The sequence below is a fragment of the Brevibacterium sanguinis genome, assembly GCF_039528855.1.
GTDB lineage: Bacteria > Actinomycetota > Actinomycetes > Actinomycetales > Brevibacteriaceae > Brevibacterium > Brevibacterium sanguinis.
Genome location: NZ_BAAAMB010000006.1, coordinates 55,536 through 112,161 on the forward strand (window position 1 = coordinate 55,536; position 56,626 = coordinate 112,161).

52 protein-coding genes, 1 pseudogene and 1 riboswitch (2 of these 54 only partly in view) are annotated in these 56,626 nt (G+C 68.8%); of the genes and pseudogenes, 24 read left to right on the forward strand and 29 right to left on the reverse strand.

The features are described from left to right. The 4 genes from ABD154_RS07085 to ABD154_RS07100 all read right to left on the reverse strand — a co-directional run. Positions 1–490, reverse strand: the 5' portion of a protein-coding gene (locus ABD154_RS07085; protein WP_198500330.1) for a hypothetical protein. Its footprint begins 20 nt before the window's first position; the window shows 490 of its 510 coding nt (coding positions 1–490); it begins with the start codon at positions 488–490; its stop codon lies off the left edge, out of view. A 69-nt stretch (positions 491–559) separates the two neighbouring features. Beyond that, positions 560–1,375, reverse strand: a complete 816-nt coding sequence (locus tag ABD154_RS07090; protein WP_198500331.1) for a class I SAM-dependent methyltransferase — start codon at positions 1,373–1,375, stop codon at positions 560–562. Positions 1,376–1,500: 125 nt separating this feature from the next. Further along, positions 1,501–1,860, reverse strand: coding sequence for a DoxX family protein (locus ABD154_RS07095; RefSeq protein ID WP_211978332.1), 360 nt, complete (start codon positions 1,858–1,860; stop codon positions 1,501–1,503). Further along, positions 1,857–2,495, reverse strand: coding sequence for a TetR/AcrR family transcriptional regulator (locus tag ABD154_RS07100; RefSeq protein WP_211978331.1), 639 nt, complete (start codon positions 2,493–2,495; stop codon positions 1,857–1,859). The genes ABD154_RS07095 and ABD154_RS07100 overlap by 4 nt, the downstream gene beginning before the upstream one ends. 115 nt (positions 2,496–2,610) lie before the next feature. Here ABD154_RS07100 and ABD154_RS07105 point away from each other — a divergent pair, with 115 nt between their 5' ends. Continuing rightward, a complete protein-coding gene (locus ABD154_RS07105) occupies positions 2,611–3,876 on the forward strand; it encodes an Nramp family divalent metal transporter (RefSeq protein ID WP_249120941.1) in 1,266 nt (421 codons plus the stop codon). An 86-nt stretch (positions 3,877–3,962) separates the two neighbouring features. Here the strand turns inward: ABD154_RS07105 and ABD154_RS07110 are convergent, their stop codons facing one another. Further along, entirely contained in the window at positions 3,963–5,483 is a 1,521-nt protein-coding gene (locus ABD154_RS07110) for a lipase maturation factor family protein (RefSeq protein ID WP_211978329.1), read from the reverse strand. Positions 5,484–5,615: 132 nt separating this feature from the next. Between ABD154_RS07110 and ABD154_RS07115 the strand changes: the two genes are divergently transcribed. The 6 genes from ABD154_RS07115 (at position 5,616) to ABD154_RS07140 (ending at position 12,110) form a co-directional block, all read left to right on the forward strand. Then, on the forward strand, positions 5,616–6,278 hold the full coding sequence (locus tag ABD154_RS07115; protein WP_211978328.1) for a hypothetical protein: 663 nt from the start codon (positions 5,616–5,618) through the stop codon (positions 6,276–6,278). Between the two features lie 225 nt (positions 6,279–6,503). After that, on the forward strand, positions 6,504–6,755 hold the full coding sequence (locus tag ABD154_RS07120) for a BatC protein (protein ID WP_211978327.1): 252 nt from the start codon (positions 6,504–6,506) through the stop codon (positions 6,753–6,755). After that, positions 6,752–7,960 carry a cupin domain-containing protein gene (locus ABD154_RS07125; RefSeq protein WP_211978326.1) on the forward strand — a complete coding sequence of 403 codons (1,209 nt, stop codon included), beginning with the start codon at positions 6,752–6,754 and terminating at the stop codon, positions 7,958–7,960. Before ABD154_RS07120 ends, ABD154_RS07125 begins: the two co-directional genes overlap by 4 nt. Positions 7,961–7,980: 20 nt before the next feature. Then, a complete protein-coding gene (locus ABD154_RS07130; protein ID WP_211978325.1) occupies positions 7,981–8,931 on the forward strand; it encodes a sucrase ferredoxin in 951 nt (316 codons plus the stop codon). 4 nt (positions 8,932–8,935) lie between these two features. Continuing rightward, entirely contained in the window at positions 8,936–9,601 is a 666-nt protein-coding gene (locus tag ABD154_RS07135; protein ID WP_198500340.1) for a metal-dependent transcriptional regulator, read from the forward strand. Positions 9,602–10,144: 543 nt separating this feature from the next. Beyond that, positions 10,145–10,255: riboswitch (SAM riboswitch) on the reverse strand. Positions 10,256–10,373: 118 nt separating this feature from the next. Beyond that, positions 10,374–12,110: a thiamine pyrophosphate-dependent enzyme gene (locus ABD154_RS07140; protein ID WP_232623808.1), complete on the forward strand. Its 1,737-nt coding sequence runs from the start codon at positions 10,374–10,376 to the stop codon at positions 12,108–12,110. Positions 12,111–12,502: 392 nt separating this feature from the next. On the opposite strand, the pseudogene erm reads toward ABD154_RS07140, so the two are convergent. The 8 genes and pseudogenes from erm to ABD154_RS07180 form a co-directional block, all read right to left on the reverse strand. Then, positions 12,503–13,261: pseudogene (erm, locus tag ABD154_RS07145) on the reverse strand (23S ribosomal RNA methyltransferase Erm); the annotation flags it as partial. A gap of 428 nt (positions 13,262–13,689) precedes the next feature. Continuing rightward, positions 13,690–14,148, reverse strand: a complete 459-nt coding sequence (locus ABD154_RS07150) for a VOC family protein (protein ID WP_211978324.1) — start codon at positions 14,146–14,148, stop codon at positions 13,690–13,692. A 26-nt stretch (positions 14,149–14,174) separates the two neighbouring features. After that, on the reverse strand, positions 14,175–14,771 hold the full coding sequence (locus ABD154_RS07155) for an HdeD family acid-resistance protein (RefSeq protein WP_344250814.1): 597 nt from the start codon (positions 14,769–14,771) through the stop codon (positions 14,175–14,177). A gap of 63 nt (positions 14,772–14,834) precedes the next feature. Continuing rightward, on the reverse strand, positions 14,835–16,025 hold the full coding sequence (locus tag ABD154_RS07160) for a slipin family protein (protein WP_344250816.1): 1,191 nt from the start codon (positions 16,023–16,025) through the stop codon (positions 14,835–14,837). 150 nt (positions 16,026–16,175) lie between these two features. After that, positions 16,176–16,997 carry a glutamate racemase gene (locus ABD154_RS07165; RefSeq protein WP_344250818.1) on the reverse strand — a complete coding sequence of 274 codons (822 nt, stop codon included), beginning with the start codon at positions 16,995–16,997 and terminating at the stop codon, positions 16,176–16,178. After that, entirely contained in the window at positions 16,994–17,683 is a 690-nt protein-coding gene (locus ABD154_RS07170) for an HAD domain-containing protein (protein WP_344250820.1), read from the reverse strand. Before ABD154_RS07170 ends, ABD154_RS07165 begins: the two co-directional genes overlap by 4 nt. A gap of 302 nt (positions 17,684–17,985) precedes the next feature. Next, positions 17,986–20,418, reverse strand: a complete 2,433-nt coding sequence (locus ABD154_RS07175) for an HNH endonuclease signature motif containing protein (protein ID WP_344250822.1) — start codon at positions 20,416–20,418, stop codon at positions 17,986–17,988. Positions 20,419–21,297: 879 nt separating this feature from the next. Then, the gene (locus tag ABD154_RS07180) at positions 21,298–21,693 is read right to left on the reverse strand and encodes an acyl-CoA thioesterase (protein WP_198500349.1); all 396 of its coding nucleotides are present in this window, start codon (positions 21,691–21,693) and stop codon (positions 21,298–21,300) included. Positions 21,694–21,865: 172 nt separating this feature from the next. On the opposite strand from ABD154_RS07180, the gene ABD154_RS07185 reads away from it, so the two are divergent. Together ABD154_RS07185 and ABD154_RS07190 are read left to right on the forward strand one after the other, a co-directional pair. Next, a complete protein-coding gene (locus tag ABD154_RS07185) occupies positions 21,866–23,107 on the forward strand; it encodes a CaiB/BaiF CoA transferase family protein (RefSeq protein WP_232623810.1) in 1,242 nt (413 codons plus the stop codon). 118 nt (positions 23,108–23,225) lie between these two features. Further along, a complete protein-coding gene (locus ABD154_RS07190) occupies positions 23,226–23,975 on the forward strand; it encodes an IclR family transcriptional regulator (RefSeq protein WP_198500350.1) in 750 nt (249 codons plus the stop codon). 105 nt (positions 23,976–24,080) lie between these two features. On the opposite strand, the gene ABD154_RS07195 is transcribed toward ABD154_RS07190, so the two are convergent. Beyond that, positions 24,081–24,944 carry a methylenetetrahydrofolate reductase gene (locus ABD154_RS07195; protein ID WP_249120939.1) on the reverse strand — a complete coding sequence of 288 codons (864 nt, stop codon included), beginning with the start codon at positions 24,942–24,944 and terminating at the stop codon, positions 24,081–24,083. Between the two features lie 265 nt (positions 24,945–25,209). Here ABD154_RS07195 and ABD154_RS07200 point away from each other — a divergent pair, with 265 nt between their 5' ends. Then, the gene (locus ABD154_RS07200) at positions 25,210–26,430 is read left to right on the forward strand and encodes a glycine cleavage T C-terminal barrel domain-containing protein (protein WP_198500351.1); all 1,221 of its coding nucleotides are present in this window, start codon (positions 25,210–25,212) and stop codon (positions 26,428–26,430) included. A gap of 154 nt (positions 26,431–26,584) precedes the next feature. Here ABD154_RS07200 and ABD154_RS07205 read toward each other — a convergent pair whose 3' ends face one another. The 3 genes from ABD154_RS07205 to ABD154_RS07215 all read right to left on the reverse strand — a co-directional run bounded on the left by ABD154_RS07205 (position 26,585) and on the right by ABD154_RS07215 (position 29,847). After that, positions 26,585–27,583 (reverse strand): LCP family protein, encoded by a 999-nt coding sequence (locus tag ABD154_RS07205; RefSeq protein WP_211978322.1) that lies wholly within the window; start codon positions 27,581–27,583, stop codon positions 26,585–26,587. 34 nt (positions 27,584–27,617) lie between these two features. After that, a complete protein-coding gene (locus ABD154_RS07210) occupies positions 27,618–28,601 on the reverse strand; it encodes an SDR family NAD(P)-dependent oxidoreductase (RefSeq protein WP_211978321.1) in 984 nt (327 codons plus the stop codon). Between the two features lie 64 nt (positions 28,602–28,665). After that, a complete protein-coding gene (locus ABD154_RS07215) occupies positions 28,666–29,847 on the reverse strand; it encodes a UDP-N-acetylglucosamine--N-acetylmuramyl-(pentapeptide) pyrophosphoryl-undecaprenol N-acetylglucosamine transferase (protein WP_211978320.1) in 1,182 nt (393 codons plus the stop codon). A 73-nt stretch (positions 29,848–29,920) separates the two neighbouring features. On the opposite strand from ABD154_RS07215, the gene ABD154_RS07220 reads away from it, so the two are divergent. The 4 genes from ABD154_RS07220 to ABD154_RS07235 all read left to right on the forward strand — a co-directional run bounded on the left by ABD154_RS07220 (position 29,921) and on the right by ABD154_RS07235 (position 32,702). Further along, the gene (locus ABD154_RS07220; protein WP_211978319.1) at positions 29,921–30,595 is read left to right on the forward strand and encodes a response regulator transcription factor; all 675 of its coding nucleotides are present in this window, start codon (positions 29,921–29,923) and stop codon (positions 30,593–30,595) included. Beyond that, on the forward strand, positions 30,592–31,968 hold the full coding sequence (locus tag ABD154_RS07225; protein ID WP_211978318.1) for a sensor histidine kinase: 1,377 nt from the start codon (positions 30,592–30,594) through the stop codon (positions 31,966–31,968). The genes ABD154_RS07220 and ABD154_RS07225 overlap by 4 nt, the downstream gene beginning before the upstream one ends. A gap of 76 nt (positions 31,969–32,044) precedes the next feature. Beyond that, positions 32,045–32,350 carry a nucleotidyltransferase family protein gene (locus ABD154_RS07230; RefSeq protein WP_211978317.1) on the forward strand — a complete coding sequence of 102 codons (306 nt, stop codon included), beginning with the start codon at positions 32,045–32,047 and terminating at the stop codon, positions 32,348–32,350. Positions 32,351–32,393: 43 nt separating this feature from the next. Next, complete coding sequence (locus tag ABD154_RS07235) at positions 32,394–32,702, forward strand: HepT-like ribonuclease domain-containing protein (RefSeq protein WP_211978316.1); 309 nt, start codon at positions 32,394–32,396, stop codon at positions 32,700–32,702. Positions 32,703–32,763: 61 nt separating this feature from the next. On the opposite strand, the gene ABD154_RS07240 is transcribed toward ABD154_RS07235, so the two are convergent. Beyond that, entirely contained in the window at positions 32,764–33,495 is a 732-nt protein-coding gene (locus ABD154_RS07240; RefSeq protein ID WP_344250832.1) for a class I SAM-dependent methyltransferase, read from the reverse strand. Continuing rightward, positions 33,492–34,946 (reverse strand): APC family permease, encoded by a 1,455-nt coding sequence (locus tag ABD154_RS07245; protein WP_198500353.1) that lies wholly within the window; start codon positions 34,944–34,946, stop codon positions 33,492–33,494. Before ABD154_RS07245 ends, ABD154_RS07240 begins: the two co-directional genes overlap by 4 nt. A gap of 190 nt (positions 34,947–35,136) precedes the next feature. On the opposite strand from ABD154_RS07245, the gene ABD154_RS07250 reads away from it, so the two are divergent. Continuing rightward, positions 35,137–36,438, forward strand: coding sequence for a TrkH family potassium uptake protein (locus tag ABD154_RS07250; RefSeq protein ID WP_344250834.1), 1,302 nt, complete (start codon positions 35,137–35,139; stop codon positions 36,436–36,438). Between the two features lie 52 nt (positions 36,439–36,490). Beyond that, the gene (locus ABD154_RS07255) at positions 36,491–37,225 is read left to right on the forward strand and encodes a potassium channel family protein (protein ID WP_198500354.1); all 735 of its coding nucleotides are present in this window, start codon (positions 36,491–36,493) and stop codon (positions 37,223–37,225) included. Positions 37,226–37,284: 59 nt separating this feature from the next. On the opposite strand, the gene ABD154_RS07260 is transcribed toward ABD154_RS07255, so the two are convergent. Both ABD154_RS07260 and ABD154_RS07265 read right to left on the reverse strand, forming a co-directional pair. Continuing rightward, positions 37,285–38,085: a hypothetical protein gene (locus tag ABD154_RS07260; RefSeq protein ID WP_198500355.1), complete on the reverse strand. Its 801-nt coding sequence runs from the start codon at positions 38,083–38,085 to the stop codon at positions 37,285–37,287. Then, positions 38,086–39,018 carry an ABC transporter ATP-binding protein gene (locus ABD154_RS07265; protein WP_198500356.1) on the reverse strand — a complete coding sequence of 311 codons (933 nt, stop codon included), beginning with the start codon at positions 39,016–39,018 and terminating at the stop codon, positions 38,086–38,088. A gap of 43 nt (positions 39,019–39,061) precedes the next feature. On the opposite strand from ABD154_RS07265, the gene ABD154_RS07270 reads away from it, so the two are divergent. Beyond that, the gene (locus ABD154_RS07270; protein WP_344250838.1) at positions 39,062–39,727 is read left to right on the forward strand and encodes a TetR/AcrR family transcriptional regulator; all 666 of its coding nucleotides are present in this window, start codon (positions 39,062–39,064) and stop codon (positions 39,725–39,727) included. A gap of 49 nt (positions 39,728–39,776) precedes the next feature. Here ABD154_RS07270 and ABD154_RS07275 read toward each other — a convergent pair whose 3' ends face one another. From ABD154_RS07275 to ABD154_RS07285, 4 genes are all read right to left on the reverse strand, one after another. Next, on the reverse strand, positions 39,777–40,073 hold the full coding sequence (locus ABD154_RS07275) for an antibiotic biosynthesis monooxygenase family protein (RefSeq protein WP_198500358.1): 297 nt from the start codon (positions 40,071–40,073) through the stop codon (positions 39,777–39,779). Positions 40,074–40,199: 126 nt separating this feature from the next. After that, complete coding sequence (fmdA, locus tag ABD154_RS07280; protein ID WP_198500359.1) at positions 40,200–41,450, reverse strand: formamidase; 1,251 nt, start codon at positions 41,448–41,450, stop codon at positions 40,200–40,202. 109 nt (positions 41,451–41,559) lie between these two features. Then, positions 41,560–41,844 carry an FmdB family zinc ribbon protein gene (locus ABD154_RS17950; RefSeq protein WP_198500360.1) on the reverse strand — a complete coding sequence of 95 codons (285 nt, stop codon included), beginning with the start codon at positions 41,842–41,844 and terminating at the stop codon, positions 41,560–41,562. A 466-nt stretch (positions 41,845–42,310) separates the two neighbouring features. Then, positions 42,311–43,702, reverse strand: coding sequence for a site-specific DNA-methyltransferase (locus ABD154_RS07285; RefSeq protein ID WP_344250840.1), 1,392 nt, complete (start codon positions 43,700–43,702; stop codon positions 42,311–42,313). 39 nt (positions 43,703–43,741) lie between these two features. On the opposite strand from ABD154_RS07285, the gene ABD154_RS07290 reads away from it, so the two are divergent. After that, a complete protein-coding gene (locus ABD154_RS07290) occupies positions 43,742–45,256 on the forward strand; it encodes an FAD-dependent oxidoreductase (RefSeq protein ID WP_232623815.1) in 1,515 nt (504 codons plus the stop codon). A gap of 6 nt (positions 45,257–45,262) precedes the next feature. Here ABD154_RS07290 and ABD154_RS07295 read toward each other — a convergent pair whose 3' ends face one another. Then, positions 45,263–45,523, reverse strand: a complete 261-nt coding sequence (locus ABD154_RS07295; protein ID WP_198500361.1) for a hypothetical protein — start codon at positions 45,521–45,523, stop codon at positions 45,263–45,265. 105 nt (positions 45,524–45,628) lie between these two features. After that, positions 45,629–47,080, reverse strand: coding sequence for a helix-turn-helix transcriptional regulator (locus ABD154_RS07300; protein ID WP_198500362.1), 1,452 nt, complete (start codon positions 47,078–47,080; stop codon positions 45,629–45,631). Between the two features lie 183 nt (positions 47,081–47,263). On the opposite strand from ABD154_RS07300, the gene aceA reads away from it, so the two are divergent. Then, positions 47,264–48,547 carry an isocitrate lyase gene (gene aceA / locus ABD154_RS07305; RefSeq protein ID WP_198500363.1) on the forward strand — a complete coding sequence of 428 codons (1,284 nt, stop codon included), beginning with the start codon at positions 47,264–47,266 and terminating at the stop codon, positions 48,545–48,547. Between the two features lie 152 nt (positions 48,548–48,699). Then, entirely contained in the window at positions 48,700–50,304 is a 1,605-nt protein-coding gene (locus tag ABD154_RS07310) for a malate synthase (RefSeq protein WP_198500364.1), read from the forward strand. Positions 50,305–50,446: 142 nt separating this feature from the next. Here ABD154_RS07310 and ABD154_RS07315 read toward each other — a convergent pair whose 3' ends face one another. Then, complete coding sequence (locus tag ABD154_RS07315) at positions 50,447–51,052, reverse strand: DinB family protein (protein WP_344250844.1); 606 nt, start codon at positions 51,050–51,052, stop codon at positions 50,447–50,449. 81 nt (positions 51,053–51,133) lie between these two features. On the opposite strand from ABD154_RS07315, the gene ABD154_RS07320 reads away from it, so the two are divergent. Both ABD154_RS07320 and ABD154_RS07325 read left to right on the forward strand, forming a co-directional pair. Further along, the gene (locus ABD154_RS07320; protein WP_198500366.1) at positions 51,134–52,093 is read left to right on the forward strand and encodes a helix-turn-helix transcriptional regulator; all 960 of its coding nucleotides are present in this window, start codon (positions 51,134–51,136) and stop codon (positions 52,091–52,093) included. 44 nt (positions 52,094–52,137) lie between these two features. Then, entirely contained in the window at positions 52,138–52,527 is a 390-nt protein-coding gene (locus ABD154_RS07325) for a universal stress protein (RefSeq protein WP_140955366.1), read from the forward strand. A 65-nt stretch (positions 52,528–52,592) separates the two neighbouring features. Here ABD154_RS07325 and ABD154_RS07330 read toward each other — a convergent pair whose 3' ends face one another. Next, positions 52,593–55,559, reverse strand: a complete 2,967-nt coding sequence (locus ABD154_RS07330) for an FAD-binding and (Fe-S)-binding domain-containing protein (RefSeq protein ID WP_198500367.1) — start codon at positions 55,557–55,559, stop codon at positions 52,593–52,595. Between the two features lie 332 nt (positions 55,560–55,891). On the opposite strand from ABD154_RS07330, the gene ABD154_RS07335 reads away from it, so the two are divergent. Together ABD154_RS07335 and ABD154_RS07340 are read left to right on the forward strand one after the other, a co-directional pair. Continuing rightward, positions 55,892–56,107 (forward strand): hypothetical protein, encoded by a 216-nt coding sequence (locus ABD154_RS07335; protein ID WP_140955364.1) that lies wholly within the window; start codon positions 55,892–55,894, stop codon positions 56,105–56,107. Positions 56,108–56,483: 376 nt separating this feature from the next. Beyond that, positions 56,484–56,626, forward strand: the 5' end (the start) of a protein-coding gene (locus tag ABD154_RS07340) for an inositol monophosphatase family protein (RefSeq protein WP_198500368.1). It continues 865 nt past the right edge of the window; 143 of the gene's 1,008 nt are visible here — the first part of the coding sequence; it begins with the start codon at positions 56,484–56,486; its stop codon lies off the right edge, out of view.

Here is a 56,626-nt window from a genome sequence, read left to right on the forward strand (position 1 = left end):
GGATGAGGAAGAGCGCGAAGGAGATGACGGGGGCGAAGATCGCGACGGCCGTGGCGATGATGCCCTGCGTGCGGCCGCGGTCGGCGGCGGTCGCGATGATTCCCATGACGAGGCCGCTGAGCCCGGCCAGCGTGCACAGGCCCTGGAGGGCGAAGAGGGTCGTGCCGAGCACCGTCAGCCACGCCGGTGCGTCGGAGAAGTAGCGTCCGTTCGCGGCTTCGGCGGGCCCCGCGGTGGCCCCGAGGATCATCGAGGCGATGAGGGAGAGTGCCGCAGCGCCGACGGTGAGTCCGAGCGCCCACTTCCCGAGCCGCGGCGACGGCGCACCCACCGGGGCGGACCCGGGCACTGGGTCGACAGGGCCGGGCACTGGGTTGACAGGGCCGGGCACTGGGGCAGACGACGTGCGGAGGGCGGAGGGTGCGGCCGGCATCTGCGCGGCCAATTCGTCATCGGTGGGCTGCGGAAACGAGAAGTTCGGCGAGGTCATGTCCCCGACGCTACGGAACCGCGATCCCGGGGCCCAGACGGCTTCCCAATGGGTGGGGTCGGGATATCCTCACTCCTTGATCGCGGCGATGAGGAAGCGCTTCTGCGTCACCTCGATCGGGCGGCGCTCGGCGGCGAGGCGCTCCAGACCGCCGAGGTGGTCGCCGACGACGAAGTCGGGCACGTCCCACGGCACGTACGCGAGGTACTCGATGACGGCCTCGACATCGGTGAAGCGCATCGTCCCCTGCCAGCGGCGGGCCGCCTCGACGCGCAGCCCCTGCTCCTCGACGGCGTCGACGCACGGTTCGAGCTGGATCTCCGGATGCTCGGGCTCCCCGCCGAACCAGTTGCGGAACTCGATCGCCTCGGTGCCGTCGACCTGCTGGGTGAGGAAGAGTCCGCCGGGGGAGAGGACACGGGCCACCTCGGCGATGTCATAGCTCTCGTGCCGGTTCATCACGACGTCGAAGGAGGCATCGGGCCACGGCAGCGGCTCGCCGTCGCCGCTGTCGTAGTCGCTGACCTCGATCCCGAAGGGCTCGAGCGCGGCGGCGGCCACCGGCACGTTCGGCGCCCAGCCCTCGGTGGCGACGATCGAGAGGTCGGGCGCGGTCCCGGGGTGGCGGCCGCGGAAGCGTTTGACGAGGGCGATGAGGCGCTCGCCGCCTCCCGTGCCCATGTCGAGGACGGTGCTCGCGTCGTCCCAGGCCTCGAGGCACATCGTGTCGAAGTCCCACGGGGGATCGTCGGCGACGAGGCGGCCCTCGAGGGCGGTGAAGTTCCACCCGGTCATGGCGGCGGTCTCGTGGATCCAGGTCCACCGGGAATGGCGTTCGGCCGGGGATTCGGCGCGAGCGCGGCTGCTGTCGGCGAATTCGGGCATTTCCACACTCCTTCGTCTGGCGTGGCGGCCGTCACTTCGAGCCTAGCCGAGTCGTCGTGCGATCCGAAGCACCGCAATGTTGCAATCGGTTCACGGTCGTCACGACAGTTCCGCGGGCGGCGAGCTCACACGAGGAAGCACCCGATGAGGACGAGGACGGTGAGGGCGAGCATGCCCAGGCAGTTGAGCCAGAAGTCCCGGCCCGTGTAACCGGCTCGGAGGTGGGCGCCTGCTGCGGTGAGGAAGTAGACGACGAGCCCGGCCATCGCGGCGAGTCCGACCCCGGGAATCCAGAAACCGGCGATGAGACCGGCGACGGCGGTGACCTTGACGACGGCGAGCACCCACCACCAGTCCCGCGGCAGGCCCACCCCGTCGAGGCAGGCGGCGATGAACGCCGGCGGGCGGAACGTCATCGCCGCATCGCCGGCCACGATGACGGCGATGACCGCGACCGGCCACCACGGATCGGGCAGCAGCGTCACGGCGTCCTCCGGAAGCGGGTGTGGAAGGCGATGATGTCCGACAGCGCTGTGACCGCGTCGGCGGCGCTCATGTCGCTGGCCGCCCAGCGGAAGATCACGCCCATGTAGGAGTCGTAGAGGGCCGCGGCGCTCGCCCGAGCATTGTCCTCACTGATCCCGATCGACACGAGGTTGTCCCGCAGGGCCGCCTGCAGATCCCGGGCGAGGCCGTCGAAGACCTGCGGTCGACCGTGGATGCGGATGAGCGCGGCCGCATAGTCCCGGGAGAGGTCCTCATGGGCGGCGAAGAACTCGAGGAACGGCAGGAAGATCCCGAGCAGATGGTCCTGCACCGCCGAGGCGGTGCCCGTGCGCGCGATCGTCGCCGGGACCTCCGAGGTGCCGTCCTGGAGCTGCCCGATCCACCGGTCGTAGCACGCGATGAGGAGAGCGTCCTTGTCCCCGACCGCCATCACCCGGCCCACGGACACCCCGGCAGCCTCGGCGACCCTGCGGATGGTCGTCGCCCGGTATCCCGCGGCGAGGAAGAGCTCGGCGGCGGCCGTGACGATCCGGTCCTCGGTCCGTCGGCGCTGGAGTGAGCGCGGGGATTCCGCGGCGCGCGGAGAATTTGAGTGAACACGTTCACTGGACATGGCTCCACGATACGCCGCCTGTGCGCGGGTGCCAAGGCGCCGAGGTGAATGCTCGGTGACGATGCTGCCGACCGTCCGTGTTGCCGGCCGATGAAAGTTAATGTACCTTAACTTTATGCGCAGGACCTCTCCGTCGGCTCACACTGCGAGCCCCACGACCCCACGGGCGCGGCCCCGCTCGTCGCTCGTGCTCCTCCTCGGTCCTGCCTTCGTCGCCGCCGTCGCCTATGTCGATCCCGGCAATGTCGCGGCCAACCTCACGGCCGGCGCGCAGTACGGCTACCTCCTCGTCTGGGTGCTCGTCGCCGCGAACCTCATCGCCGTCCTCGTCCAGTACCTGTCCGCGAAGCTCGGACTCGTCTCCGGGCGGTCGCTGCCGGCCCTCCTCGGCGATCGCCTCGGCCGGAGGTCACGGCTCGCGTACTGGGGGCAGGCGGAGATCGTCGCGGTCGCCACCGATCTCGCCGAGGTGGTCGGCGGTGCCATCGCCCTGAAGATCCTCTTCGACGTGCCCCTCCTCCTCGGCGGGGTCATCGTCGGCGTCGTCTCCCTCGTCCTCCTCTCCATCCAGTCGACACGCGGGCAGCGTCCCTTCGAGTTCGTCATCATCGGCTTCCTCGCGATCATCGCGATCGGCTTCCTCGCCGGACTCGTCGTCGGCGACGTCGACTGGGGGCAGGCCGCCGGAGGCCTCGTCCCGCAGCTCGAGGGCACGAACTCGCTCGTGCTCGCCGCCTCGATGCTCGGGGCCACGGTGATGCCGCACGCGATCTACCTCCACTCCGCCCTCGCCGTCGACCGGCACGGGATGGTGCCGCGGGCGGAGATTCCGCGACTGCTGCGGGCGAACCGGTGGGATGTCGCGCTCTCCCTCGTCGTCGCCGGCTCCGTCAACATCGCGATGCTCCTGCTCGCCGCGGCGGCGCTGCGCGGGGAGTCGGGCACCGACACGATCGAAGGGGCGCATGCGGTCGTCACGGCCAACCTCGGCGAGGTCGTCGGCCTCCTCTTCGGCATCGGCCTGCTCGCCTCCGGGCTCGCCTCCTCAGCGGTCGGATCCTATGCGGGGGCCTCGATCATGCAGGGTCTCCTGCGCATCGACGTGCCGATCGTGTGGCAGCGGGCGGTGACGATGCTCCCGGCCCTCGCCGTCCTCGCGATCGGCGTCGACCCGACGTGGGCGCTCGTGCTCAGCCAGGTCGTCCTCAGCCTCGGGATCCCCTTCGCGATGGTCCCGCTCGTGCGGCTGACGAGGATGCGCACGGTCATGGGCGAGTTCGCCAACGGGCGGGCGATCACGGTCGCCGCGCTCGCCGCCGCGAGCCTCATCATCGTCCTCAACGTCGTCCTCATCGCCCTCCTCGTCGCCGGCATCGACTAGGTCGAGGAGCCGGGCACCGCACCTGAGGCCCGCCTCGGCGGAGGTACATTGGCGGCCCCGCAGGGAGTCAGCGACCCCGCGGGGAGTCAGCGGTCGCGCAGCGATACGGGCCGGACGATCGTCACCGGGTCGGAGCGGACCCACCACGGCACGGGCTCGCCCGCCGCCCGCGCCGCGCGCCGCTCTTCCCGTGTCGCATACCGGTAGGTGAACATCCGGGCGCGGATGAGGGCGGGAGCCTCCCCGTCGAACGGGTCGGGGCCGAGCAGCCGACGGATGAGCGGATCTCCGGTCGCGAGGCGTTCGAGGAGCACGAGGAACCAGGAATCCCGGTAGTCGCCGAGGGCGGCGAACCACATGAGCCAGTCGAGCCGCAGATGATAGGGCGCGACGATGGGTCCGCGCCGGGTGACGTCACCGGGCTTGCCCTTGAAGACGTATTCCTTCCACCCGTGTGTGCCCGAGGGGTCGAGCGTGCCTTCGATGGCGATCTCGTGGCGGGTCTCCGACATCGACCCGAACGCCCCGTACGCGTTGCCGAGTCCCCAGCGGTTGAAGTGCGCGTTCATCAGCTGCCGCGGCGAGAAGAGGTTGCGCAGCGCCGGGATGTTGAGGATGGCCTGCCAGATGACGAACGCGGTGGTGAGGAGCACCCACCACAGCGGGGACGGCGGGTAGGCAGCGGAACTGCCGGCCGCCTCGGCGATCGTGCTGACGGCGGCGTCGATGCCCCACTCCGGCCACGGCCCGCCGATGATCCAGCGGAGGAAGGAGTCGCTGATGCCCGCGCACGCGAGCAGGATCGTCGCCCAGTTGAGCCACGCGTAGTTGCCGGTGATGACGAGCGCGAGCTGGGTGATGATGATCGCGGTCGCGGCGAACGAGGCGATGGGCTGGGGGAGGAAGAGCAGCCACGGGGCGATGAGCTGGACGATGTGGCTGCCGAGCGTCTCTCCCTTGTGCCACCATGTCGGTTTGAGGTGGGCGCTGCGGCTGAGCGGACCGGGCATCGGCTGCGTCTGATGGTGGTAGTTCATCGCCGTGAGGTCGCGCCACGAACTGTCCCCGCGCATCTTGATCATCCCGGCGCCGAACTCGACGCGGACGGTGAACCACCGCAGCAGGAGGATCATGAGCAGGGGCGGGGCGACCGCGTGGGAGCCGAGGAACCCGACGAAGAACCCCGCCTCGAGGAGCAGGCTCTCCCAGCCGAAGCCGTAGAAGCGCTGCCCGATTGCCGAGATCGAGAAGTAGAGCCACCACATCATGAGGAACACGGGAATCGGTGCCCACGCGGGACCGGCCTGGGGGAGGCCGACGATGACGGTGAGGGCGAGGACGATGCCGACGGCGCAGACGATGCGGAGGTTGCGATCGGAGTACGGAGTGCGTCTCCAGCGGAAGAGGCTCGGGGCCTGCCGTGCCGTCGTCAGGGCGATGAAGCGCGGCGCGGGGAGGAGGCCGTGCTCGCCGAGGAGGGGCGGAAACTGGTTCCAGGCGTTGACGAAGGCGATGAGGAAGAGGACCGCGAAGCCGCGTTGGAGGATCTCGCGGGCGATCGTGTAGTCGCCCGCGTCGAGCAGGGGAAGCAGAGCGGTGACGTCCACGGGATCCTCCTCGCCTCGCAGGTGCCCTTGCAGTCGACTATCGCGCGAATCGGGGATGGGGGCAACAGCGAAAAGCGGCTATTGTCGGGGCTGAGGCGCGATCCCCGCGCTCATCACACCCCAGGAGGCATCATGAGCGATCATCCCCAGAAGACCAAGGAGTCCATCCTCGGCCATCCCGCTCCGCGCGACATCGAGTGGAAGCACTTCATCACGATGTGGGAGAACTATGCCGATCGGGTCGAGCAGGAGTCGGGTGACCGCCTGGCGGTGAACATGAACGGCCACCGTGTCGTCTTCCGCCGTCAGCACGACGGGCTCGTGAGCATCGAGGACGTCGAACGCGCCCGTCACCTCTTCGCCGCCCACGAATCGACCGAGGGCGAGGGGCACCTGTTCGTCGTCACGCTCACCGACGAGGACGCGCGCTTCTACGACTTCGACCTGAGCGCCCATGATGTCGAGGTCGACCAGCACGAGCACGAGAAGAACCCGGACTCCCGCGGCCACCACATGCGCACGGTGGAGAAGAAGACCGGTCGTGACGACAAGCAGGACCTCGACCGGTTCTTCGACGACCTCGTCACCGAGATCGACAAGGCCGCGGCGGGACGCGACTTCGTCCTCCTCGGCCACGGCACGGGAACCTCGAACGCCGCCGACGACTTCGAGAAGTTCCTCGCCCACCGGCACGAGCCGCTGCACGAGCACATCATCGCCGCAGGCGTCATCGACCTCAGCGCCGCCGGTGAGCCGGAGATCGAGAAGAAGGCGCAGGAGCTCGCCGGACGGTGACTGTCTTCGTGCTGCGCGGACTGCCTCGGCGCTGCGGAGACGGCATCGGACCGGGCTGGGTGAACTCGGCGGAAATCCTTGTCCGCCCTGTTCACAACGGCGGGTTTGACACGTAGCCTGTCAGCAAGGCGGCTCGTCCCAACCGGGGACGACGCTGGCCCGCTCCCGGCCAGATCTCAGTGCCGATCGGGTGCCGCCGATGCCATGCGATATCAAGGAGGAATCATGACGGAATCCAACTTCGATCCCAACGAAACCGAAGGCCCGGCCGACGGCGGTGCCGCGGGCACGCCTGGCGTTCACGACGGCGGTGCTGACGGTGGCGCCGAGGGTCCGGCCGACGGCGGAGCCTCGGGCACCCCGGGTGTCCAGGACGGTGGCGCCGACGGCGGTGCCGAAGGTCCGGCCGACGGCGGAGCCTCGGGTGAACCCGGTGTCCACGACGGCGGTGCCGACGGTGGAGCCGACCGGTCTTGAGCAGTCCCACCACTGAGGTCCAGCACCCCGACGCCGCTGCAGGCGCCGGGGTGCTGGAATCCCGGCTCATCGACTGCTCGCGCGAGACCTTCGCCAAGGACTACTGGGGCAGGCGGGCGCTGCTCAGTCGCGGAGTCTCCGACTTCTCCGACCTCTTCTCCTCCCGCGCCGTCGACGAGCTCATCTCCGCCCGCGGCCTGCGCTCCCCGTTCCTGCGCGTCGCCAAGGACGGCGCGACCCTGCCGACGGCGTCCTTCACCTCCCCGGCCGGGGTCGGCGCGACGATCGGCGACCAGCTCGACGACACGAAGCTGTGGAAGCAGTTCCATGCCGGAGCGACCCTCGTCCTCCAGGCTCTGCAGCGCACATGGGAGCCCATCGGCGAGTTCTCGAGCGCGCTCAGCCGCGAACTCGGCAACCCGGTCCAGGCGAACGCCTACATCACCCCGCCGCAGAACCAGGGCTTCGACGACCACTACGACGTCCACGACGTCTTCGTCCTCCAGATCGAGGGCACCAAACGGTGGGTCATCCACGCGCCCGTCTTCGATGCGCCGCTGCGCGACCAGCCGTGGACCGACCGACGCGAGGCCGTGGGCCGGGCGGCGCAGACCGACCCGGTCATCGACGCCGTGCTCGAACCCGGTGACGCCCTCTACCTGCCGCGCGGCTGGCTCCATGCCGCCACCGCCCAGGGCGAGGTCTCCATCCACCTCACCCTCGGCATCCACAACTGGACGCGGTACGGGGTCGCCGAACAGCTCGCGCAGGCGGCGCTCGCCCAGCTCCAGGACGATCCCGCGATGCGGGCGAGTCTGCCGCTCGGGGAGAGCCACCCGAGCCCCGAGGTCCTCGAGGCGATCCGCCAGGCAATGGTCTCCGCGCTCACCGCGGCTGACCCCGGTCCGAGCATCGACCGGATCAGTCGGTCGCAGGCCCGCCCCGCGCCCCTGGGTCCCCTCGCCCAGCATGCGGCGATGCGAGACCTCGACGACGCGTCGCCGCTCACGCTGCGCGCCGGCCTCGATGCCACCCTCGAGGGGAACCGCCTGCGCACCCGGATCGGCTGGTTCGACTTCAGCGACGCCGAGCTGCCCGTCGTCCGCACCCTCCTCGACGGCGATCCGGCGTCGGTCGCCGACATCGGTCGGCCGTTGGCGGAGCGGCTGCTCGCTGCCGGTGCGCTCGTGCCCGCGCTCGGCTGAGCACTGGGGTTGAGGTGACGATGAGCGAGGTCCGGGGCTTCCGCTGCTCGAACGCCGCCCGTGACCGCGGCGACAGCATCGTGGGCACGGCCCCGCGGGGGACGTACTGGGTGCTCATCGAACACCGAGGCGGCTGGCCGATCAACGGCTTCGAGGGCCTCGACATCGACTGGCGCGTGCGGTCCGAGGTCTTCTATGCCGCACAGTCCCTGCGCGCCCGCATCCTCCTCATCCGCCGACCCGGACGGCGCACCCGCGGTGGGCCGGGTGTCTGGGGTGTCATGCACCTCGAGGGTCCCGGCCGCCTCCACCAGATGTGGGGAGAGTGGGAGGACGACTCCGACCTCCTCGCGATCGTCGAGGCACTCGAGGCCTGTGCCGCGCAGTCCGAGACCTTGCAGTCCGAGACCTCACAGTCCGAGACGGGATTGCTGCCGCCGGTCGTCCTCGTCTGCGCCCATGGGCAGCACGATGTCTGCTGTGCGGTGCGTGGGCGACCCGTGGCCGCCGTGCTCGCAGAGCGGTGGCCGGATCTCGTGTGGGAGTGCACCCACGTCGGCGGGGATCGGTTCGCGGCGAACATCCTCGTCGTGCCCGACGGCGTCTACTACGGGGATCTCGATGAGGACACCGCGGTCGACGTCATCGCCGGGCACCTCGCCGATGAGATCGACGGCTTCCACCTGCGCGGCTACACGGATCTCAACTCGCTCGAACAGGTCGCCGTCGCCGCGGTGCTCAAGGAACGGGGCCCGGCCGGACGCTTCGCCTACGGGATCGGCGGCGTCGACTCGGCCGACGGGGTGTGGACGGTGCGGGTCATCGATCGGCGGACCGCCTCGGCGAACGTCGACGTCGACATCACGGTGTCCCGGTCGGACCCGCACTTCCTCACGTGCCGCGGCGTCGAACGCGCCGTCGCCAACGTCTTCACCGTGGTCGGGATGCGTCCCGGCGATCCGCTACGCTGACGACATGCGCGCAGGGGAAGTGTCGGAGGTCAGCCAGGACTATCTCAAGGCGATCTGGTCGGCACGCGAATGGGGCGGGGATCCGATGACCGCGACCGAGCTCGCGCAGCGCTTCGGGACGACGAAGGCCAACGTCACCGAGGTGCTCAAGCGCCTCGACGACCTCGGCCTCGTCAACCGGGTGCCCTACCGGCCACCGGAGCTGACGGCGGCGGGGGAGGAGATCGCGGTGGCGATGGTGCGCCGGCACCGACTCATCGAGACGTTCCTCGTCGAGTCGCTCGGCTACAGCTGGGACGAGGTCCACGATGAGGCGGAGGCGCTCGAGCATGCGGCATCGGACCTGCTCATCGACCGGATCGATGCGTTCCTCGGCCACCCCACCGCGGACCCCCACGGCGATCCGATCCCGGGATCCGATGGGGCTGTGCAGTGCCATGACTCCTCGCTTCTCCTCGCCGAGGCGGTCCCCGGGTCGTACGAGGTCCTGCGGGTCTCCGACGCCGACCCCGAGGTGCTCGCGACCCTCGCCGAGGCGCGCGTGCGCCCCGGCTCGACCGTCGTCGTCAGACGCGCGGCCGCGGGCGGGACGGTCGAGATCGCCGTCATCGGCGCCGCCGGCACCTCCGTCATCGACGCAGCCGCCGCCTCGGCGGTGTATCTGGCCTGAGCGCGCCCCCTCAGGATTCCGGCACGTACTCGAAGACGGCGCCGAGGCACTGCGGAAGGTATGGCGGCGATCAGCCCCTGCGGTGAGGGAACAGCCGCTCCCCATAGAGCAGACACAGAGTCGTGGCATCCCGCGGAGAGAACTCTTCGTCGAGGACGAGCCGCGGCCACGGCTGCCACAGCACTGACTCATACGGAGTGCCCGGCAAAGATCGTGGGTGCGTGACCTGGCGACGGTGCGGGTGCGACGTGAACGCGCTGGCCTCGATCGATGTGAAGGTTCGGAACAGCGATTCGTAGAGGACCGGCGTGAATCCGTCGTCTCGAGCGGCGGTCGCAACTGTCACCCACGCGGGAACTCCCAGGGGTCGACCCTCTTCGAGAGTCGTCCACATCACCGCTTTGATCCCCGCCGGACGAGGATCAGGCGAATGGCGAATGAGGACTCGGCACCAGTGCAGAGCGTCCTGCGGGGAGAAGTCGGTCCACATGTCATGGCGTTCTGGCAGCATTGTGCGGCCTTTCTCGGGTGACGGGCCACCCGGATCGAGTCTTGCCCTGCCGTGCGGCGCGGGCCCGTTCTTCCCCTGGGGCACCCGGTCGATGACGGGTTGCCGTGTGGCCGGCCAGGTACCGTTGGCCACAGCTCGCGAACGTGATACCGATGCTATCCCACCCCACTGTCACGGTCAGGTCACTCACCGACAACCCTCTTCAGAAGTTCGAAAATCAGGACTAGGCTCGAAGACAACGTCGAAAGTGAGGGACAGATCATGGCGCGAACAGTGGCTGACGACCTATGGCACATGCTCATCCAGGCCGGCGTGAAGCGATGCTACGGAATCGTCGGGGACGCACTCAATCCGACGATCGATGCACTCGCCCGACACCCGGAGATCGAGTTCATCCACGTCCGACACGAGGAGTGGGGCACGTTCGCCGCCTCGGCGGACGCCCAGCTCAGTGACGGTCCCGTCGTCGTCTGCGGCACGGCAGGCCCCGGTGTCACCCACCTCCTCAACGGCCTGCTCGACGCCTTCCATGAGATGGCCCCGGTCATCGCGATCGCCGGTGACGTCGAGACGAACATCATCGACACCGAGGCGATCGAGGAGGTCAGTCCGTACGACCTGTTCCGCACGGCCTCGCTCTACACCGGTCGCGTCGTCAACCCGACCCAGGCGCGCGCGGTCTTCCAGCAGGCGATCACCGTCGCCACCGAGGAGCACGGTCCCACGGTCATCGCCCTGCCCGGTGACGTCGCCCATGCGAAGTCGCCGCTCGCAGAGCCCGCGGTCTACGCCTCTTCCCGCGGTTCTGTCCTCACCCCGCACGACGAGGACGTCCAGGCCGTCGCCGATCTCATCAACGGCCACGACCGGGTCTTCCTCTTCGGCGGCAACGGCACGGCCGGGGCCGTCGACCTCGTCAAGCAGCTCTCCGACAAGGCCAAGGCGCCCGTCGGCTTCACGCTCAAGGGCAAGAACTGGCTCGAGGCCGACAATCCCAACGCCGTCGGCATGACCGGCCTGCTCGGATACGGGGCGGCGGCCGACTGCATCAAGCACGCCGATGTCATGCTCATGCTCGGGGCCGACTTCCCGTTCCCCGACTTCCTCGACCGCGGTCACGCGGCGATCGTCCAGGTCGACAACACCCCCTCCCACCTGGGTCGTCGAGTGGCACTCGAGCTGGCGATCCCCGCCGACGTCGGCGTCTTCCTCGAGAAGCTCCTCCCGCTCATCGAGCCGAAGCGAAACGACGAGTTCCTCCGCACCGCACAGCACGTCACCGAGAGCTGGCGGAAGCGCCTGCGCCACTACGTCGACGGGGGCGAGAAGCGCTCGCCGATCCGACCCGAATACCTCGCGTCCGTGCTCGACGACCTCCTCGACGACGATGCGATCGTCACCGCCGACACCGGCACCTCGGTGATCTGGGTCGCCCACCAGATGAGCTTCGGCGGTGATCGGTTCCAGTTCGGGTCGTACTCATGGGCGTCGATGGCCGACGCCTCGCCGTATGCGTTCGGGGCGACCAAGGCGCTGCCCGGACGGCAGGTCGTCGCCCTCTGCGGGGACGGCGGGTTCTCGATGCTCGGCCTCGGCGACCTGCTCACCGAGCGCCAGCACAGGTCGCCGATCGTCCACGTCATCCTCAACAACGAGGAGCTCGACTTCGTCAACATCGAACAGCAGGAGGCCGGGTTCCGACCCTGGGGCACCGAGTTCCCGGCCGCGAACTATGCGGCGATCGCCGAGGGATTCGGCGTCAAGGGCATCCGCTGCGAGGACCCCGCGCGCCTGCGCGACCAGATCGCCGAGGCGCTCGCCCACAAGGACGGACCGGTCGTCGTCGATGTCGTCGTCGACAAGCGCGCGCTCGCCCTGCCGTCGACCATCAACGCTGACCTCGTCGGCAAGTTCACTCTCAGCGTCTTCAAGCGGGCCCTCCGCGGGGAGATCCCCGAGCTGTGGGACGAGGCGAAGGACAACATCAGGCTGCTGTGAGGGCGGAACAGCCCTGCGGGTCCACCCGATCCGGATGGACCCGCAGGGTCGGCTCACCCCTGGCGGCGCGGCAGGTTCCAGCGCGGCTGCGGCTGGGACCTCTTGCCGTGCTGGGGCATGTAGCCGCGCTCGGCCTGGAGATGAGCCTTGTCATGGCTCTTCGCCGAGTTGTCGGCACCGGGGATCGGAGCCTCGAGCCGAGCCGGCGCCTCGGCGCCGACAATGGGCATCTCCCCGGTGATCACCGGCTGGGATCCGGTGATCGGGGCGGACTCCGCGACCGCCTCGGCGAGGGATTTCTGGTCTGCGGGCTTCTTCGCTCCGCTGCCGTTCTTCTTCTGCATTGTCTCTTCCTTTCCTTGTGCCGTCGTCGGCGTGGTGGTCCTGTCAGCGGCCAGCGCCGTATAGAGTCCGGCCCACTGTGCGGGGGTGAGTTCGCGTGGCAAGGCGTCTCCTCTGATGTCGTTGCGGTCCATGGTCGATTGCAGGTGGGGTCGATCGGTGAGCTTCATGTGCGTGAGGATCCCTTTCATTCCGCGTCCGCGACCGGTGAAGGCCGCTCGGACGAACTGCTGGTAGGAGGCCCGATCCCGGTGCGGGACCAGTCCGGTCGCGAGGCGTTCGACGGTGAGCAGGCCGCCGTCGACGCTCGGTCTGGGGGTGAACGCGTGCGCGGGCACGCGGGTGATGAGGCGGAAGTCGAACCACGGACTCCACTGCGCGGTCATCATCGTCGATCCGCCGATCCCGGCGCGCTTGCGCGCGACCTCCCACTGCGTGAGCAGGATCGCCGACTGCCACGTGCGGGCACGGAGCAGGCGCCGGAGGATGGGCGTCGTGAGGTGGAAGGGCAGGTTGCCGACGACCACCTCGGCGTCGAGGTCGGTGCTCAGAGCATCGGCGTGCCTGACGCGGGCGCGGGGGAAACGGTGGGCAAGGGTCTCAATCCTCGTTTCGTCGATCTCCACGAGCGTGAGCGGTCGGCCGAGCCGGTCGAGCTCCGCAGTGACCGCTCCGGCCCCGGGTCCGATCTCGAGGATCGAACCGCTGGTGGCCCGGGCGAGGCCCGCGATCGTGGCGATGGTCTGGCGTGAATGCAGGAAGTTCTGGCCGAGTTCGTGTCGGCCGCCTGCCTGGGAATGGGGTCGCATGATGTGGCGCTCCAGAAGTGGAATGGAGAGCACCCAAGGCTGCGCGCTGCGTCGTCGCTGGTGACAGCGGTTCAGCGGAGGCCCGGATGCCGATGGTCTTCCGGGAGGACAGCGCGCAGCAGCGTTATCGGTGACGAACCGATCCGATGGATCGGGAGTTCCTGACGGTGTGGCTGTCGGGGACAGTCACGAGGGACCGCCTCGGCGAGGTCGGCGGGGAGTCGGGCCCTGAGCCGGGCTCAGCGGCGGACTCGGTCGAACGACCGGAGGAGGTGAGGAACGTGCGCGCTGTCAGGCGCGGCGGTCACGGATGTAGGCGATGCCGGACGCAGTCACTGCGCAGCGAATCAATGTACCCATGGTCATCAAGCTAGCACAGGTCCGCGCACGGGGGCCAGGGTGATCGCCGAGGTGGCCGGCGGTCGCGATCATTCCGCAGCGTCGGGACCGGTACCGGCCTCGCGGCCGTCGGCGTCCGGATCCGGTGCGACGAGGTTGAGCTGCCACGACACCCCGTACCGGTCGTTGAGCCACCCGAAGGGCCCGAATCCGTAGTCCCCGAGCGGCATGAGCGCGCGCCCCTCCTCGCCGAGGAGGCCGGTCCACAGTCGGTCGAGCTCGGTCTGCGAGGTCACGCGGTAGAACAGGGACGTCGACGGGGTGAAGTCGAAGCCGTGCCGGACCGAGCTGTCGATGATGGCGATCTGCTCGTCGGCGATCGCGAACCGCGCGAGCCGCACCTTGCCGGCCATGCCGGGAGTCTCCGGCCCGTACCGGTCGATCATGAGGAGCTCACCGCCGAAGAGGTCGATGTAGAAGTTCAGGGCCTCCTCGGCGCGGCCGTTCTGGAACATGAGGAACGGGGCGAGCTGCTGGATGTCCGACATCGGTGAGGGTCCTGTCGCTGAGGGAGTCATTCGATGACTTCGCCGCTGATGATCTCTCCGCCGCCGTCGCCTCGGCGGTTGATGTGCGGGTCGGCGGCGATGCGGGCTTCGAGTTTCCGCAGGCGCCAGCCGAGCCAGACGAGGGCGATGCCGACGAGGGCGATGAAGATCGAGAGGGTGACGACGAGGGCGGCGATGCCGGCCTCGGGGGCGAAGAGGAAGAAGCCGCCGATGACGATGCCGACGACGCTGATGATCGTCAGCAGCCACCACGCACGCACGCCGAGCTGGCGCACGAAGACGGAGATGCCGATGCCGAAGGTGCTCACGGCGATGATCGTCAGGCCCGCGAGGACGGTGACGACGGCGGCGAAGAGCATCGGGGCGAGGAAGACGATGGCGGCGAAGGCGAGCATGAGGATCGTCCGCAGGATGCGGCCGCCGCCGCGGGTGCCGCGCGGGGCGAGGACGAGCGAGGTGATGGCGATGAGCGCGACCCAGCAGGCGAAGATCCGGGCGACCACCTCGGCGGTCGCGCCGGGCCAGACCATCATGAGGACTCCGACGGCGAGGGCGATGACGCCATTGACGATGACGGCGGTTCCGGTGCGTTTGAGGTCCATGGACCAAGCGTAGTCAGCGGGGATGGAAGGAGTCTGAACGCTGGGAATCGCGGGCGGTCTCGGTCACGTCGGCTGGCGGTGGTCCCTCGTCACCGAGTCCCAGCCGACGACGGGCGGCGGTGTGGGTTCGGAGCCGACGGCCGGTCCGAAGCACGGTGCCTGGGCGGGAGGTGCAGGTGTGTCCGCCGAGGCGGTCGGCTCGTCTGCGCTCTGTGCCTCGTGATCCTGCCTTTCCTCGTCGCCGGCGTCGGAGCGCACCGTCTGCGACAGTGCGCGGACCATGCTGTCGAGCTCCTCGAGGGAGTAGCCGGTCGTCTTCATGAACTCGGCGATGGTGATGTCGCGGGTGCCGGTCAGCCCGGTGAGCCGGTCATGGTCACCCGCTGCGGTGTCGATCGCCTCGCGGATGCGCTGAGCGGCCGGTGCGTCCGCGTCAGCCGAGTGGTCCGAGCCGTCCGCGCTGTCGTCGGCACGGCCCTGCCGGTCCGCCGGCCTCGGCGAGTTCGATTCGAGGAAGCGGAGCAGTTCGACGGGGAACGGCAGGACGAGTGTCGAGTTCCGCTCCGAGGCGACTTCGACGATCGTCTGCAGGAGACGCAGCTGGAGGGCTGAGGGCGTCTCCGACATCGCGCTCGCGGCCTGGGCAAGCTTGTTCGACGCCTGGAGTTCGCCGTCGGCGACGATGATGCGCGAGCGGCGTTCGCGTTCGGCTTCGGCCTGCCGGGACATTGAGCGCTTCATCGCCTCGGGCAGGGCGACGTCCTTGATCTCGACGCGGTCGATGTGGATGCCCCAGTCGACGGCGGGGCTGTCGATCATGATCGCCAGGCCCTGGTTGAGGCGTTCGCGGTTCGTCAGCAGGTCGTCGAGTTCGCTCTGGCCGATGATCGACCGCAGCGATGTCTGGGCGACCTGACCGACGGCGAGCCGGTAGTCCTCGACGTCGACGATCGCGCGGCGCGGGTCGACCACTTTGAAGTAGATGACGGCGTCGACGCGGACGGTGACGTTGTCGCGGGTGATGCCGTCCTGTGCGGGGATCGGCATCGTGATGATCTGCAGGCTGACCTTCTGCAGGTGATCGACGAACGGGATGATCGCGGTGAGCCCGGGATCCCGCGCATCGCTGGTGACGCGGCCGAAGCGGAAGACCACGCCGCGTTCGTACTGTTTGACGATCTTGAGGCTGTTGCCGAGCGTGATGGCTCCGACGGCGACCAGTCCGAGAAGGATGTAGAGGAACAACATCGTCATCGCCCCCTTGCGACGCTTGCTGGTCCTTTCAACGGTAGCACCGCTCTGGTCAGATGAACCCGTCTCATCTACAATGCCCGGCGGATTGTCGACAGGTGTGAAGATTCGGCGGTGACGCAGCGGGAATGGTGTCAGACAGTGGGGATGGTGTCAGGCAGCGGCTTCGCGGGCGAGGAGACGACGCCCTGCCGGGTAGGCGGCCAGGGTGTCGGGGAGGCGGATGCGCCGTCCCGAGGCATAGGTCGCGATGATCTCGCCGAGGCGGTCCTCGGCTTCCGCTCCCACCTGACCGTCGGCGGTCACGATGGGGATCTGCGCCGTGGCGGTCTCGACGCCGAGGCGGCGCAGCGTCTGCTTGGCCACGGGCACGGGGGAGTCGAAGAGGGTGATGCCGGCGCGGGCGGCCATGATCCGGTCGGCGACGAGTCCGTAGTGCGTGCACCCGAGGACGATCGCCTCGGTGCCGGGGTCCATCTGGGCCAGAGCCGCGTCGATGGCGGCGTCGATCGTCGGCATGTCCGCGTCGTTGATCGCCTCGGCGAGTCCGGGGCAGGCGATCTTCGCCACCGTGAGGTCGCCGGCGAAGGAGTCGATGAGGTCCTGCTGATAGGCGCTGCCGGTCGTGGCCGGGGTCGCCCAGATGGCGAAGTCTTCGCCGGTGCCGGCCGCCATCTTCACGGCGGGGACGGTTCCGATGACGGGAATCGTCGGTTCGTAGCGGGCCCGGACCGCGTCGAGGGCCTGCACCGAGGCGGTGTTGCAGGCGATGACGATCGCGTCGGGTTCCCAGTCGGCGAGCACCGCCGCCGAGGCGAGGGCCCGCTCCTCGAGGGCCTGCGGGCTGAGGCTGCCGTAAGGGGTGAAATCGGGGTCCATGGCGAGGACGAGGTCGGCCTGCGGGGCGAGACTGAAGAGAGCGTCGGCGGTTCCGAGGAGCCCGAGACCCGAGTCGAGCAGTCCGATGCGCGTCATGATTCCTCTTTCGCGGCGGAATCGGTGGGGACATCGCTATCAGTGGGGACATCTCTGTGGGAGGGAGCGTCCGCCTCGGCGACAGTGTCGTCTTCGCTCTGGTTCTCGCGGACGATCGGCTGCGGGCGGGGGTGCGCGAAGTCCTTGATCTCCTTGAGGTGGGCGCGGGTGAGCCCTTGGGCGAACTCGGGGGCGATGATCTTCAGGCGGTCGGAGGAGTAGCGGTCGACGAAGTAACGCCGTGTCGTCGGGGCGGCGAGATCGTCGTCGACCCACACGGCCTTCTGGGGTTCGTGGGTGTCGAGCCAGTCCTCCATCGCTCGCGCCTTCCACCACAGCTGCGGGTCGTTGGCATAGCGGTTGTGGGTGTCGTCGGGCATCTCGATGACGTCGAAGGAGTTGCGCATCCCGAACTTCGGTTCGAGTTCGGTTTTGCAGCGCTGCGACCACGTCGAGAGCCAGACGATGTCGACCTCATGGGTCTCGACGAGGCGATCGAAGAAGGCGATGACCGACGGTCGGTAGTGGAGTTCGTAGTCCCACGCCTGGAGCTTCTTGCGCCCTTCGGTCATGAGACGCAGCGCCGGTACGGGGTAGGAGTTGAGCACTCCGTCGACATCGAGGAAAATGGTGACGTGGCGGGCCTGCCGACGCGCCGAGACCGGCGACGGTGATGCAGCTGCCATCGTTCCTTCCTGTGTCGGGGGCGACCCGGTAGCCTGGCGGCAGGTCTGTGACGTGTTTCAGAATACCGTTCGAAGCTGAGGACTGAGGAAGTCGGGGCGCCATGCACCGAGAGGCGTTGGCATGTATCGCGAGGTGAGGATCCCGCGGCTGCGTGCGGTGCGGTTGGTGTCATCGTCCTGTTCCCATGCATGAGGGTGGCGATGAATGGTTGAAGCGAGGTCGTGATCCGGTTCCGGAGATCGACCGAATCAGGCCTCGACCGAATAAGGGCCGTGAAGTGCCGCTGGCCGTCGATCCAGATTCAGAAGGGTGGGGCTTCGCCGTTGTCCCAGACCCATTCCTGTTGCGCGGGGTTCTTCCATCGGATGCCGCCTGTCCGTGGCATCCACCCCGGAGTTCCGTCCTCGCCACCTGCCGGCCCTGGGCATTCGGGTCCGGTGCGCACTTCGCCACGGGCCGACGTCGCATCGGGTGGGTCAACGACCAGCGGTGGAATGCCGGGAGCATCGAGGTCGTCATCGAGGCTGCTCGCGCCGGGACTGCTCGTGCCGGGACTGCTTGTGAACGGGTCGTCCGGGTCTCCGGCGAGGCTGTTCGTGTCGGAATCATCAGTGTTGCTGACGGCGTCGGGCCGATCACCGGTACTGCTGGTGATGCCGGTGCTGCTGCTGGTGAGGGTGTTGATGAGGCGTGCGTTCTCGACGTTGACAGGGTTGTCCCCTGGGCGAGCGGTGACGCGGGTGCCGTGGGCGAATGTGTATTCGGCGATTCCCGGAGTTCTCATTCGCACGGTAAGGAGCCGGTCGGTCTTCTGCTGGTGGTGCTGTTTGCAGAGGGGGTGGAGATTGCCGAAGACGGTCAGGCCCCCGACGTCCGGGTTGTCGTGATTGAACGGGTCAATGTGGTCGATCTCCGCGGTCGCGGCACGGCGGCGGCATCCGGGCACAGTGCACCATTGCCATTGCGCGGCCAACGTCGTTCTCACGGGTGTGGGGATGTGGTAAGTCTTGGCTTTCGCGTTGATGGGGGTGCCGGTGACGGGATCGGTGAGGATTCTGGTCCAGGTACGGCAGGTCCCGGCGATGAGTCGGGCTTGGTCAGCGGGCAGAGGGGTGCCGTCGGGCAGGGTTCCGGGCAGGTTGCTGTGGCCGGTGAGGGTGGTGCAGGGCACGGAGATGAGCATGCGTGCCTGCATGGCCATCCAGTAGGGGCTGGTGGGCGCTTCGAGGGTGAGGGAGAACAGAGATCGTCCCTGGTCGTCGAGTCCGGCGTCGGTGATGCGGGTCAGAGCCGCCCGCAGCGCGGCACTCGGTGACCGCGGCGGCGGAGGAGGCGACTCTTCGTCGACTTCGTTGTCGTCGTTGCCGGCTATCCCGGGGACTGTTGGTGCTGATGCATCGTCGTGATCGTCCGAGTGACTCGATCCGGTCTCTGCATCCTCGGTGGGCGCTGTCTCTGTGTCGCCGGCGACTGCCTCGGCGGTGGTGTCGTCTGTCGGGCCGGCGTTGCCGGAAGGGACCTCGTGGTGGGGCAGGCCTGCTGCGTTGGCGGCAGTGGTGATGGCGGTGGCGATATCGTCCATTGTGGCCGCGGTGTCGAGGTCGAGAGGAATGCTGCGGTCCGCGGTGGCTCCGGTGTCGGTGTCGTGGGCGCGGATGGTCAGGTTCAGGCGCGGGGTGGTGCTGGTGAGGATGTCGAACATGAGGGCATCGATGCTGCGGACGTCCTCGATGGCGGCGTCTTCAGGGAGTTGGTCGGCGAAGGCGGCGGTGTTGCCGGCGCGGATGGCTTTGGCGAAGGCTTCGATGCGCAGGTAGCACGCGTGGAGTTCGAGGGCGGATCCGGTGAGCATCAGGCATGCGGTGCCGTCGTCGTGGGTGGTCAGTGACACTCGTCGGCGCTGATGGGCGGTCTGGGTGCGGTCGTCTGCCGGTTCGATGACGTTGATCTTCAGGGACAGTGACTTCCTGAAAGTTTGGATGGTCACGTCGGGGCGGCGCTGGCACAGGTAGTCGTCGATGAGGGGCAGGTGGCGGAAGGCGACGTTGCCGCAGAGGCGGGTGGCTGCCAGGGCGTGCTCGATGGTGAAGTCTCCGGCTTGGCAGCGGGCGTGGAATTTCGGGAGGCCGTGGATGAGGGTCATGGCGTCGGTGACGTGGCTGTAGGTGTGCGCGATGGTGGTGCCGCGGATCGCGGTGAGTTCGGCGATGTCTTCGGCGTGGGAGTAGGTGTGGACCCAGGCGTTGAAGGTGCGGTCGGGGGCGAAGCGGGGAAACCCGGGCAGTGCCGGTGGCGCGAGCTCCTGGGCCTGCGGGTCCGGAATGGAATTGCCTGCCGAACCGGCCTGTGAGTCGGTGCCGGCCTGGCCCGCGTCATTGGGAGCATCATCGCCACCACCGAGAGCGGCGTCCCCGTCCCCGGTGTCAGCGTCGCTGTCGCCATCGGTGACCCAGTCGGCGGTGCAGCCCTGAGCTCGCGCGAAGCGGCGGACGGTCTCGGTGAAGGCGGCGTGTTGGTAGGGGGCGCCGGGGCGGGGATTGAGGAGATTGAGGTGGGCGATCGTGTCGGTGAGGAAGAGGCTGGCGGTGGTCTCGAGCGCGGCGAGTTGGGCCTGGTCGCTGGCGGCGTAGACGGTGAAGGCCGCGGCGTAGGGGGAGGAGGCGTCGATGTCGACACGGGCCGGAAGAGGGCCAGGTGTGTCTCCGGAAGGAGCGGATGCGATTGTGTCGGTCACTGGGTTTCACCTGTCTTCCCACGTCAGCGTGGCTGATAACAAGAGTGTAGTTCACGTCACAATCAATGTCAATGGGTATTTCGAAACTCGTTCGAACTAATGATTCATTCATTTCGTGGTGCTCAGTGATTTTCAGGCGCGGAGATCGTCGTCGTGAGGTGCTGTGAGGGTGTGCTCAGCGGACGTGTGCGGCGGCGTGAGGGCGTGGGAGCGTGCGAGCCGATCGGGGGCTGTGCCGTGATTGTGAGGCCTCACAGGCGAGCCTGATGAGAGTGCGGGCAGAGGTGAGCAGAGGCGGAATCCTTCTGAAGCAGGGGACCCCTCAGGAGGGTGGTCGAAGGCCCGCGGTCGATTCAACTGTCCTGTTCAAGTTCGCTCTGTGCGCGTTGCTTTGCATCGGCCCACTGAGTGAATTGGTCGCTCGCTGCAGGTCTGGCCCGCTGCTTCGCGTGGGCGCAGCGCTGCTCCGCAAAGCCGCCGTTCCGCGTTGCCCCGCAGAGCCGCGGCTCCGGGCCGTGCTGCAATGCGTGGCTGCACCGTCTAGGCGCGCCTCAACTCCCCGCGGGCATTTCGTGGCCCCGCGCAGCTGCAACTCCGCGTTGCTCCGCTGAGCTGTAAAGCCATTGGGCCAGCGCAGGCGCGCCGCAACTCCGCGCGGGCACAGCGCAACTTCGCGCGGGCACGGCGTCGCTCCATAAAGCCGCAGCTCTACCCTGCGTGGCCGCTTCAACGCTTCGTGCGTGCACAATTCACTTCTGCGCCGCGCAGCCGTCCCGCACAATCGCTCCGCCGCTTCGCACAGCCGCTCCGCAGCCCCAACCCTGCCCCGCGCAGTCGCAACTCTGCTCCGCACCGGTGCTGTACTGCGAAGCCGCTGCTTTACTCCGCGAGGTAGGGCTCGAAGACGGCGCGGACCTCGTCGGTGAGGGGAGTGGGCCGGCCGGTCTCGCGGTCGATGTGGACGAGGACGACGTCGGAGTCGAAGACCTTCCGTCCGCTCTGGTCGCCGCGGGTGCTGATCGTGAACGACGAGTTTCCGATCTTCTTGACCACGGCGGTGAGCTTGAGCTCCGGGCCGTACATGACGGGCACGAGGTAGTCGATCGACTGGTGGGCGACGAGCAGTCCGCCCGAGGTGATGTGCGATGCCCTGACGTGGTGCATCCAGCGGACCCGGCACTCCTCGATGAGTGTGATCATCCGGGCATTGTTGACGTGGCCGAGCAGATCCTGATCGGACCACCGCACCTCGGGAGAGTACTCGAACGTCCTCACGGCCACCCCTTCCGTTCCTGTCGGGCACGACACTTCGCGTGTCGGCAACGACGATTACTTCGCCTGTCGGCAACGACGATTCCGCCGCTGTGCGTCATTGTCGAAACTGATCGAACGTTCTACAGTAAATCAGGATCTGTCGGCGAAGGTGAAATCGACGAAAGGGAGATCAATGGAGATGCCACCAGGAGCGGGCCCGTCGAGCGCAGGAGCAGGCTCGGCGAGCGCCGACGACAATGACGCGAACCGTGCCCCCGCGACCTCATACGGCACAAACCCTGCCCCCACCACCCCGTCCCCCGGCATGCTCGCCGGGGTGCGCGTCCTCGACCTCGGCGGTATCGGACCGGGTCCGTTCGCGACGATGATGCTCGCCGACCTCGGCGCCGAGGTGATCCGCCTCGACCCGCCGACGAGCATCGGTCAGCCGATGAATCCCGTCCTCGACCGGGGCAAGCGCTCGGTGACCGCGGACTTCAAGACCGCCGAGGGCATCGCGCTGGCCAAGGCGATCGCCGCCGGCAGCGACATCGTCGTCGAGGGCTTCCGGCCCGGCGCTGCCGAGCGCCTCGGCCTCGGGCCCGACGACCTGCGCGCTCTCAACCCCGCCCTCGTCTACGGGCGGATCACCGGCTACGGACAGGACGGCCCGAAGGCCCAGAAGGCCGGCCACGACCTCGGCTACATCGCCTCGACGGGACTCCTCGCCCAACTCGGCCGCGCCGACGGACCGCCGCAGTTCCCGGCCAATCTCCTCGGCGACTTCGGGGGAGGGGGCATGCTCCTCGTCGTCGGCGTGCTCGCCGGCCTCACGCATGCCCGCGCCACCGGCGAGGGCACCGTCGTCGACGCCGCGATGGTCGACGGCGCCAACCTCCTCTACGCGATGATGCACGGGTTCGCCGCGATGGGCATCTGGCGCCACGACGCCCGCGGCCGCAACCTCCTCGACTCCGGGGCGCCGTTCTACGACGTCTACCCGACTGCCGACGGCAGACACCTCTCCGTCGCCTGCATCGAGCCGCCGTTCTTCGCCGCGTTCGTCCGCGCGCTCGACCTCGAGGACGATCTCCCCGAGCCGCTGGGCACCCTCGACCACTGGAACCCGCAGCACTGGCCGGCCCTGCGCGCCCTCATCGCCCCAGCGATCGCCGCCCGCAGCCTCGCCGAGCTCGACGACCTCTTCACCGGTGTCGACGCGTGCGTCGAACCCGTGCTGACGATGGCCGAGGCGAAGCACGACGAGCACAACCGGGCCCGCGGTCTCTTCGCAACTGATGCCGCCGGTGTCGACCAGCCCAGCCCCGCCCCGAGGTTCGGTGGCACGAGTGCCCCGGAGCCGCCTCGGCGCGCTCCGCAGATCGGGGACGACACCGCCGCGGTCGCCGCGGAACTCAGCGCAGACCGCACGTGACCTGCAACGCAACCGTGTGCCAATCGTGACCTGCGGCCCAAATCGGGTGCGGTAGTGTGAATGGCGCCGGAGGGTCGAGAACCGCCCGGCGCCCCTTTCCCCGACGGAGCGAAGCAGTATGAGCAATGGGACCCAGTCGATCGATCGAGCCGCAGAGATCTTGTCGCTGGTCGTCAAGGCCGACGACCCGATCTCGTTCACCGAGGTGGTCGAGGCCACGGAGCTCGCCCGGTCGACCGTCTCCCGCCTGCTCTCCGCGCTCGAGCGCAACGGCCTCGTCGAACGCAACGCCGAGGGTCACTTCCGCGGCGGCTCCCTCTTCGCGACGTACGCCTCCCGCTTCGATCGGGTCGAGGCGCTCGTCGCCGCCGCCGACCCCATCCTCCAGCGTCTGAGCGAGGAGACCGGCGAGACCGTCAACCTCGCCGTGCCGAGCTCGAACGCCGTCGTCCAGATCGCGCAGGTCGACTCGACGTACGTCCTCGGGGCGACGAACTGGGTCGATGTGAAGGTGCCCTCCCACGCCTCGGCGCTGGGGAAGGTGATGTTCGCATTCCGCGCGATCCCCGTGCCGACGGGGCGTCTCGAACGCCTCACCCCGCGCACGCTCGGATCGCGGAAGGAGCTGCTCGCCGACCTCGCCGAGGTGCGCGACCGCGGGTTCGCGATCGTCCACGAGGAGTTCGAGCCGGGTCTCGACGCCCTCGCCGCCCCCGTGCTCGGCACCGATGACCAGGTCATCGCCGCCGTCGGCATCTCCGGCCCGACGATGCGCATCGCCGAGCACCACGACCGGTTCGGTGAGCTCCTCATCGCCGAGGCGGGGCTGCTGTCCCGCAGCCTCAAACGCAAGGTCAGCCACCGGTAGGCTCGGCGGGGAGGTGCGGGCGTCGTCCCGCACCGAGGCGGTCGATCGTGTCGTCCGGAAGTGCGGTCGACGACTAGAACCTCACCGATTCAGAACCTCACCGGCTTACGACGTCACCGAGGCGGGATCGGGGTCGCCGAGCAGCTCGAGCTGCCTGCGTCGCCACGCCTCGGTGTCCTTGACCTGGTTGAACGTGTAGATGTGCAGTCCCGAGACCCCCATGTACGGGTCGGCGAGGACGGGGGAGAGGCGGTCGAGGAACTTCCGGGGGTTGTAGCCGCCGGGCTTGGCCATCCGGGTGAACGTCGCCGTGTTCTTGCGCAGGAACCGCGTCGATTCGCCGACGCCGATCTTCGTCGCGACCTTGGCGAGCTTCGCGAGCTCGACCTTGCCGGCGATGCCGAGGATGAGGGGCATCTCGATCCCGCGCGCCCGCACGCGGGCCAGCCACGTGCTGACGATCCCCGGGTCGAAGCAGAGGTTCGAGACGATGTGCGTGGCGTAGTCGCGCTTGTCCCACATCGCCTGGACGGTGACGTCGTCGGGGATGAGCGGGTGTGACTCGGGGTAGGCGGCCACCCCGATCTGCGAGATCGGCGGGGCGAGGCTCGTGAGGTCGATGAGGAGGTCGAGCGCACTCGCATAGCCTCCGGCCGGCGGCGTGGCATCCCCTGCGGGAACGAAGATCGTGTCGATCCCGGCGCGCCCGAGGCGATCGATGATCTCCTCGAGCTCGGTCCGGCCCTGGACCATGCGGGCGGCGATGTGCGGCACGGCGGTGTAGCCGCGGGCCTGGAGCGCCTCGGCGGTGGACAGGGTCGCATCAAGGCCCATGCTCGTCGATGCGGTCACCGTGATCGTCCGACCTGGGGCGACGTGGTCGCTGATGCGGTCGACGATCCCGGCAGTGGGGAGGACCTCGTAGCGGGCGGACTTGAGAAGTGTGCGAAGAGCGGACACGGACACCATTGTCTCCTTCCGGCGGGGCAGGGACCCGATCGCGGCGGCAGCCGATCCGCCGTCTTGCGCGCCGGCCAAATTACCGGTCGGAAGTCCTTGCTTCTGCTGTGCCGACGATTCTACACTCAAATCACCCATAATATGGGAGTTGAGTTCCATAATATAAAACTGTGGAAGCAGGGGGAAACCCATGGACAACAATGTTCCAACCGTTGATCAGAGCGACAGAGGCGTCCCGATCAACCTGAGGCAGTCCGGCCCGACCCCAGTGGAGATGCTCATCGACACCCGCGTGCGGAAGTCCCCGTACTGGGAGCTGTCGATGGAGCAGGGGTGCTGGCGGGCATCGATCTACAACCGCATGTACCACCCGCGCGGCTACATCTCCCGTGAGGACGGCGGGATGATGGCCGAGTACCAGCCCCTCGTCAACGACGTCACCCTGTGGAACGTCGCCGTCGAACGGCAGATCCAGGTCAAGGGCCCCGACGCCGAGGCGTTCGTCAACTACGTCATCACCCGTGACGCGACGAAGATCCCGGTGATGCGGGCCCGCTACGTCATCCTCTGCAACGAGCAGGGCGGCATCCTCAACGACCCGATCCTCCTCCGGGTGGCGATCGACGAGTTCTGGTTCAGCCTCTCCGACACCGATCTCATGCTCTGGCTCCAGGGCGTCAACGTCGGGAAGAAGTTCGACGTCACGATCCAGGAGATCGACGTCGCGCCCGTGCAGGTCCAGGGCCCGAAGTCAGTCGACGTCATCGCCGATCTCGTCGGCGACGAGGGGCGCGACCTCCCGAGCTACGGCCTCATGGAAGCCCAGGTCGGCGGCCACGACGTCATCATCTCCCAGACGGGATTCACCGGGGAGAAGGGGTACGAGATCTACCTCAAGGACGCGACGAAGTACGCCGAGGACATGTGGAACGCTGTGCTCGCCGCGGGCGTGCCCTACAACCTCCGCGTCGTCGCCCCGAGCCACCACCGGCGGATCGCCGCGGGCATCCTCTCGTGGGGCCAGGACATGGACTTCGAGACCCTGCCGTTCCAGGTCAACCTCGGCTATCAGGTGCCGCGGAAGAAGGAAGCCGACTACATCGGCAAGGCACGGCTCGAAGAGGTCCGCGAGCAGATCGAGGCGGGCGACCCGCCGTATCGGACGCAGCTCGTCGGACTCGTCCTCGGCGGCAATCCGATCACGGACTACGCCCCGGACTTCTGGCTCGTCAGCGAGGATCCCGAGTCCGATCCCGTCGGCTACGTGACCTCGCCGTGGTACTCGCCGGAGCTCGAGTCGAACATCGCGATGGCTCACGTGCCCGTCGGCAAGGCGGAGCTGGGCACCGAATTCTGGGTGCACCTGCCCGAACCGTATGCGGACACTCCCGGAGTGCCGGTGCGCGCCGAGGTGGTCGAGATGCCGTTCCGTCCGAGCGTCAACCCCAACCAGCGTGAACGCCTCAAGGTCAGGGGACTCGACGCCGCGATCTGAGCCGGCGCTCCCGGACAGTCCGGCAGGCTGTCCCACCGATCCGGGCGCGGTCACTGTGCGAGAAGCCGGTGGCCGCGTTCGCACGTCCGACAGGCGGGCTCTCGACCTGTGGGCCGGTCCTCAGACCGCGGCGTCACTCAGCCCGTGACCTGCCTCAGCCCGTGACCGGAACGTCCTTCCTGATGTCGGCGAACAGCGTCGCGGCCTCGGGAGAGGGCACCACGCGGTTGGGATCCTCAGGGGCGGGCTGCCACGGCATCGTCACGACCGTGATCCGGTTCGCATCGACCTGCGCGAGGCGGGTGAAGACCGACGCCAGGGCCGCTGACGTGCCCAGGTCGCTGTCGACCGTGAGTGCCTCGGCAGCGGAATCGGCGAGGTCGAGGACCCGGTCCGGGCGGGTGAGGAGGTTCTGCTCCCTGACCCGGTCGACGATGGCGGCGATGACCTCCTGCTGGTGGGACAGGCGGGAGATGTCCGAACCGTCGCCGATCGAGTGCCTGGCCCGCGCCCAGGCCAGGGCCTGCCTGCCGTCGAGGACCTGGTCTCCCGCCGGCAGGTCGAGGTCGGCCGCGGTGTCCTTCATCGGCGCGTCGAGGCGGACGGGCAGACCGCCGATCGCGTCGATGACGGAGGCGAAGCCGTCGAAGTCGACGAGCGCGAAGTGCTGGATCGGCACCCCGGTGAGCTCTTCGGCCGCCTGCACCGAACACGCCGGTCCGGCGTTGAGCGCCGAATTGATCATCATCGTCGTGCCGGACGCTCGGCCGGTGCACTGCGGGGCCTCGACGAGGGTGTCGCGGGGAATCTGCACGGCGGAGATCCGCGAATCGTCCTGCGAGAGGTGAACGAGGAGCATCGAATCGCTGCGCTGGGCCCCGTCGTCCTTCCCGTAGCGCTCTGTGGTCAGTTCCCGCGAGTCGGAACCGAGGACGAGGATATTCAGCCCGGGCCCGTCCTCTTCGGCGAGCGAACTCGTCAGCAGCGGCTCGGTCCGGATCCTCTCCTCGACCCGGTTGAGGGCGATCACGGCGCTCCCTGCCAGCAGCAGGATCAGCGCCCCGCCGATGATCGCCGTCCTCCGCGTCCAGCGCAGCCGGCGCGATGACGAACGGCGGGGTGAACGGTGTGACGGTGGGCGATGGTCTGACATGGTCTCGTCCTTTCGCGGTGATGGTCGGGGCTGGTCAGCGCTCATAGCCGAGCGGTTTGACGGGCTGGCGCTGGACCCATTCCCAGGTCCTCTCCAGCCCGTCACGCAGGCTCGTCGTCGGAGCCCACCCGGTGAGCTCGCGGGCCAGCGAATTGTCGGAGAGCAGACGGTCGACTTCGCTGCCGGCGGGACGGATGCGCTCTGCGTCCTGCTCAAGGGCCACCTCGGCGCCGGAGATCTCGACCAGACGGGTGATGAGGTCGCCGACGGAGATCTCGTGTCCGGTCCCGAGGTTGAGGGTGCGACCGATGGCCGCGTCCGCGGCGGCGATCGCCATGAAGCCGGCCGCGGTGTCCGTGGCATAGGTGAAGTCCCTCGTCGGCGTCGTGGAGCCGATGCGCAGGGTGCGGGCTCCGGCATGGATCTGCCCGAGGATCGCCGGGATGACGGCGCGGGCGCTCTGCCGGGGACCGTAGGTGTTGAACGGTCGGCAGACGGAGACGGGGGTCTCGAAGCTGTGGAAGTACGACATCGCCATCATGTCGGCGCCGATCTTCGACGCCGAGTACGGTGACTGCGGCTGCAGCGGATGGTCCTCGCTGATGGGCACGGTGATCGCGGACCCGTAGACCTCGCTCGTCGACGTGTGCACGAGGCGGCGGACATCGTGACGGCGGACCGCCTCGGCGACATTGCGGGTCCCGGCGATATTGGTCTGCAGGTAGGAGTCGGGGGCGACGTAGCTGTACGGAATGCCGATGAGGGCGGCGAGGTGGAAGACCGTGTCCGCCCCGGCCACGACGCGCGAGACCTGATCGGCGTCCCGGATGTCGCCGCCGACGAGTCGGACGTCATCGAGGAGATGGGCGATGTGGCCGTTCTCGCCGTAGGGCTTGTAGTGGGCGAAGACGGTGACGTCCGCTCCGGCGCTGAGGAGCGATTCGACGAGGTGGGAGCCGATGAATCCCTCGCCGCCGGTGACGACGACGCGGCGGGAGGAGAAGAAGCTGGTGTCCATGATGAGTCCTGTTCTGATTCGTGATCGATGGTGCGGGGTGGGAAGGGGTGGGGCGGCGCAGAGCTCAGCGCCGCGGGGCGGGAAGGAGCGCGAGGAGCGAATCGGCCAGGGTGGCCGCCGCCCTCGCGTGGATCGAGTCGGCGGTGCCCCCGGCCGCCTCGCCGCGGTCCCTGTTCCGGAGTTCTCCGGTCCGGGCGAGGAGGTCGGTGATCGCCGCGTCGAGGCGGGAGGGGCTGAGCTCGTCCTCGGCGATGACGTCGGCGAGGCCCTGCGACCGCAGGTGGTCGGCATTGGCCTGCTGATGTCCGCCCGCCGAGGTGGTCAGCGGCACGAGGACCGCGGGAAGTCCGAGATGCTCGAGCTCCGCGACGGTCGAGGCGCCTGCGCGGGCGACGATGAGATCGGCGGCGGCATACGCGAGGTCCATGCGGGAGAGGTAGTCGACCGTCGTCACCGCGGTGGAGTCGACGTCCCTGGCGGCTGCGGCGCCGGTCTTGATGAGGAAGTGGATCCCCGGGTCGCCGTTCCGGGCGACTCCGAGCTCGAGTGCGGCGTCGTTGACGGCCTGTGCGCCGAGGCTGCCGCCGGAGACGAGCACGAGGACGCCGGATTCGGGCACCCCCAGCTGCTTCCGCGCGCGGGTGCGCAGCGACCGGCGGTCGAGGCCGACGAGCGCCGGATCGATCGGCATTCCGGTGATCGCCGCCGCCCGCTGCCCCGCTGTGCGCGACACGGCGGCGAACCCCCGGGCGGCGGCGGTGCTGCTCACCGCCACCTCGGCGCCGAGGCGGGCTGCGGTGCGATTGGCGAGGCCGGGCACGCAGTTCGATTCGTGGACGAGGGCCGGCAGTCCGAGCAGCCGTGCGGCGATGAGCGCCGGCATCGACGGGTAGCCTCCGGTTCCGAGGACCGCCTCGACCCCGGCGCGGCGCAGGGCGCGAGCGCTGCGCATGACCGCCGCGGACAGCGTCCCCGGCAGGGTGAGGGCCGAACGCGGACCGGTGAGACCGTGGATGCGCGAGGTTTCGAGGTGATAGCCCCGCGCGGGGACGATGCGGTTCTCCATCCGGTCGTCGCTGCCGAAGAAGATGACGTGATGACCGCGTGCCCGGAGTTCGTCGGCGACGGCCAGCCCGGGATAGATGTGTCCGCCGGTTCCGCCTGCGGCGATCGCGATGGTCCGGGGGCGGTCCGCGCTCGAGGTGCTGATGTGCCCGTCGTGCCGGGCGCTGCTGAGGATGCTCATGCCCTCAATGGTGGGAAGGGGACATAAGACGGATATAAGAGCAGCGGATGCGGCCGGTCCTACGATGGGGTGCATGAGAATTGCGATCGTCGATGACGAGCCCCGGATCGTCGAGGCCGTCTCCGCAGCGGTGGCACTCGCCGGGCATGAGACGCTGAGCGCCGGCAGCGGGGAGGACGCGCTCGTCCTCATGGCCGAGCACGACGTCGATGCTCTGGTCCTCGACGTCTCGATGCCGGGTCTGTCCGGGCTCGCCGTCGCCAGGGCGCTGCGCGCGGCGGGGGACCGGCTGCCGATTCTCATGCTCACCGCCCGCACGAGCGTCCGCGACCGCGTCGACGGTCTCGATGCCGGGGCGGATGACTACCTCACGAAGCCCTTCGACATGGAGGAGCTGCTCGCTCGCCTGCGCGCCCTGCTGCGCCGCGTCGACGATCCGGCCGCCGCGCAGCTGCGATTCGGCGATCTCGAGTTCGATCCCGGTGAGCGGACCGGTCAGCGGGGAGGTCGGCGGATCGACTTCACCGCCACCGAGGCGGCCATCCTCCGGCTCCTCATCACCGCCCCCGACCGGGTCTTCACCCGCGCGCAGATCGCCGAGGAGGTCTGGGACCGCACCTTCGACCCGGGATCGAATTCGCTGACCGTCTACATCGGCTACCTGCGGCGCAAGCTCAACGCCGACGGGGACGAACCGCTCATCCAGACGGTCCAGGGACTGGGCTACCGGCTGGGGGTGCGCGCATGAGGGTCCCCCTGCGCCGGCGCCTGGGGCTGACGCGCGCTCTCACCCTCACCGTCGCCGCGGTCATCGGCCTGCTGCTCGTCCTCGCCCTGCTGGGCGCGTACTGGCTCGTCTCCCGGGAGAGCTATCGGAGCCTCGACCTCACGCTCGTGCGGTCGGCGAATGCCGTCGTGCTCGAACAGCGGCAGGGTGAGGAGATCCCGACGACGACGGACTGCCGGTGGTTGGGCGCACCCGCGTGCACCGAGGTCGCCGTCACCGGTGACCCGGTCCCGCCCGGCGGTCTCGTCCTCCCCGACGACCGCGCCGCGATCGCCAGCGGCGAGGCGCCTCCGGAGTTCCACACCGAGACGATCGCCGGTGCGCACTACCGCCTCTACACCGCACCGCTGGCGGATCGGTCCGGCACCGTCACCGTCGCCTACCGGGCCGACAGCGTGGAGACCTCGCTGCAGCGCACACGGTGGCTGTTCCTCGCCCTCGGCGGAGCGAGCGTGCTCGCCAGCCTGCTCATCGGTGCGCTGGTGTCGCGCGCGCTGCTGCGGGATCTGCGGTCGGTGACCTCGACCGCCGAGGCGATCGCGGAGAGCCGGGACACCGAGCTGCGGCTGAATATGCCGGGCACCGACGAGCTGGCTCAGCTCGGACGGTCCTTCGATTCCATGGTGGCCGCGCTCGACACCTCGCTGCAGGCCCAGCGGCAGCTCGTCGCCGACGCGTCCCACGAATTGCGGACGCCGCTGACCGCGATCAAGGCCAACGCCCAGTTGGCGACGAACCCGCAGCTCGATCAGCGCCGCCGCGAGTCGGCCGAAGCGAACCTTCACGAGGCGATCGACGAGATGTCCGGTCTCGTCTCCGATGTGCTCGACCTGGCGCGCGGTGCCGAACCCGATCCCTTCGTCGAGCCCCTGCGCCTCGACGCCGTCGTGGAGTCGGCAGTGACCTCACTGCGCGCGGCCTGGCCGGAGCGCACGATCCGCGTCGACGTTCCCGAGGTCGTCATCGTCGGCAGCGAGCCGGATCTCGGGCGCTTGGCGGGCAACCTCGTCGCCAACGCCCTCAAGTACTCCCCGGGGGCCGTCGACGTCACGGGCGTGCTCTGCGGACCCGACGGGCACGCGGCCGCAGCCGACTCGGCGGACAGTGTGATGCTCCGGATCAGGGACGAGGGTCCCGGCGTCTCCGTTGAGCACCGCGAGCGGATCTTCGACCGCTTCTATCGCGCCCCGGACAGCGGAGGGCAGACCGGCTCGGGGCTCGGCCTCGCCGTCGCCCAGCAGATCGCGGCGGCCCACGGAACGCGCATCGTCGCTGACTGGCCGGCCGCGGGCGGCACGCTGATGAGCATTCGCTTCCCCCTCGCCGCCGTGTGAGACCGGTGCGGCCCTCAGCGGCGGGACGAACACCGAATCTCTCGCCGAGTCGTGCCAGATCTGCCAGACTGTTGGTATGAAGCCCGCCGACCGACTGGATATCGAGGCGATTCGTCGTGCGTGTGAGCGCTACGGCGTGAAACGGCTTCGGGTGTTCGGCTCGTATGCCACCGAGAAGTTCGATCGCGAAACGAGCGATGTCGACTTCCTTGTGGTCTTTCAACCCGGGCGTGAGAACGTCTACCATGACTACTTCGATCTGAAGTTCGAGCTGGAGAGAATCGTCGGCAGACGAGTCGACCTCGTAGTCGAGCGTTCTGTGAGGAATCCATTCTTCAGGGCATCCGCTTTCGCCAATGCACAGGACGTCTATGCGGCCTGAGGCAGGGGCGCACCTGTGGGATGCGGCGGACTCGGCCACGAATGTGAGGGACTTCGTCGACGGCAGGACCGAGACCGAGTTCAACTCCGACCTTGTCCTCCGGTCGGCGATCGAGCGTCAGCTGGAGATTCTCGGAGAGGCTCTGAATCGGCTGCGGAGGGACGACAGGGAGACGTCAGAGAGGGTGCCGGGACTCGAGAAGATCATCGGAATGCGGAACATCATCGCTCACGAGTACGGGAACATCGATTACGAGATCGTGTGGCGAGCATCGACGACCGATATCCCCGCGCTGGTCCCTCTACTCGTTGAACTTGTCGATGAAGCTCGGGGCGCTGCCGAAGCACAGTAGCTGAAATGACGTCATCGACCGGTTCGCGAAGTCGACGGTCCTGCCCACATGACTGTGGCGCTCACCGCCCCGGCTTGGTCCACTCGAGCGTGTACCTGAACCCGACCCTGTGCCGGAACCGCGCGCCCGGCAGGTGACGGCGGGCCGCCTCGGCGATCTCATCGAACGTCATCGTCGGATCCGTCACCGGGAACGGGTCGCGCGGACCCGCGGACCTGGGTGGGTCCACGTCCGGCCCGCCGCCCCGCTCGCCCTCTCGCCGAGGTGGGGCGTTCTTGACCATCCCGATGAGCGGGTTCGTCACGACCGAGATCCCCTCCCAGAGGTAGTCCCGGGGAGTCGCCGAGAGGGCGAGGCCGACGATGAGGAGCCGACCGCCGGGGGAGAGGAGACGGCCCGCCTGAGCGAAGGTCTCCTCGACATCGAGGTGATGGAGCGCGGCGACCATCGTGATGAGATCGATCGGCTCCGGTTCTGTCCCAGGAGCTTCGGTGCCATGAGCTTCTATCCCGGGATCGAGGTCGCGCAGCTGGGCGACATCGATGGTGACATTGCCCAGGCCGGCGCAGCGCCGGAGCGAATCAGCGCGCATCGCCGCCGAGGTGTCGGTGCCGTGGACGTGCCGGAACTCCCCGGCCAGTCGGGCCAGGAGCGCGCCCTGGCCGCAGCCGACCTCGATCGCACCGCGCCTGCGGGCAGGCAGACCGGCAACGATCCACGGGTGGAAGTGGTCGTTGTGGCTCCACGGGAACCGGTCGTTGAGCCGGCGCATCGTCCGGGCGAACGGGGTCACCGCCGCATCCGCGCCTTGACCTTGGACAGCAGCTCCGCCTCGGCGTCGGGCCCGGCCTTGACCCCACCGGGCAGACGGAACATGTAGAAGACGCCGACGATGAGCCACGCGGCGAACATCACCCACGACTGCCAGGCCAGCTGCGCGGAGAACGGGGTGATCGGCAGGTAGAGGACGAAGAGGACGAGGGTGAGGATCGCCGAGATCACCCCGATGACCATGCCGCCGCTGCCGCGCCCGCCGATGCGCAGGGGGCGGGCCATGTCCGGTTCGTTCCGCCGCAGCACGATGAAGGCGAGGCTGACGAGGAAGTAGGCGATGACGATCGCCGGGGAGCCGGCGTCGACGATCCAGCCCAGCGCCGCCGCCCCGAGGAACGGGGCGAGGGCGGAGAGGACGCCGATGAAGATGATCGCGTTGACCGGGGTCCGGTACTTCGGGTGGAGCCGGCCGAACCAGGCGGGGATCATCCCCGCCACGGCCATCGCCCACATCAGTCGCGAGGAGCCCATGAGGAACGCATTCCACGAGGTGATGATGCCTGCCAGGCCGCCGGCGATGACGATCTGGCCCCAGACCGGGGAGCCGAACATCGCCGAGAGCGCGTCGGCGGTGACGAGGTCGTGGGCGGTCAGCTCGGAGGCGGGGATCGCCAGCGACGTCATCCAGATGATGACGATGTAGAAGACGATCGCCATGAGCACCGAGATGACGACGAGCTTGCCGATCTTCGCCGCCGGCAGCTTGATCTCCTCGGCCGACTGGGGGATGACGTCGAAGCCGACGAAGAGGAACGGGACGACGGCGACGACGCCGATGAAGCCGGCCGCCCCGCCGGTGAACAGCGGTTCCGTGTTCGCCGGATCCCCGCCGACGATGCCGCCGGTGAGCAGGAGGAGGGCGACGATGATGAGGAACGAGACGACGAACGTCTGGACGAGGGAGGCCAGGCGGACGCCGCGGATGTTGATCCACGCGATGACGATCGCCGTGACCGTGCCGATGAGCGCCCACGTGAGGTAGACGTCGGTGCCGGCGATCGTCCACAGCTTGATGTACTCGAGGTCGGGGAAGAGGTAGAGCGCGGTCCGCGGGACGGCGACGGCCTCGAACATGACGACGCTGATGTAGCCGCCGGTGATCGCCCACGACCCGAACAGCGAGATCTTCGGTCCCATCGCCCGGATGAGGTAGTTGTGCTCGCCGCCGGCATGGGGCATCGCGGCGACGAGTTCGGAGTAGACGGTGCCGACGAAGCACATGATGATGCCGCCGACGGCGAACGCGAGGATCGCCCCCAGGGTGCCCGCCCCGGTCAGCCATTCGCCGGTGAGGACGACCCAGCCGAACCCGATCATCGCCCCGAATCCGATGAACAGCGCATCCACCGTGCCCAGCGCCTTGACGAAGCCGTGCCCCCGGTCCTCGGTCTCTGTGTGCTGAGTGCTCATGACTCGCCTTCCTCATCCGTCGGTCCATGCCCCACCGAGGTGGCCGGCAGCAGTGCCGATCCCGTGGGTATCTGCACAGTAACAGCACAGGGAGCGTTTACCCGGCGGTATGACAGGGATTTCCCACGTCCGCCGAGGCGGGTGCTAGATTTCCTCTGTGCACAGCACACATCGAAATGCGATCGTCCGAGTGGTCACGGGATACCTGTCCGCGCTGATCGTCGGGGCCGGTCTCCTCATGACCCCCGCCGCGACCGTGGCGCCGGGCGGGATCTCCCTGCTGTCCGGACTCTTCACGGCCACCTCGGCGCTCAGCGTCACCGGCCTCGTCGTCCTCGACACCGGGCAGGACTTCACCTTCTTCGGCCAGCTCGTCATCCTCATCCTCATCCAGGCCGGTGGGCTCGGCGTCATCCTCCTCACCACGCTGCTCGCCCTCGTCATCGCCGGGCGCGCGGGACTCAAGCTGCGGCAGTCGGTGGCCTCGGAGACGAAGAGCTCCGACATCGGCGGTGTCATGCCGATGGTGCTGCGCATCACCGCGCTGACGCTGAGCACCGAGTTCGTCGTCGCCGTCCTCCTCTACCTCCGGCTGCGGTTCTTCTACGGGGAGGCGAACGGCGAGGCCGTGTGGAGTGCGATCTTCCACGCCGTCTCCGCGTTCAACAACGCCGGCTTCGGCCTCAACCGCGACAACCTCATGGCCTACGTGGCCGATCCGTTCATCACCGGTCCCATCGCCCTGTCCGTCATCCTCGGCGGCCTGGGCTACCCCGTGCTCATCGAGCTCTTCCGCAAGTACCGCTTCCCGCTGACGTGGAGCATGACGACGCGCGCCGTCGTCGTCGTCACCCCGATCCTGCTCATCTCCGGCACGATCTTCATCGGCGCGATCGAATGGAACAATCCCGGCACGCTCGGCCCCCTCGACTGGTGGGGCAAGATCCAGGCCGCGGCCTTCCAGTCGACGATCACCCGCACGGCGGGCTTCAACACCATCGACATCGGGCAGATGCACCCGGCGACGTGGTTCGGGATGGACATCCTCATGTTCATCGGCGGCGGCCCCGCCGGCACCGCGGGCGGTGTGAAGATCACGACCTTCGTCGTGCTCGCGGCGATGACGTGGACGGAGATCAGCGGCGGTCGCGCCGTCAACCTCTTCGGCCGTCGGGTCTCCCGCTCTGTCCACCGCCAGGCCACCACCGTCATCGTCCTCGGTCTCGGCCTCATCGTCGTCTCGACGATGGCGATCATGCTCGATGCGCAGGAGCTCGGGTTCGACCGGATCCTCTTCGAGGTCGTCTCGGCGTTCGGCACCGTCGGCCTGTCGACCGGGATCACCGCACAGCTGCCGCCGTTCAGCCAGGCCGTCCTCATCGTCACGATGATCTTCGGCCGCCTCGGGCCCGTCACCGTCGCCTCGGCGCTGGCCCTGCGCAACCGCCCCATCCGCTACGAACTGCCGAAGGAGCGCCCGCTCATCGGCTGATCGCGCTCGCCCCCACTGACACACGTCCGCATCGCAAGGAAAGGACACCGCAATGAATGAGAAGACCTGGCTGGCCCGCTCCGCCGCCTTCTTCGCCGGCGACTCCGAGCCGATGGCCGAAGCCGGGGCGGTCGCCGTCATCGGCCTCGGTCGCTTCGGCGGCTCGCTCGCGCTCGAGCTCGCCAAGCACGGAGTCGACGTCATCGGCATCGACAACGACGAGGCGGTCGTCGCCGAATACGCGGACAGGCTCGCGTTCGCGACGCGAGCCGATGCCACCGACGAGGTGGTCCTCCGTCAGCTCGGCATCGACGAGGTCAGCCGGGTCGTCATCGCGATCGGCAGCGACCTCGAGGCGAGCATCCTCGCCGCCTCCCGCATCCTCAAGATCGGCTGCCAGCACATCTGGGCCAAGGCGATCAGCGAGACCCACGGCGAGATCCTCCACCAGCTCGGGATCAAGAACGTCATCCGGCCCGAGAACGACATGGGGCGCCGGCTCGCGCACCTCATCCGCGGCCACATCTCCGACTTCCTGCCCATCGACGACGACTTCGTCCTCGCCCGCACGACCCCGCCGGTGCGCGTCGCCGATGTGCCGCTCGCGAGCCTCGGCGTCCGGGCCACGTACGGGGTGACGATCGTCGCGGTCAAACGGGCCGGCAGCAGGCAGTGGGACATCGCCGACCGCGACATGACCCTCTACGCCGACGACGAGATCCTCATCGCCGGCCACCCCCGTGAGGTCGAGCGGTTCAGCGAACTCGACAAGGATACGGACAACTGAGACTTGGCGTGGGCTGAGGCCGGTGCCTCGCGTGGGGCGGAGCCGCTCCGGTGCGGCAGTCAGAAGTCCCGTCGCCGCAGCCGCCACGCGGCGAGGACCCAGCCGAGGACAACCCACGCCGCGAGGACGATCACCGCTGGGACGATGCCGAGGAACTCCGTCGACCCCGCCTCGGCGGCACCGCTGATCGTGTGGACGGCGGCCAGGGGCAGCACGGGCGCAACGACCGCGGCAGCGCCGGCCGGCAGCCAGCCGGCGAGCATCGAGGCGACGATGAGGCCGAGCGCGCCGAGGACGCCCGCCGCCATCGACCCGAAGGCGAAGGCGGCGAACGCGGCGAGCAGAGCGAAGACCACGGGCATGAGCGCGCTGCCGAGGAGCAGCCGGAGATGCTCGGGTGAGACGGCCGCAGTCAGGGCCTCCGACCAGCTCGTCCCGGTCAGCGTGGCCGCGAGGGCGACGGCGACGACGGTGAGGGCAAGTGCCGCGATCACCGCGGTGAGCACGGTGACTGCGGCGATGACGAGGGCCTTGGCGGTGATGACCGCGGAGCGGCGCGGCAGACGCAGGAGCGCCTCGGTGATCGCGCCGGTGCGGAACTCGATGCCGACGAACCATGCGGCGAAGACGACGAGGACGATCGCCGCGACATCGACGCCGAGCACGCTGGCGGTGAGGACATCGGTCAGCGGGGCGCGGTCGAGCGCGGTTCCCTGCGTGACGGGGAAGCTGAGGATGAAGGCGGCGGCGGAGACCGCAGCGAGCACGACGGCCGTGCCGCCGAGCATGCGCGGGGCGCGCAGGGACTGCAGCTTCGCCCATTCTGCCGATGCGGCGCGGGCTTGAGGGGTTGTCGACATTCAGCGTGCCTTCCGGGTGGTGGTGAGACGGAGGAAGACCTCTTCGAGGCCGGGTTCGTCGAGGCGGAGCTCATCGAGGTCGACGCCGAGGCGGACGCTGTCGCGGAAGATCTCGCGCGGTTCGGCGTCGGCGATGACCGCGCCGGTTCCGTCCGGAGTCGGCGTGCTCGGTCGGCCCGCCGCCGCTTGGCTGGCCAGCAGGGCAGAGAGATCGGGACCGCGGACGACCACCCCGGCCTGTGCGTGGGAGACGAGGTCGGCGAGCGGGAGGTCGGCCACGAGGCGACCTGCGCGGATGATGACGACGTGGTCGGCTGTGAGCGCCATCTCGGTGAGCAGGTGGCTGGAGAAGAGGACGGTGCGCCCCGAGGCGGCGAAGCGCTTGAGGAACGTCCGCATCCACGTGATCCCCTCGGGGTCGAGGCCGTTGAGCGGTTCGTCGAGGAGGAGCACCTGCGGGTCGGTGAGGATCGCGGCGGCGAGGCCGAGGCGCTGGCGCATGCCGAGCGAGAGCGCGGAGATGCGACGGGTCGCTGCGGACTCGAGCCCCACCTCGGCGAGGACGGCGGCGATTCTCGTCGTGCGCTCGTCGCCGGTCAGGCCCGAGAGCCGGGCCGCCCACTCGAGGTGCGCGTCGACGGTGAGGCCGGGCAGGAGGCGTTCGGTGCCGAGCAGCGAGCCGGCGACGGCGGCGGGGTTGGGGTGATCGCGCAAGGGTGCGCCGGCGACGAGCGCGGTCCCTGCGTCGGGAGCCGTCAGCCCGAGGATCATCTGAAGGGTCGTCGACTTCCCGGCGCCGTTGGGGCCGAGGAAGCCGGTGACGTGGCCGGGCATGACGTCGAAGCTGAGATCGTCGACGGCGGTCGCCGTCCCGAAGCGCTTCGTCAGACCGCGGACGCTGACACCCGCATCGTCGTTTTGCAATATGTTCATATCGCAATAGTGATGCAAGTTGATCGTATTGTAAAGTGGCGGAATGCCGAAGATCGTCGACCATGCCGCCCGCCGCACCGAGATCGTCCACGCGCTGTGGCTCGTCATCTACACCCGGGGGATCGATGCGGTGACCTTCAGGGCCGTCGCCGATGCCGCGGGGATCTCGATCGGTCGCGTCCAGCACTACTTCCCGTCGCGTGAGGCGCTCGTCCTCGAGGGGTGCCGGCAGCTCGTCGCCGGGGCCGAGATCGACGACGAGGCTGAGCTCGTTGACGAGGCCGGGGACGGCTCGGGAGAGATGGAGGAGGCCGGGGATGTCGCCGGGGCCGACCCGGTCGATGCCCTGCGAACGTTCGTGCGCGCCTTCATCCCCGCTGGTGAGGCGATGCGGGTGGGGGCGTCGGTGTGGTTCACGTATGTCGCGAAGGCCGTGGGCGACCCGCTCATCGCCGAGATCGTCGTCGACAACGATCGGCGGACGGCGGAGGCGGCGGCCCGGCGGGTGGCGCGGGTGCTCGCGCGGGGGAGCGAGGCCGGCCAGGTCGCTGTGGGCGCTGAGCCGGCCACCGAGGCGGCGGTGCGGCTCGTAGCGCTCGCGAAGGGTCTGGCTCAGGACGTCATGCTCGAGGTGCGGACCCCGGAGGCGGCCTACGGCATCCTCGATCGCGAGATCGCCGGCATCGCAACCGCCTCGGCGCAGGACTGAGCTGACGAGCGGCGCCGTTCGTCAGCTCAGTCAGAGGTGAAGTGTGGTGTCAGTCGCCGAGGTCGACGACCTCGAATTCGAGGAGCTCGGCCGCGCTCGAGACGGGCGCCTGGCCGTTCGACTCGTGGGCCGAGGAGCGGTTGGCCTTCCAGTTCTCGAAGTCCTCCTTCGTCGCCCACTGCGTGTAGACGAAGTAGCGGTCGCCGCCGGCCGTGGGACGCAGCAGCTGGAAGCCCTCGAAGCCGGGCGCGCCGTCGACGGAGTGCTTGCGGGCGGCGAAGCGCTTCTCGAGTTCCGGGCCGGCGTTCTCGGGAACCGTGAGGGTGTTGATGGCGACGACGGACATATCTGCTCCTCCGTGGGGTCGGCGATGAGTGTCTGTCCTCCCGAGACTACGACCGCACCCTGGATCCACGCTGGGGTGTCCGGATGCGGTCGCGGTGCGTCTCGCGCCGACTCCACGCGCTGACTCTCACGGGGTGGTGCGCGCGGCGCCGATGCCCGGGTCGATCTGCACGGGGCCGTCGGAGTTCGGTGTGACGTCGAAGTCGAAGATCGCGGTGGGCAGGTAGACCGTGGCGCATGAGTTCGGGATGTCGACGACCCCGGAGAACCGACCCTCGATCGGGGCGGCGCCGAGCAGCAGATACGCCTGCTCGGGGCTGTAGCCGAACTTCGTGAGGTAGTCGATCGCATGGAGGCAGGCCCGCTGGTACGCCAGCTGCGAGTCGAGGTAGCGCTGTTCGCCGTCGAGGGTGACCGAGGTGCCGGAGAACGCCAGCCACTCCGAGTACTGCGGGTCGGAGTTGCCGGGCTGGAAGATCGCGTTCTCGCTCACCCCGTAGGTATCCATGCCGCCCTTGATGAGGTCGACGCGCAGGTCGATGAACCCGCCCATCTCGATGGCGCCGCAGAACGTGATCTCCCCGTCGCCCTGACTGAAGTGGAGGTCGCCGACGGAGAAGTTCGCGCCGTCGACGAAGACCGGATAGAACACCCGGGTGCCCTTCGTAAGGTTCTTGATGTCCTGGTTGCCGCCGTTCTCCCGAGGCGGGGCCGTGCGGGCGCCCTCGCCGGCGACCCGGTCGAAGTCCTCCCCGGTCAGCGACCCGAGGATCGCGCCGTTGGGCTCGGGCGGCAGGGCCAGCGGCGGTTCCCGATCGGGGTCGGTGGCGATGAGCGCGGCTTCACGGGTGTTCCATGTCCCCAGCAGATCGGCGCTCGGGGCCGTGCCCATGAGGCCGGGGTGGACGATTCCGGTGAAGGACACGTGCGGGACGTGGCGCGATGTCGCCGTGCCGCCGGAGAAGTCCCAGCAGGCCTTGTAGGCATCGGGGAACTGCTCGACGAGGAACGAGCCGCCGTTCTCCTTCGCGAAGATCCCCGTGTACCCCCAGCCCTGCCCGGCGAGAGGACCCTCCTCCTGCGGGATCGGTCCGACGTCGAGGATGTCGACGATGAGGAGGTCACCGGGCTTCGCCCCTTCGACGCCGACCGGTCCGGAGAGGGCGTGGACGATGTCGACCGGCGCATCGCGGACGTCATCGGCGCTGTCGTCGTTCTTGATGAACCCGTCGAACCATTCCCGGCAGTCGAGCCGGAACGATTCCCCGGGCTTGACGTGGACGGCCGCGGGAATGTCCGGGTGCCAGCGGTTATGGCCGGTGATCTTCTGGTCGGTGAACGGCTTGGTCGAGTCGAGGGGAAAGATGACGTCTGGCATGGCGTGTCCTTTGCGTGGAGTCGACAGTGACGGGCGGCGGAGCAGGACGGTGCTGATGGAGCAGCTGGGCGGTGCAGGACGGCTGTGCAGTGACGAGCGGCGAGCGGTGTCAGGCGCGCGGGAGGGTCTGGTGCCGAGGATCTCGGCTCACCCGCCTCGGAGCGCGTGGTGAACCGGGCAGACGATCGACGATGGGAGGGGCGTCTGCGGTGGCCGCGGTCGCATCGAGGAGTCGGTGGGCCGTGGTGTTCCCCGCGCCGAGGTGGGGCGAACTCACCACCGACCGTGCCGTCCCAGCGCAGCGGGGGCAGGCGATCGTCGACGGCTTCTCGAGCATGGGGAAGGTCTGCTCGGTGTCGCCGCACGCATCGCAGCGGTAGACGTATGTGGGCACTGCATCACCCCTGACTTCGCTGGTGGAGGGCCTGATGTGACCGTACAAGCATTCTGTCAGCGCGGCGAGAGCCTGGGAAGACCTGTTGAGAGATTCGCAGCGCGAGTGAGCGGCCGCCTCGGAGCGGGAGAGTGGCCGCGCCAGGGCGGGAAAGAGCCGCCTCGGTGCACCCGCTCACTGATTTCGCTGAAACCGAGGACGCAGAGTGTCGATGGCAGCGCTTCGAATCGACACTCTGCGACCTGAACTCTGGGATGGAGGGACTGGGGCGCTCGTGAGGCGGGTGTGGGGACGAGGGGCTGAGGACGAAGGCATCTGCGCCACCTCCACAGCGATTGTGCGCCACGTCCATGGCGATTCTCGCGCCGATTCCACCCTCGATCTGGCGCAGATCTCTCAGTGCCACCCTCAACCTGGCGCAGAGCCCCCAACGTGGCTCAGTAACGGTCCGAGAAGCGGCGAGAGGTCAGGAATCGGCGACGGTGACCTCGGTGAAGGTCAGTCCGGGGGCGAGCTCGTCGGCGGCGCGGCGGATGCGCTCGGCTGTGAGGTCGCTGATCGTCGCGAAGCCGCCCGCGCGTGCGCTGTTGCCTGCGGTCTCCGCCACTGCATCGCTGGCGCCCGCACCCTCGCCTGCCTCACCGCCACCGGCACCCGCGGGAGCACCGGCACCGGAGCCCGCAGTCTTCGCCGAGGGATCTCCCGCACCCTCGCCCGCCTCGCCCGACGCGCGCACGCCGCGGCCGCCGCACTTGCCGCGCAGCTTCTCCGGGAGCTGGACGAGGACGAACGACCGTCGTCCTTCGTCGCGCAGGTTGGCCTCCATGACCGCCTGCGCTGTCGTCCCGGAGCCGGCGAAGAAGTCGAGGACGATCGCCTCGGGGTCGAAGAACGTCTGCGCGGTGATGAGCGTCTTGACGAGGTCGACGGGCTTCGGATACCCGAACACCCCGCCCAGGCCGAGGTCCTCGAGGTCGTTCTGCCCGCCGAGGGCCTTGATGATCGAGTAGAGCTTCGAGCTCGCGAGCTCGTACGGCGTCACGCGCACCACCGCGTGCTTGCCGGGACCCCAGGGCCGGAGGATGTACTCGCCCGAGGCCAGCTTCGCGTCCACCTCGGCGAGCTTCCTCTCACCCTTGACCGCGCGGATGTCCTCGTACATGAGCCGCCGCTCCGACCCGCGTGCATACCGGCCGAAGCTCGCCCGCAGCACATCGGTCTCGACGAGCATCTTCCGCCCGTCGATGACCTCGACCTTCGCCGGGGCCTTCTTCTCCGTGAGGAACGCCCCGGCCGCGCGCGCGTCCCGGCCCCACACGTGGATGTAGTCGTGCCCGCGGACGAACGACGGGGAGTTGCCGCCGCCCTTCGCACGCTGGTGGATGAGGGTGCCGAGCGAATTCGCCTCCCCGAAGACCTCGTGCCCGAGCAGCTGCGCCCACGCGCTCTCCCCATCGTCGAGGTGGAGGTAGAGCACGCCGTCATCGCGCATGAGCTCCCGGGCGAGGATGAGCCGCGGAGCCATGAAGTCGAGCCAGCTGCCGTGATCGTAGCCGTCGTCCTTGTACGCGTGCGCGTTGCCCGTGTTGTACGGCGGATCGATGTAGACGACCTTGACCCGGCCCCGATGCGTGGCGAGCAGCGACTGCAGCGCGGGCAGATTGTCCCCGACGACGAGGAGGTTCTCGTGCGGGTCGGGCACGTGGGTGCGCAGGCTGTGCTCATCCGTCCCCGGCAGTCCCGCGCCGAGGCGGCCGCCGGGAACCGTGAACCCGGCCCCCGGCGTGCGGCTCAGGTGGTGACCGAGCGCGAACGACTCCTCTTTGCCGGGCCAGGTCAGGGCGGTCACGGTCGTCATCACCTCGCTTGATCGTCTCGACGGTGCCAAGATGGCTGTATGAGTATTTCACGAGTGGCAGCCGTCGGCGCAGGCATCATCGGTGTGGCTCTCGCCCGTGAGATCACCCGCCGGTTCCCGGACGCCGAGGTGACGGTCCTCGACCGCGCCGACCGCGTCGCGGCCGCCCAGAGCGGGCACACCGCGGGCATCGTCCATGCGGGACTGACGGAGGCGCCGGGCACGCTCGAGGCGAAGCTCGCCCGCCGCGGCCTCGAACTCCTCATCCCCTACGCCGCCGGGCAGGGGATCGCGCTGCGCGAGTGCGGGCAGCTTGTCATCGCCCAGGACACCGATGAGGTCGAACGCCTCGAGGACCTGCTCACCCGGGCCGAGAAGACCGGCGTGCCCGGGGTGAGGGTGGTCGATCGAGCCGAGATGCGCGAGATCGAACCGCAGGCCAGGGGCGTGCAGGCCCTCTACTCACCCCATACCGCGATCACCGACTATCGCAGCCTCGCCGAGGCGCTCGCCGCCGACGTCCGGGAGGCCGGGGGCCGCTTCCGCTTCGGCACGGAGGTCACCGGCATCGACGTCATGAGCAACGAGGTGCGGGTGCGCGCCCGCAACGCCCCGACCGACGACGAGGACGGCTCTGAGTCGAGCGAGACCGGCTATTCGACCGACCTCGAGACCATGCCCGGCGAACGGCCTCACACCGACGACGACCAGGTCGTCGACCGGCCGCGCACGTATCGCGGTGACGACGGAGAGCCGCAGGTCGAGGCCGGCAGGGGCGGACGCGGCGGCCGGCTCGGGGAAGAGCTGCACCGCCGGTTCGGGGACAAGGACTGGTTCCGCAGCGCCGAGGACAAGATCGACGAATGGACCGGCACCAAACCCGTCGACCGGAACCGGCCGACCCCGCCCGCGGAGTTCGACGCCGGGGTCTTCGACCTCGTGTTCGTCGCCGTCGGGCTCCAGTCGGATCGGCTCGCCGCCGCGGCCGGCCTCGACCCCGAACCCCGGGTCGTGCCGTTCGCCAGCAGCTATTCGCAGCTGGTGCTGCCCGCCGCCGAGGCGGTCCACGGGATCATCGGCTCCGTGCCCGACCCGGATGATCCCCTCGAGGAGACGATGCTCGTGCGCACCGTCGACGGTGCGCTGCTGCTGGGCCCGACCACGCATATCGCGCTCGGTCGCAATGCCGGGTCGGCCCGTGACATCGACTTCGGCGACCTCGGCTCGTCCTTCGGGTTCTCCGGATTCTGGAAGTTCGCGAAGCGCAATGTGCGCTCCGCGGCCGAGGGTGTGCGGTCGGCGACGAGCACCTCGGCGCTCGTCGAGCGGATCAGGCGCTTCGCTCCCGATCTCGACACGGCGGAGATGACGGCGGGACCGCGCGGGATCCGCGCCGCGACGATCGATGCCAAGGGCGACCTCGTCACCGGACTGACCGTGACCACCCGCGGCCGACTCACCCAGGTCCGCAGCGTTCCCGCGTCGGGGGCGACGATGGCGCTCGCGATCGCCGAGCACATCGTCGAGCGCGCGCAGGCTGCAACCGGGCGCTGAGGCGGCTCAGCCCTCGGAATCGCGCTTGCTCGTCGACCGCAGGGCATAGATTGCGGTGAGGGCGATCCCAGAACCGATCGGCGCGCCGATCATCGTGGGAAGGACCCGTTGGAAGCCTTCGCTCATGCTGCCCGTCAGCATGCCGATGATCGGCCACGCCACGACGGGAACCAGGCAGATCCCGATCCAGGTGAGGACGAAGTCGACGGGGCGTTCTGGCCGTTTGGTGAAGAACCGCCGCAGCGCGCCTGTCTCGGACGAGGACACCGCTCAACCTCCTGACTGCTCGGGCCCGCCAGTGTAGTTGCAGGTCAGAGCCCGATCAAGGATCTCGTCGAGCGCGCGCAGGCCGCAGCCGGGCGCTGAGGGGGCTCAGCCCGAGTGGCGTTCGAGGAACTCGAAGACCTCGGTGTCGTCGACGCCGGGGACCGCACCGGGCGGGACGGCGGCGAGCAGTGAGGCGTGCATCTTCGCCGACGGCAGCGAGTTGTCCTCCCACTTCGCGGCAAGATCGTCCGGGGCCGTCCGGCAGCATGAGGGGTCCGGGCAGCGCGACTGCGAGCGGATCGGCGACTCCCGGCCCTCGAACCACTTGACGTGGGCGAAGGGGACGCCGACGCTGATCGCGAAGTCACCGCCGGGCAGCACCCGGGCGGTGCACCAGAACGAGCCCTGCGGGGTGTCGGTGTACTGGTAGTACGGGCTGAAGCGGTCGGCGACGCGGAACACCGTGCGCGAGGTGAAGCGCTTGCACGCGAACTGCCCTTCGATCGCCCCGAGCGGATCGGTCGGGAACGGCAGCCCGTCGTTCGAGTACGCCTTGTGGATCGTCCCCGAGGTGTGGACCTTCATGAAGTGGACGGGCAGGTCGAGGTGCTCGGTCGCGAGATTGGTGAACCGGTGCGCCGCGGTCTCATAGCCGACGCCGAACATGTCGCGGAGGTATTCGACGGACAGCTGCCGCTTGCGCTTGGCCTCGGTGAGCACGGGCACGGCCTCACTCTCCGGCAGCAGCACCGCTGCGGCGAGGTAGTTCGCCTCGACGCGCTGCTGGAGGAACTCATGGAAGTCCTTCGGCGAATCATGGCCGAGCACATGCGGGGCGAGGCTCGTGAGCAGGTGCGTGCGCGGATCGAACGCGGCATCGGCGTTGGGGAGATAGATGCGGCGGTTCGCCGTGTCGGAGATCGACCGGGTCGAACTCGGCAGATCCGAGACGTAGTGGAGGCTGAAGCCGAGCTTCTCGGCGATCGTCGCCGTCTCCCGCTGCGACACCGTTCCCGATTCGTACCCGGCGAGGCTGAGCAGCTCGGCGGCCTGCTTCTCGAGATCGGCGAAGTAGTTGTTCTTCTCGCGCATCATCTCCCGCAGCTCCCGGTTGGCCCGCCGGGCCTCCTCCGGGGTCGCAGCTCTGCGGGTGAGCACCTCGGCGAGCTGCCGCTGGAGACCGACGATCGCCTCGAGCGCATCCTGCGGCAGGGACTTGATGCGCACCTGCGGCAGGCCGAGCGAGGAGTACATCGGCGAGGCCTGATTGCGTTCGGCCTCGAGCTCGAGCGCCTGCCGGCCGTCGACGGGAGTCGGGTCGATGAGCTCGGCGACCTCGGTGCCGAGCGCCGCGGCGATCGCGGCGAGGAGCGTGACAGAAGTTTCTCGCTTGCCGTTCTCGATCGTCGAGATCTGCGAGGCCGCACGCCCCACCCTCTCCCCGAGCTCGCTCAGAGTCATCCCCGCCTGTTTGCGAAAAAATCGGATTCTTCTGCCGATGCTGAGGCTGTCGACGGGCTGGTCGAGATCGGTTCCCTGCGTCTGTGTGCTTGTCACAACGGCCTCCGAGGCGTCGAATCGGCGGGTGGTGCGCGAGTGTGACCAGTATGACAGAACCGAGAATTTTCACCAACGGGAAAAGCGCAGAATATTCTTCCCACTTTCCTCTGTCGCACCCCTTGCCGCCCCACCAAGATGGATGACACGAACCACCTCGGCAAGCAATCAGGAGTGAGAAGAATGAGCGCCAACGAACTGCACGACATCGAAGCGATCCGCCGCGACTGGGCGACCAACCCCCGGTGGCAGGGAGTCGCCCGCGAGTACTCGCCCGAGGATGTCGTCAAGCTGCGCGGATCCGTCATCGAGGAGCACACGCTGGCCCGTCGCGGATCCGAGAAGCTCTGGGAGGAACTCCACGATCTCGACTTCGTCAACGCCCTCGGCGCGCTCACCGGCAACCAGGCCGTCCAGCAGGTCAAGGCCGGGCTCAAGGCCATCTACCTCTCCGGCTGGCAGGTCGCCGCCGACGCGAACCTCTCCGGCCATACCTACCCGGACCAGTCGATCTACCCGGCGAACTCGGTACCCGCGGTCGTCCGCCGCATCAACAACGCCCTGATGCGCGCCGACCAGATCGAGCATGCCGAAGGCGTGCAGACCGTCGAGGACTGGATGGTCCCGATCGTCGCCGACGCCGAGGCCGGCTTCGGCGGCCCGCTCAACGCCTTCGAGCTCATGAAGGGCATGATCAACTCGGGTGCGGCCGGTGTCCACTGGGAGGATCAGCTCGCGAGCGAGAAGAAGTGCGGCCACCTCGGCGGCAAGGTCCTCATCCCGACCTCGCAGCACATCCGCACCCTCCAGTCGGCCCGCCTGGCCGCCGACGTCGAGAACGTCCCCTCGGTGATCATCGCCCGCACCGATGCCGACGCAGCGACGCTCATCACCACCGACGTCGACGAGCGCGACAAGCCCTTCCTCACCGGGGAGCGCACCGCAGAGGGCTACTACAAGGTCCGCAACGGCCTCGAGGCCTGCATCGCCCGCGGCAACGCGTACGCTCCGTACTCGGATCTGCTGTGGATGGAGACGTCGCTGCCGGATCTCGAGATCGCGAAGCAGTTCGCCGAGGCGATCCACGCCGAGCACCCGGACCAGATGCTCGCGTACAACTGCTCGCCGTCGTTCAACTGGAAGAAGCACCTCGACGACGACACGATCGCGAAGTTCCAGCGCGAACTCGGTGCGATGGGCTACAAGTTCCAGTTCATCACCCTCGCCGGCTTCCACGCCCTCAACTACTCGATGTTCGACCTCGCCCACGGCTACGCCCGTGAGCAGATGAAGGCCTACGTCGAGCTGCAGGAGCGCGAGTTCGCCGCCGAGGACCGCGGTTACACCGCCACCAAGCACCAGCGCGAGGTCGGCACCGGCTACTTCGACCTCGTCTCGACCGCTGTCAACCCGGAGGGCTCGACGCTGGCCCTGTCCGGGTCGACCGAAGAGGCCCAGTTCCACTGAGCCGATCCGGCCCACAGACTCGGCGCGGATCGACGGTGTTTTCACGGGGTTTGCACCGCCGATCCGCGCCGGCACCTCCTACTTCCCCAGCCCCGCACCATCACCATCTCATCAGTCCCGCACAGCACTCACGACGAGTGAGGAGAAGTCCCATGTCACGCATCACGATCAACGCCCCTCTCGACTCCGGTTCCGACACGATCCTCACCGCAGACGCGCTCGACTTCGTCGCCGACCTGCACGAGAAGTTCGGTGACCGCCTCGGCGCTCTGCTCGCCAAGCGCGACAACCGTGCGGCCGTGATGAACGACGGCACGCTGCCCCGGTTCACCCCCGACTACGCCGCCGTCCGCGCCGACCGCACCTGGCAGGTCGCCGGGTCGACGAGCGCCCCGGGACTCGAAGATCGTCGCGTCGAACTCGTCGGCCCGGTGACCGAACCCGAGGTCGTCGCAGCGCTCAACTCCCAGGCCAAGGTGTGGCTCGCGGACTTCGAGGACTCGACGTCCCCGACCTGGGCGAACATGATCGGCGGTCAGCGCGCCCTCTACCTCGCGATCCGCGATCGGCTGCCCGGGGTGAGCAATCGCAACCAGCCGACGATCGGCATGCGCCCCCGCGGCTGGCACCTGCCGGAGAAGCACCTCATCGTCACCGCTGAGAGCGGCGAGCAGTCGCCGGCGATCGGGGCGCTCGTCGACTTCGGCCTCTACTTCTTCCACAATGCGAAGCAGCTCATCGACTCCGGATCGGGACCGTACTTCAACCTCCCGAAGCTCGAGTCCTCGCTCGAGGCCCGCCTGTGGAACCAGATCTTCGTCTTCGCCCAGGACGCACTCGGCATCGACCAGGGCACGATCCGCGCGACCGTCCACATCGAGACGATCGACGCCGCGTTCCACATGGAGGAGATCCTCTGGGAGCTGCGCGACCACTGCGCCGGCCTCCAGGCCGCCGGCTGGGACTACCTCTTCTCCGTCGTCAAGAACCTCCGCCACTCCCCGGAGTTCGTCCTCCCCGACCGGGAGCGCCTGACGAACGCGCTGCCGCTGATGAAGGCGTTCACCGACCGTCTCGTGTGGACGTGCCACCGCCGCGGAGCCCACGCGATCGGCACGATGAGCAACCTCATGACCGACCACCCGGACGAGGCCTTCGTCGCCTCCGAGTTCGCGCGGATGCGCGAGGACAAGGCGCGGGAGGCCTGGCAGGGATTCGACGGCACGTGGGTGGCCGACCCCGGCCTCGTGCCCGCCGCGCTCGCCGTCTACGATGCCGCCCTCGGTGAGCGTCCGCACCAGTTGGACAACCTGCGACCCGACGTCCGCGCGTGCGCCGAGCATCTCCTCGACATCACCGGTCTCGAGCCGATCGTCACCGAGGAGGGGGTGCGGGTCAACATCCGCGTCGCCATCGGCTACCTCAACGAGTGGCTCGGCGGCAACGGCAACGTCGCGCTCGAGAACCTCCTCGAGGACGTCTCGACCGCGGAGATCTCCCGTTCGCAGATCTGGCAGTGGATCCACCACGAGGTGACCCTCGACAACGGACAGCAGGTGACCCGTGAGCTCGTCGAGCGCTACCTCGGTGAGGAGCTCGCCGTCCTCGAGCAGCAGCCCGCTGACCACCTCGCCGAGGCAGTCGAGATCTTCCGTGCCAGTGCCCTGACCGACGAGTTCCCCGAGTACCTCACGGTCCCGGCCTACACCGAGCACCTCGTCGACCGGGTGGCCAAGGGCGCCGTCCACGCCGCCTGAGCCCTTCGGCTCGACCGGCACGGCACAACCGGCCCGCACAACTGAAGAGCTCAGCCCCGATCCGCATCGGCACCCTGAACCCGTCCGACTCGTCCTGCACAGCGAGTCGTCACGGGGCGCGGGTGCCGATGTGCGTCGGGGCTCAGCTCTCGTCCCCGCCCCAGCTCTCCGGCGGACACGGCTGGCCCTCGGCCTGCGCGTTGAGCTGGTAGGAGACCGCACCGTCGAGGGATTCGCGGATGATGTCGGCATGACCGGCGTGCCGGGCGATCTCCGTCGTCAGGTGGTTGAGGATCCAGCGCAGACTCATGTCGAAGTCCGGCGGCATCCACGGATTGGCCACGGTCACCCGAGTGGCGAGGTCGATGCCGGAGTCCGCGACGTCGCGGCGGGCGGCGGCGATCTCGGCGACGGCGCGGTCGAAGGCGGCGAGCACCTCGGCAAGTGTCTGGTCCGGCCGGGTCCCGCCGTCGAATGAGCCGGAGAGCCCGAGCTCCGCGTTGAACGCGGCGTAGTCGGCCTCGGTGGGGACGAAGTCCGGACGGCGGACCTGCTGCAGCCAGCTGTAGACGACCTGGGCGCTGTGGGCGAGCAGCCCCATGATCGACAGGGCGCTGACCGTGGGCGTGCTGCGCGCCTGCTCCTCGGTGAGGTCGAGGGCGGTGAGCCGCAGCTGCCCGCACTGCTGTTCGAGGAACGAGAAGAGGGCATCGGCTTCGGTGGTCACGGAAGGGGCGAAGAACGGCATGGCTGACTCCTTGGCGGTTGAGCGGGTGGCACTGATCGAACACCGCAATCGTCTGCCGTTTTGCGGACATATGATGTCCGCATGCGAACCGAGGTCAGACTGCTGCGCATGCTCGCGCTGCTGAGCTCCGGGCGCGGTCTGACCGCGGCCGAGCTCGCCGCCGAGTTCGGCGTCACCACACGCACGGTGCGCCGGGACATCACGGCCCTGCGCGAGCTCGGGTATGCCATCGACGCGGCGCCCGGCGTCGCCGGCGGCTACCGCGCGCACAGCCGGACCCTGCTCCCGCCGCTGCAGCTGGCGGCCGGGGAGGCGATGGCCACCGGCCTCGGACTCGCCCTCCTGCGCGGGGCCGGACTGAGCACGGCGACCGCCGAGTCGGCCGGGCGGAAGCTGACAACGATGCTGCCGCCGACGATGGCCGCGACGGTCCGTGCCGTCGAGACCGCGGTCACCGTCGCCCCCGGCCACGCACCCGACGTCGACCACGAGACCGTCGTGACGATCGCCTCGGCGATCTCCTCCCGCCGCCGCGTGACGTTCGCGTATGCGAAGCCGTGGACCGACGCCGAGGCGGAGCAACGTCGTGTCGAACCCGCCCAGCTCGTCGTGCTCGGGGCCCACTGGTACCTCTTCGGCTGGGACCTCGACCGCGAGGACTGGCGCGTCTTCCGCCTCGACCGGATGAGCGCGGTCCGGGCGACGACGTTTCCGATCCCGGCCCGCACGGTCCCCGACGCCGAGGCGGCCGTCCGGCGCGCGGTCACCGCCGCCGCGTACGAGCACACGGTCATCCTCGACGTCGATGCCGTCAAGAGCGAGGCCGAGGCCTGGTTCCCGACCCGGGCCGCGACGATCACCGAGGTGCCCGGCGGTGTGCGCATCGAGTTCGGGGTCACCGACCTGCGGTGGGCGGCCGCGCTGACCGGGAGCATCCCCGCCGCCTGCCGGGTCATCGCCCCCGGTGAGCTCATCGCCGAACTGCGCGCGCTGCGAACCCGGGTCGACGCGATCTGCAACGCCGAGGTGTCCGGGAAGTGACCGCGCGGTGAACCGCCCGTGCGGTCATCCATATACTTAAACTCATGACGATACTCATCGGCTATCTTCCTGCCCCGGAGGGCGAAGCGGCACTGCGTGCGGGATTCGCGGAGGCGGCGCTGCGCTCCTCGAGCGCGGTCGTCGTCAACTCCCAGCGACGCGGAGCCAGCGGCGCTCCCACCGAGATCGACCAGGACGACATCGATCGCATCGTCGCCCTCGGCGAGGAGTCGGGTGTCGCCGTCAGCGTCCTCCAGCCCGACCACGAGGACGACGTGCCGGGCACCCTCAACGACCTCGCCGCCGAGCATGACGCCCAGCTCATCGTCATCGGGCTGCGGAAGCGCTCGGCGATCGGGAAGTTCATCCTCGGCTCACAGGCTCAGCGCATCCTCCTCGAAGCCGAAGTCCCCGTCCTCACCGCGAAGGCCTGAGTCTCACCGCAAAGGCCTGAGTCTCACCGCGAAGGCCTGAGCTCGACTGTCCCCGGAGGCACAGCTCACGGGCGGGGTGAGTCGAGGCCGTGACCCCACGCGAGGAGCTCGGCGAGTGAGACTCCCTGAGCGTCGCTGAGATCGGCGATCTGCGTGCGGCACGAATAGCCGTCGGCGAGGACGACGCCCAGCTCGCCGGAGGACCCGCGTCGGTCGCCTCCGCCTTCTGCTCCGCCGTCGCCTGCGTCGCGCAGCGCCGGGAGGAGGGCCACCTCGGCGACGGCGACCGAGGTCTCGTAATGGCCCTCCTCGACCCCGAAGTTCCCGGCCAGCCCGCAGCACCCGCCGAGGAACGTCGCGTCGGCTCCCGCGCGGGAGAGCAGCTCGCGATCGGCGGCGGTGCCGAGCACCGCCGACTGGTGGCAGTGCGGCTGCACGGTCGCACTCACCCCGCGCAGATCCGGCAGTTCGGCGCCGACGGAGAGGAGGAACTGCGCGAGCGTCTGCACGCGCGATCCGACCCGCGCGGCGGCCTCCCCGCCGAGGAGCTTCTGCGCGTCGTCTTTCAGCGCGGCCAGACACGACGGTTCGACCCCGACGATGGGGACATCGCCCGTCGCGTCGAGGGCCGCGATGGTCTCCCCGAGATTCCTCCGCGCGACATCGAGCTGACCGGTGGAGATGAGCGGCAGACCGCAGCACACCGTCTGCTCGACGACCCGGACCGTGACGCCGGCATGCTCGAGGACCGCGACGGCCGCACCGAGGATCCGCGGGGAGAAGTGATTCGACCACGTGTCCGCGAAGAGGACGACCTCGCCGAGGCGGTCCGCACGGGCCGCAGCGCCCGCACGGGATCTCGCGGCAGCGCCCGCACGAGATCTGCCCGCCCCCGCCTCGGCGAGGGAGGACCACCACGACCGGAACGTCGTCGACGCGAACACGGGAATCGTCCGCCGGGAGTCGATGCCGGCCAGTCGCTTGCCCACCGTGCCGATCCCGGGCAGCCGCGCCACCCGGTTGACGAGCGACGCGAGCGGAGTCACGGCTCGCGCCAGCTGCGGGAGGAACCCGAGCGAGTAATGCGAGCGCGGCCGCAGCCGTCCCCGGTAGGACTGGTGGAGGACCTCGGCCTTGTACGTCGCCATGTCCGTGCCGGTCGGGCATTCGCTGCCGCACGCCTTGCACGACAGGCACAGGTCGAGCGCCTCGGCGACGGCGGGGGAGTCCCAGGCGGTGGCGAGCAGATCGCCGGAGACCATCTCCTGGAGCACCCGTGCCCGGCCCCGCGTCGAATGCTTCTCATCCCGTGTGGCCTGGAACGACGGGCACATGGTCCCGCCGGTCGCGGCGGAGTCCGCGCGACATTTGCCCACCCCGGTGCACCTGTGGACGGCTGAGGCGAAGCCGTCGGCGTCCCCGGGATAGGCCATCGCGAGCTCACCGGGGAGCCGCTCGCGCATAGGCAGCCGGGTCAGCCGGATCGCGGCGTCGAGCGGATCGGGATCGACGATGACGCCGGGGCCGAGAAGATGCCGCGGGTCGAAGAGCTCCTTGACCGCGCGGAAGAGGTCGATGACCTCAGGCGGGTAGAGGAGCGGCAGCAGCTCCGACCGGGCCCGTCCGTCGCCGTGCTCGCCGGAGACCGACCCGCCGTAGCGGGCGACGAGCCGCGTCGCGGCGACGAGGAAGTCCCGCATCACCGTCGTCCCGCCGGCCGCCTCGAGCGGGAAGTCGACGCGCATGTGCAGGCACCCGTCCCCGAAGTGCCCGTAGGGGATGCCCCACAGACCGTGCCCGTCGAGCAGATCCATGAGATCCCGGAGATAGTCGCCGAGGTGCTCGACCGGGACCGCGGAATCCTCCCACCCCGCGTGGGCGTCCCGTCCGTCGGGGGTGCGGGAGACGAGTCCGGCCCCGTCGGCGCGGATCGCCCATACCTCGGCGGCGGCGTCGGCATCGAGGACTGCGGCATCGCCGGCGCGCGCCTCGGCGATGAGCCGCTGCGTCTGACCGGCGAGCACAGCCTCGTCGTCGCCGGTGAGTTCGACGACGAGCCAGCCTGCGCCGTCAGGCAGTCTGGGGACCGCCTCGGCGCCCTTGGCCGCGACGACGCGATCGAGCATCCGCGAATCGAGCCCTTCGCACGCGGCGACGGGGAAGTCGCCCAGCAGCGGCGCGTCATGGGCGGCGGCGACCATGTCCGGGTACCCGAGGACGACCGCTGCGGTGTGGGCCGGTTCCCTGACGAGCTGCATCTTCGCTGCGAGCACGATGCCCCATGTGCCCTCGGAGCCGGCGAAGGCGCGACGGACGTCGAAGCCGTTCTCCGGCAGCAGGGCCTCGAGTCCGTAGCCGGAGACCTGCCGGGAGAACGTGCCGAGATGGGTGCGGATGACGCCGAGGCGGTCGGCGACGAGCGCGTGGAGGCGTGGGAAGAGCGCTTCCGGGTTCGTCTCGTCGAGGTCGACGATCGTGCCGTCGACGAGCATGACGGTGAGCGCCAGGAGGTTCGCGCCCGTCCGGCCGTAGCCGAGCGCACGCGGGCCGCACGCGTTGTTGCCGATCATGCCGCCGATCGTGCAGCGCGTGTGCGTCGAGGGGTCGGGTCCGAAGCGCAGACCGTGGACCCGGGCTGCCGCCTGCAGGGTGGCGTGGACGCAGCCGGGCTCGACCCAAGCCGTCTGCGCGGCCGGATCGAGGTCGAGGACCGCGGTCATATGGCGGGAGAAGTCGAGGACGATCCCGGTGCCGATCGCATTGCCGGCGATCGACGTGCCCGCACCGCGACTCGTCACAGGCACGCCGAGGCGGCGGGACACCGCGAGGACCGCCGCGACGTCGTCGGCACCCCGCGGGAAGACGATGGCCGCCGGCACGAGACGGAAGAGCGAGGCATCGGAGGAGTAGGCCGCCCGGTCGGCGGGATCAGCGGTGACCTCGAGACCGGCCCGGGCGAGTTCGGCGACGATGTCCGCGACGGCGGGCAGAGCGGCAGACTGCCCGGTGAGCGGGCGCTCCGAAGTCGTCATGATGTGCATTCTGCCACCGTCAGCGCAGGCGATCGAGTGCACCGAATGGGCAAATAGCGTTGCCATAAGGTGCAATTGCACTCCGTTACCGTTTTGTAACTATTCGGTGGAGCATAAGCTCCCCCGCTTCCAGTATTCGGGAAAAATTGGCGTCGCATAGGCGTCGTGGTATTTAATGGAAGGACATTTTCCTGTGGCGGTGGGCCACATGTGCAGGCAAGGAAAGAACAATGTCACGTCGCGCTCGTGAATTAACAGTAGATCAGACAGCCCTGGTTGCGGCTGTGAGGAGAATTTCCCGACAGCGGACCAAGATCAACACGAATTACGTCATGTCGATCCTCCGCGCTCGCGAGGAGGGAGCGACCTTCGGCGCCATCGCCGAGGCCGCCGGCACCTCGTCTCAGGCGGTGCAGGAGATCGTGCGGCGCCATGGTCGCGTCAAACGCGCAGAGAACTCTGGTGAGAAGGCCGGATCGCAGGCCGGAGCGGCTGGCTCCGGTGCCTCGGTCCCGGCCGCTGAGACATCGGCCGTCGCTGCCGAGTGAGTCATGTGAACGCGTGAAGCGCGGGGCCGCCGTCGGCGGCCCTGCGCTCGCGCGCGCTCTCCGGCGCCCGGTGCGGCGCGGAGGCGACACCGCGGGATGCGGAAATCGACAGTTCCCATGTATTGTCCCGGAATAATCTCTCCGAGTATTCCGAATTGATATTTACACGGTAAAGCAGGATTAATTCTCGGCGTTAAACTAACCCATTCCGCTGGACTTTCAGTGGACGGAAGCTGAGCGTTCGATCCATGTCAGGTGAACGATAGCGTCGCGGAGATTCCGCGCGTCCGAGAATTTCCGATTGTGATGATCGTGTGACATTCGGCGGGCTCGGGCGGCCCGGCATGCGCGTGCGACCGCGCGTTAAGGTGGCCGCATGACAGCATCCGGTTCGCTGCCGCGCAGCCTCTCCGATCACCCGCTCGTCCGCATCGCGGCAGATCTCTCCGTCATCGCCTGGGAGCAGATGTCCCAGTGGCGTGCCGTCCTCGGCGCCGACCTCGATGCCTCGGTCGTCGA

Bases quoted from the DNA above. Each gene is read 5' to 3' on its own strand.
- ABD154_RS07230 (WP_211978317.1), top strand. From the start codon at position 32,045: ATGAAGCCCGCCGACCGACTGGATATCGAGGCGATTCGTCGTGCGTGT.
- ABD154_RS07320 (WP_198500366.1), top strand. From the start codon at position 51,134: ATGCGAACCGAGGTCAGACTGCTGCGCATGCTCGCGCTGCTGAGCTCC.
- ABD154_RS07155 (WP_344250814.1), bottom strand. From the start codon at position 14,771: ATGGACCTCAAACGCACCGGAACCGCCGTCATCGTCAATGGCGTCATC.
- ABD154_RS07130 (WP_211978325.1), top strand. From the start codon at position 7,981: ATGAGCGAGGTCCGGGGCTTCCGCTGCTCGAACGCCGCCCGTGACCGC.
- ABD154_RS07255 (WP_198500354.1), top strand. From the start codon at position 36,491: ATGAATGAGAAGACCTGGCTGGCCCGCTCCGCCGCCTTCTTCGCCGGC.
- ABD154_RS07315 (WP_344250844.1), bottom strand. From the start codon at position 51,052: ATGCCGTTCTTCGCCCCTTCCGTGACCACCGAAGCCGATGCCCTCTTC.
- ABD154_RS07190 (WP_198500350.1), top strand. From the start codon at position 23,226: ATGAGCAATGGGACCCAGTCGATCGATCGAGCCGCAGAGATCTTGTCG.
- ABD154_RS07285 (WP_344250840.1), bottom strand. From the start codon at position 43,702: ATGACGACCGTGACCGCCCTGACCTGGCCCGGCAAAGAGGAGTCGTTC.
- ABD154_RS07150 (WP_211978324.1), bottom strand. From the start codon at position 14,148: ATGTCGGACATCCAGCAGCTCGCCCCGTTCCTCATGTTCCAGAACGGC.
- ABD154_RS07220 (WP_211978319.1), top strand. From the start codon at position 29,921: ATGAGAATTGCGATCGTCGATGACGAGCCCCGGATCGTCGAGGCCGTC.
- ABD154_RS07225 (WP_211978318.1), top strand. From the start codon at position 30,592: ATGAGGGTCCCCCTGCGCCGGCGCCTGGGGCTGACGCGCGCTCTCACC.
- ABD154_RS07215 (WP_211978320.1), bottom strand. From the start codon at position 29,847: ATGAGCATCCTCAGCAGCGCCCGGCACGACGGGCACATCAGCACCTCG.
- ABD154_RS07275 (WP_198500358.1), bottom strand. From the start codon at position 40,073: ATGTCCGTCGTCGCCATCAACACCCTCACGGTTCCCGAGAACGCCGGC.
- ABD154_RS07170 (WP_344250820.1), bottom strand. From the start codon at position 17,683: ATGGCAGCTGCATCACCGTCGCCGGTCTCGGCGCGTCGGCAGGCCCGC.
- ABD154_RS07200 (WP_198500351.1), top strand. From the start codon at position 25,210: ATGCTCATCGACACCCGCGTGCGGAAGTCCCCGTACTGGGAGCTGTCG.
- ABD154_RS07090 (WP_198500331.1), bottom strand. From the start codon at position 1,375: ATGCCCGAATTCGCCGACAGCAGCCGCGCTCGCGCCGAATCCCCGGCC.
- fmdA (WP_198500359.1), bottom strand. From the start codon at position 41,450: ATGCCAGACGTCATCTTTCCCCTCGACTCGACCAAGCCGTTCACCGAC.
- ABD154_RS07100 (WP_211978331.1), bottom strand. From the start codon at position 2,495: ATGTCCAGTGAACGTGTTCACTCAAATTCTCCGCGCGCCGCGGAATCC.
- ABD154_RS07325 (WP_140955366.1), top strand. From the start codon at position 52,138: ATGACGATACTCATCGGCTATCTTCCTGCCCCGGAGGGCGAAGCGGCA.
- ABD154_RS07210 (WP_211978321.1), bottom strand. From the start codon at position 28,601: ATGGACACCAGCTTCTTCTCCTCCCGCCGCGTCGTCGTCACCGGCGGC.
- ABD154_RS07115 (WP_211978328.1), top strand. From the start codon at position 5,616: ATGAGCGATCATCCCCAGAAGACCAAGGAGTCCATCCTCGGCCATCCC.
- ABD154_RS07165 (WP_344250818.1), bottom strand. From the start codon at position 16,997: ATGACGCGCATCGGACTGCTCGACTCGGGTCTCGGGCTCCTCGGAACC.
- ABD154_RS07290 (WP_232623815.1), top strand. From the start codon at position 43,742: ATGAGTATTTCACGAGTGGCAGCCGTCGGCGCAGGCATCATCGGTGTG.
- ABD154_RS07330 (WP_198500367.1), bottom strand. From the start codon at position 55,559: ATGACGACTTCGGAGCGCCCGCTCACCGGGCAGTCTGCCGCTCTGCCC.
- ABD154_RS07160 (WP_344250816.1), bottom strand. From the start codon at position 16,025: ATGACGATGTTGTTCCTCTACATCCTTCTCGGACTGGTCGCCGTCGGA.
- ABD154_RS07270 (WP_344250838.1), top strand. From the start codon at position 39,062: ATGCCGAAGATCGTCGACCATGCCGCCCGCCGCACCGAGATCGTCCAC.
- ABD154_RS07195 (WP_249120939.1), bottom strand. From the start codon at position 24,944: ATGGTGTCCGTGTCCGCTCTTCGCACACTTCTCAAGTCCGCCCGCTAC.
- ABD154_RS07185 (WP_232623810.1), top strand. From the start codon at position 21,866: ATGGAGATGCCACCAGGAGCGGGCCCGTCGAGCGCAGGAGCAGGCTCG.
- ABD154_RS07135 (WP_198500340.1), top strand. From the start codon at position 8,936: ATGCGCGCAGGGGAAGTGTCGGAGGTCAGCCAGGACTATCTCAAGGCG.
- ABD154_RS07205 (WP_211978322.1), bottom strand. From the start codon at position 27,583: ATGTCAGACCATCGCCCACCGTCACACCGTTCACCCCGCCGTTCGTCA.
- ABD154_RS07120 (WP_211978327.1), top strand. From the start codon at position 6,504: ATGACGGAATCCAACTTCGATCCCAACGAAACCGAAGGCCCGGCCGAC.
- ABD154_RS07265 (WP_198500356.1), bottom strand. From the start codon at position 39,018: ATGAACATATTGCAAAACGACGATGCGGGTGTCAGCGTCCGCGGTCTG.
- ABD154_RS07245 (WP_198500353.1), bottom strand. From the start codon at position 34,946: ATGAGCACTCAGCACACAGAGACCGAGGACCGGGGGCACGGCTTCGTC.
- ABD154_RS07335 (WP_140955364.1), top strand. From the start codon at position 55,892: ATGTCGATCCTCCGCGCTCGCGAGGAGGGAGCGACCTTCGGCGCCATC.
- ABD154_RS07105 (WP_249120941.1), top strand. From the start codon at position 2,611: ATGCGCAGGACCTCTCCGTCGGCTCACACTGCGAGCCCCACGACCCCA.
- aceA (WP_198500363.1), top strand. From the start codon at position 47,264: ATGAGCGCCAACGAACTGCACGACATCGAAGCGATCCGCCGCGACTGG.
- ABD154_RS07140 (WP_232623808.1), top strand. From the start codon at position 10,374: ATGGCGCGAACAGTGGCTGACGACCTATGGCACATGCTCATCCAGGCC.
- ABD154_RS07260 (WP_198500355.1), bottom strand. From the start codon at position 38,085: ATGTCGACAACCCCTCAAGCCCGCGCCGCATCGGCAGAATGGGCGAAG.
- ABD154_RS07310 (WP_198500364.1), top strand. From the start codon at position 48,700: ATGTCACGCATCACGATCAACGCCCCTCTCGACTCCGGTTCCGACACG.